The organism is Bacteroides sp. AF25-5LB, assembly GCF_003602965.1.
Lineage (GTDB): Bacteria > Bacteroidota > Bacteroidia > Bacteroidales > Bacteroidaceae > Bacteroides > Bacteroides uniformis.
Genome location: NZ_QTMC01000007.1, coordinates 1 through 54,227 on the forward strand (window position 1 = coordinate 1; position 54,227 = coordinate 54,227).

At 45.6% G+C, this 54,227-nt stretch carries 74 protein-coding genes and 1 pseudogene (1 of these 75 running past the window's edge); 21 read left to right on the plus strand and 54 right to left on the minus strand.

Features of this window, described 5'->3' with window-relative positions:
• The 27 genes and pseudogenes from DWY57_RS09290 to DWY57_RS09430 all read right to left on the minus strand — a co-directional run.
• A pseudogene (locus DWY57_RS09290) lies at positions 1–1,877 on the minus strand (hypothetical protein); the annotation flags it as partial.
• 29 nt (positions 1,878–1,906) lie between these two features.
• On the minus strand, positions 1,907–2,323 hold the full coding sequence (locus DWY57_RS09295) for a hypothetical protein (protein ID WP_117945649.1): 417 nt from the start codon (positions 2,321–2,323) through the stop codon (positions 1,907–1,909).
• 3 nt (positions 2,324–2,326) lie between these two features.
• The gene (locus tag DWY57_RS09300) at positions 2,327–6,919 is read right to left on the minus strand and encodes a tape measure protein (protein WP_119961651.1); all 4,593 of its coding nucleotides are present in this window, start codon (positions 6,917–6,919) and stop codon (positions 2,327–2,329) included.
• Positions 6,920–6,921: 2 nt separating this feature from the next.
• Positions 6,922–7,170, minus strand: coding sequence for a hypothetical protein (locus DWY57_RS09305; RefSeq protein WP_226790325.1), 249 nt, complete (start codon positions 7,168–7,170; stop codon positions 6,922–6,924).
• Positions 7,116–7,502, minus strand: a complete 387-nt coding sequence (locus DWY57_RS09310) for a hypothetical protein (RefSeq protein ID WP_118357976.1) — start codon at positions 7,500–7,502, stop codon at positions 7,116–7,118. The genes DWY57_RS09305 and DWY57_RS09310 overlap by 55 nt, the downstream gene beginning before the upstream one ends.
• Positions 7,503–7,761: 259 nt before the next feature.
• The gene (locus DWY57_RS09320; protein ID WP_119961653.1) at positions 7,762–8,316 is read right to left on the minus strand and encodes a hypothetical protein; all 555 of its coding nucleotides are present in this window, start codon (positions 8,314–8,316) and stop codon (positions 7,762–7,764) included.
• 4 nt (positions 8,317–8,320) lie between these two features.
• A complete protein-coding gene (locus DWY57_RS09325; RefSeq protein ID WP_119961654.1) occupies positions 8,321–8,716 on the minus strand; it encodes a hypothetical protein in 396 nt (131 codons plus the stop codon).
• A complete protein-coding gene (locus tag DWY57_RS09330) occupies positions 8,713–9,009 on the minus strand; it encodes a hypothetical protein (protein WP_011966223.1) in 297 nt (98 codons plus the stop codon). The genes DWY57_RS09325 and DWY57_RS09330 overlap by 4 nt, the downstream gene beginning before the upstream one ends.
• The gene (locus tag DWY57_RS09335) at positions 9,006–9,305 is read right to left on the minus strand and encodes a hypothetical protein (RefSeq protein WP_119961655.1); all 300 of its coding nucleotides are present in this window, start codon (positions 9,303–9,305) and stop codon (positions 9,006–9,008) included. The genes DWY57_RS09330 and DWY57_RS09335 overlap by 4 nt, the downstream gene beginning before the upstream one ends.
• Positions 9,296–9,619, minus strand: coding sequence for a hypothetical protein (locus DWY57_RS09340; RefSeq protein ID WP_041525557.1), 324 nt, complete (start codon positions 9,617–9,619; stop codon positions 9,296–9,298). The genes DWY57_RS09335 and DWY57_RS09340 overlap by 10 nt, the downstream gene beginning before the upstream one ends.
• The gene (locus tag DWY57_RS09345; protein WP_117714052.1) at positions 9,616–9,930 is read right to left on the minus strand and encodes a DUF6706 family protein; all 315 of its coding nucleotides are present in this window, start codon (positions 9,928–9,930) and stop codon (positions 9,616–9,618) included. Before DWY57_RS09345 ends, DWY57_RS09340 begins: the two co-directional genes overlap by 4 nt.
• Entirely contained in the window at positions 9,927–10,280 is a 354-nt protein-coding gene (locus DWY57_RS09350) for a hypothetical protein (protein ID WP_117714051.1), read from the minus strand. The genes DWY57_RS09345 and DWY57_RS09350 overlap by 4 nt, the downstream gene beginning before the upstream one ends.
• 11 nt (positions 10,281–10,291) lie before the next feature.
• Entirely contained in the window at positions 10,292–11,413 is a 1,122-nt protein-coding gene (locus tag DWY57_RS09355; protein ID WP_119961656.1) for a hypothetical protein, read from the minus strand.
• An 11-nt stretch (positions 11,414–11,424) separates the two neighbouring features.
• Positions 11,425–12,021, minus strand: a complete 597-nt coding sequence (locus tag DWY57_RS09360) for a head fiber protein (RefSeq protein WP_118936721.1) — start codon at positions 12,019–12,021, stop codon at positions 11,425–11,427.
• 2 nt (positions 12,022–12,023) lie between these two features.
• Positions 12,024–12,677, minus strand: a complete 654-nt coding sequence (locus DWY57_RS09365; protein WP_119961657.1) for a hypothetical protein — start codon at positions 12,675–12,677, stop codon at positions 12,024–12,026.
• A gap of 164 nt (positions 12,678–12,841) precedes the next feature.
• Positions 12,842–13,255 carry a DUF2442 domain-containing protein gene (locus tag DWY57_RS09370; protein ID WP_005837049.1) on the minus strand — a complete coding sequence of 138 codons (414 nt, stop codon included), beginning with the start codon at positions 13,253–13,255 and terminating at the stop codon, positions 12,842–12,844.
• A 6-nt stretch (positions 13,256–13,261) separates the two neighbouring features.
• Entirely contained in the window at positions 13,262–13,501 is a 240-nt protein-coding gene (locus tag DWY57_RS09375; protein WP_005824559.1) for a DUF4160 domain-containing protein, read from the minus strand.
• Positions 13,502–13,650: 149 nt separating this feature from the next.
• The gene (locus tag DWY57_RS09380; RefSeq protein WP_119961658.1) at positions 13,651–15,144 is read right to left on the minus strand and encodes a phage portal protein; all 1,494 of its coding nucleotides are present in this window, start codon (positions 15,142–15,144) and stop codon (positions 13,651–13,653) included.
• A gap of 11 nt (positions 15,145–15,155) precedes the next feature.
• Positions 15,156–16,424 (minus strand): PBSX family phage terminase large subunit, encoded by a 1,269-nt coding sequence (locus DWY57_RS09385; protein WP_119961659.1) that lies wholly within the window; start codon positions 16,422–16,424, stop codon positions 15,156–15,158.
• Positions 16,421–16,936 (minus strand): hypothetical protein, encoded by a 516-nt coding sequence (locus DWY57_RS09390; RefSeq protein WP_119961660.1) that lies wholly within the window; start codon positions 16,934–16,936, stop codon positions 16,421–16,423. Before DWY57_RS09390 ends, DWY57_RS09385 begins: the two co-directional genes overlap by 4 nt.
• 257 nt (positions 16,937–17,193) lie before the next feature.
• Positions 17,194–17,934: a ParB/RepB/Spo0J family partition protein gene (locus DWY57_RS09400; protein ID WP_119961695.1), complete on the minus strand. Its 741-nt coding sequence runs from the start codon at positions 17,932–17,934 to the stop codon at positions 17,194–17,196.
• A gap of 220 nt (positions 17,935–18,154) precedes the next feature.
• Positions 18,155–18,832 (minus strand): phosphoadenosine phosphosulfate reductase family protein, encoded by a 678-nt coding sequence (locus DWY57_RS09405; protein WP_119961661.1) that lies wholly within the window; start codon positions 18,830–18,832, stop codon positions 18,155–18,157.
• A gap of 2 nt (positions 18,833–18,834) precedes the next feature.
• Complete coding sequence (locus DWY57_RS21535) at positions 18,835–18,963, minus strand: hypothetical protein (RefSeq protein WP_255420102.1); 129 nt, start codon at positions 18,961–18,963, stop codon at positions 18,835–18,837.
• Positions 18,964–19,035: 72 nt separating this feature from the next.
• The gene (locus DWY57_RS09410; RefSeq protein ID WP_119961662.1) at positions 19,036–19,425 is read right to left on the minus strand and encodes an ASCH domain-containing protein; all 390 of its coding nucleotides are present in this window, start codon (positions 19,423–19,425) and stop codon (positions 19,036–19,038) included.
• Between the two features lie 175 nt (positions 19,426–19,600).
• A complete protein-coding gene (locus DWY57_RS09415; RefSeq protein ID WP_118358028.1) occupies positions 19,601–19,807 on the minus strand; it encodes a DUF3873 family protein in 207 nt (68 codons plus the stop codon).
• A 12-nt stretch (positions 19,808–19,819) separates the two neighbouring features.
• Entirely contained in the window at positions 19,820–20,017 is a 198-nt protein-coding gene (locus DWY57_RS09420) for a hypothetical protein (protein WP_061412741.1), read from the minus strand.
• Between the two features lie 279 nt (positions 20,018–20,296).
• Positions 20,297–20,551 (minus strand): hypothetical protein, encoded by a 255-nt coding sequence (locus tag DWY57_RS09430; protein WP_119961696.1) that lies wholly within the window; start codon positions 20,549–20,551, stop codon positions 20,297–20,299.
• Positions 20,552–20,799: 248 nt separating this feature from the next.
• On the opposite strand from DWY57_RS09430, the gene DWY57_RS09435 reads away from it, so the two are divergent.
• Together DWY57_RS09435 and DWY57_RS09440 are read left to right on the plus strand one after the other, a co-directional pair.
• Positions 20,800–21,099, plus strand: a complete 300-nt coding sequence (locus DWY57_RS09435; protein ID WP_119961664.1) for a helix-turn-helix transcriptional regulator — start codon at positions 20,800–20,802, stop codon at positions 21,097–21,099.
• 12 nt (positions 21,100–21,111) lie between these two features.
• Positions 21,112–21,582, plus strand: a complete 471-nt coding sequence (locus DWY57_RS09440) for a hypothetical protein (protein WP_119961665.1) — start codon at positions 21,112–21,114, stop codon at positions 21,580–21,582.
• Positions 21,583–21,612: 30 nt separating this feature from the next.
• Here the strand turns inward: DWY57_RS09440 and DWY57_RS09445 are convergent, their stop codons facing one another.
• The 6 genes from DWY57_RS09445 to DWY57_RS09470 all read right to left on the minus strand — a co-directional run bounded on the left by DWY57_RS09445 (position 21,613) and on the right by DWY57_RS09470 (position 24,300).
• Positions 21,613–22,050: a hypothetical protein gene (locus DWY57_RS09445; RefSeq protein WP_119961666.1), complete on the minus strand. Its 438-nt coding sequence runs from the start codon at positions 22,048–22,050 to the stop codon at positions 21,613–21,615.
• Positions 22,051–22,139: 89 nt separating this feature from the next.
• Entirely contained in the window at positions 22,140–22,319 is a 180-nt protein-coding gene (locus tag DWY57_RS21080) for a hypothetical protein (protein WP_119961667.1), read from the minus strand.
• 228 nt (positions 22,320–22,547) lie between these two features.
• The gene (locus DWY57_RS09455; protein WP_119961668.1) at positions 22,548–22,805 is read right to left on the minus strand and encodes a hypothetical protein; all 258 of its coding nucleotides are present in this window, start codon (positions 22,803–22,805) and stop codon (positions 22,548–22,550) included.
• Positions 22,806–22,983: 178 nt separating this feature from the next.
• Positions 22,984–23,244 carry a YopX family protein gene (locus tag DWY57_RS21280; protein ID WP_243634667.1) on the minus strand — a complete coding sequence of 87 codons (261 nt, stop codon included), beginning with the start codon at positions 23,242–23,244 and terminating at the stop codon, positions 22,984–22,986.
• 2 nt (positions 23,245–23,246) lie between these two features.
• Positions 23,247–23,828, minus strand: coding sequence for a hypothetical protein (locus DWY57_RS09465; protein ID WP_119961669.1), 582 nt, complete (start codon positions 23,826–23,828; stop codon positions 23,247–23,249).
• A gap of 133 nt (positions 23,829–23,961) precedes the next feature.
• The gene (locus tag DWY57_RS09470) at positions 23,962–24,300 is read right to left on the minus strand and encodes a hypothetical protein (protein WP_119961670.1); all 339 of its coding nucleotides are present in this window, start codon (positions 24,298–24,300) and stop codon (positions 23,962–23,964) included.
• A 561-nt stretch (positions 24,301–24,861) separates the two neighbouring features.
• On the opposite strand from DWY57_RS09470, the gene DWY57_RS09485 reads away from it, so the two are divergent.
• The 15 genes from DWY57_RS09485 to DWY57_RS09555 all read left to right on the plus strand — a co-directional run bounded on the left by DWY57_RS09485 (position 24,862) and on the right by DWY57_RS09555 (position 36,089).
• Positions 24,862–25,689 (plus strand): DUF4121 family protein, encoded by an 828-nt coding sequence (locus tag DWY57_RS09485; RefSeq protein WP_005647149.1) that lies wholly within the window; start codon positions 24,862–24,864, stop codon positions 25,687–25,689.
• Between the two features lie 18 nt (positions 25,690–25,707).
• On the plus strand, positions 25,708–26,649 hold the full coding sequence (locus DWY57_RS09490) for a hypothetical protein (RefSeq protein ID WP_008777842.1): 942 nt from the start codon (positions 25,708–25,710) through the stop codon (positions 26,647–26,649).
• 79 nt (positions 26,650–26,728) lie between these two features.
• Positions 26,729–29,731 carry an N-6 DNA methylase gene (locus DWY57_RS09495; RefSeq protein WP_117616066.1) on the plus strand — a complete coding sequence of 1,001 codons (3,003 nt, stop codon included), beginning with the start codon at positions 26,729–26,731 and terminating at the stop codon, positions 29,729–29,731.
• Between the two features lie 15 nt (positions 29,732–29,746).
• A complete protein-coding gene (locus tag DWY57_RS09500) occupies positions 29,747–29,947 on the plus strand; it encodes a hypothetical protein (RefSeq protein ID WP_034530148.1) in 201 nt (66 codons plus the stop codon).
• A gap of 11 nt (positions 29,948–29,958) precedes the next feature.
• Positions 29,959–30,456: a hypothetical protein gene (locus DWY57_RS09505; RefSeq protein WP_005647144.1), complete on the plus strand. Its 498-nt coding sequence runs from the start codon at positions 29,959–29,961 to the stop codon at positions 30,454–30,456.
• A gap of 20 nt (positions 30,457–30,476) precedes the next feature.
• Positions 30,477–30,791: a hypothetical protein gene (locus DWY57_RS09510; RefSeq protein ID WP_005647143.1), complete on the plus strand. Its 315-nt coding sequence runs from the start codon at positions 30,477–30,479 to the stop codon at positions 30,789–30,791.
• A gap of 12 nt (positions 30,792–30,803) precedes the next feature.
• Entirely contained in the window at positions 30,804–31,172 is a 369-nt protein-coding gene (locus tag DWY57_RS09515; protein WP_005647142.1) for a hypothetical protein, read from the plus strand.
• 20 nt (positions 31,173–31,192) lie between these two features.
• Complete coding sequence (locus DWY57_RS09520) at positions 31,193–31,480, plus strand: hypothetical protein (protein WP_005647140.1); 288 nt, start codon at positions 31,193–31,195, stop codon at positions 31,478–31,480.
• Positions 31,481–31,570: 90 nt separating this feature from the next.
• Positions 31,571–32,500 (plus strand): hypothetical protein, encoded by a 930-nt coding sequence (locus DWY57_RS09525; protein WP_005647139.1) that lies wholly within the window; start codon positions 31,571–31,573, stop codon positions 32,498–32,500.
• Between the two features lie 37 nt (positions 32,501–32,537).
• Positions 32,538–33,125 (plus strand): hypothetical protein, encoded by a 588-nt coding sequence (locus tag DWY57_RS09530; protein WP_005647137.1) that lies wholly within the window; start codon positions 32,538–32,540, stop codon positions 33,123–33,125.
• Complete coding sequence (locus tag DWY57_RS09535; protein ID WP_005647136.1) at positions 33,122–33,754, plus strand: hypothetical protein; 633 nt, start codon at positions 33,122–33,124, stop codon at positions 33,752–33,754. The genes DWY57_RS09530 and DWY57_RS09535 overlap by 4 nt, the downstream gene beginning before the upstream one ends.
• A gap of 1 nt (position 33,755) precedes the next feature.
• Positions 33,756–33,965 carry a hypothetical protein gene (locus DWY57_RS09540; RefSeq protein ID WP_005647134.1) on the plus strand — a complete coding sequence of 70 codons (210 nt, stop codon included), beginning with the start codon at positions 33,756–33,758 and terminating at the stop codon, positions 33,963–33,965.
• A gap of 12 nt (positions 33,966–33,977) precedes the next feature.
• The gene (locus DWY57_RS09545) at positions 33,978–35,000 is read left to right on the plus strand and encodes an LPD29 domain-containing protein (protein WP_005647133.1); all 1,023 of its coding nucleotides are present in this window, start codon (positions 33,978–33,980) and stop codon (positions 34,998–35,000) included.
• Positions 35,001–35,010: 10 nt separating this feature from the next.
• Positions 35,011–35,376, plus strand: coding sequence for a hypothetical protein (locus tag DWY57_RS09550; protein WP_005647131.1), 366 nt, complete (start codon positions 35,011–35,013; stop codon positions 35,374–35,376).
• A gap of 2 nt (positions 35,377–35,378) precedes the next feature.
• The gene (locus DWY57_RS09555) at positions 35,379–36,089 is read left to right on the plus strand and encodes a hypothetical protein (protein ID WP_117689223.1); all 711 of its coding nucleotides are present in this window, start codon (positions 35,379–35,381) and stop codon (positions 36,087–36,089) included.
• Between the two features lie 60 nt (positions 36,090–36,149).
• Here the strand turns inward: DWY57_RS09555 and DWY57_RS09560 are convergent, their stop codons facing one another.
• On the minus strand, positions 36,150–36,494 hold the full coding sequence (locus DWY57_RS09560; RefSeq protein WP_005647127.1) for a hypothetical protein: 345 nt from the start codon (positions 36,492–36,494) through the stop codon (positions 36,150–36,152).
• A 322-nt stretch (positions 36,495–36,816) separates the two neighbouring features.
• On the opposite strand from DWY57_RS09560, the gene DWY57_RS09565 reads away from it, so the two are divergent.
• Together DWY57_RS09565 and DWY57_RS09570 are read left to right on the plus strand one after the other, a co-directional pair.
• Complete coding sequence (locus DWY57_RS09565) at positions 36,817–37,107, plus strand: DUF4120 family protein (protein WP_005647125.1); 291 nt, start codon at positions 36,817–36,819, stop codon at positions 37,105–37,107.
• Between the two features lie 44 nt (positions 37,108–37,151).
• Positions 37,152–38,078, plus strand: a complete 927-nt coding sequence (locus tag DWY57_RS09570; RefSeq protein ID WP_008777839.1) for a hypothetical protein — start codon at positions 37,152–37,154, stop codon at positions 38,076–38,078.
• 76 nt (positions 38,079–38,154) lie between these two features.
• Here the strand turns inward: DWY57_RS09570 and DWY57_RS09575 are convergent, their stop codons facing one another.
• From DWY57_RS09575 to DWY57_RS21085, 15 genes are all read right to left on the minus strand, one after another.
• Positions 38,155–38,670: a lysozyme gene (locus DWY57_RS09575; protein ID WP_008779475.1), complete on the minus strand. Its 516-nt coding sequence runs from the start codon at positions 38,668–38,670 to the stop codon at positions 38,155–38,157.
• A gap of 13 nt (positions 38,671–38,683) precedes the next feature.
• Positions 38,684–39,190 (minus strand): DUF3872 domain-containing protein, encoded by a 507-nt coding sequence (locus DWY57_RS09580; RefSeq protein ID WP_005644341.1) that lies wholly within the window; start codon positions 39,188–39,190, stop codon positions 38,684–38,686.
• A 39-nt stretch (positions 39,191–39,229) separates the two neighbouring features.
• Positions 39,230–40,096, minus strand: coding sequence for a toprim domain-containing protein (locus DWY57_RS09585; protein WP_117589877.1), 867 nt, complete (start codon positions 40,094–40,096; stop codon positions 39,230–39,232).
• Positions 40,097–40,108: 12 nt separating this feature from the next.
• Positions 40,109–40,681, minus strand: coding sequence for a conjugal transfer protein TraO (locus DWY57_RS09590; RefSeq protein ID WP_005644336.1), 573 nt, complete (start codon positions 40,679–40,681; stop codon positions 40,109–40,111).
• Between the two features lie 2 nt (positions 40,682–40,683).
• Positions 40,684–41,667, minus strand: coding sequence for a conjugative transposon protein TraN (gene traN, locus DWY57_RS09595; protein ID WP_117589876.1), 984 nt, complete (start codon positions 41,665–41,667; stop codon positions 40,684–40,686).
• A 23-nt stretch (positions 41,668–41,690) separates the two neighbouring features.
• A complete protein-coding gene (gene traM, locus DWY57_RS09600) occupies positions 41,691–42,959 on the minus strand; it encodes a conjugative transposon protein TraM (RefSeq protein ID WP_117616064.1) in 1,269 nt (422 codons plus the stop codon).
• Entirely contained in the window at positions 42,952–43,257 is a 306-nt protein-coding gene (locus DWY57_RS09605; protein WP_005644331.1) for a TraL conjugative transposon family protein, read from the minus strand. The genes traM and DWY57_RS09605 overlap by 8 nt, the downstream gene beginning before the upstream one ends.
• Positions 43,258–43,269: 12 nt before the next feature.
• The gene (gene traK, locus DWY57_RS09610; protein WP_008777834.1) at positions 43,270–43,893 is read right to left on the minus strand and encodes a conjugative transposon protein TraK; all 624 of its coding nucleotides are present in this window, start codon (positions 43,891–43,893) and stop codon (positions 43,270–43,272) included.
• Positions 43,894–43,916: 23 nt separating this feature from the next.
• Positions 43,917–44,921, minus strand: coding sequence for a conjugative transposon protein TraJ (gene traJ, locus DWY57_RS09615; protein WP_008777833.1), 1,005 nt, complete (start codon positions 44,919–44,921; stop codon positions 43,917–43,919).
• 19 nt (positions 44,922–44,940) lie between these two features.
• Positions 44,941–45,570, minus strand: coding sequence for a DUF4141 domain-containing protein (locus DWY57_RS09620; protein ID WP_008777832.1), 630 nt, complete (start codon positions 45,568–45,570; stop codon positions 44,941–44,943).
• A 39-nt stretch (positions 45,571–45,609) separates the two neighbouring features.
• Complete coding sequence (locus DWY57_RS09625) at positions 45,610–46,635, minus strand: hypothetical protein (protein ID WP_034530145.1); 1,026 nt, start codon at positions 46,633–46,635, stop codon at positions 45,610–45,612.
• A gap of 23 nt (positions 46,636–46,658) precedes the next feature.
• Positions 46,659–49,178 (minus strand): TraG family conjugative transposon ATPase, encoded by a 2,520-nt coding sequence (locus DWY57_RS09630; RefSeq protein WP_117589901.1) that lies wholly within the window; start codon positions 49,176–49,178, stop codon positions 46,659–46,661.
• Positions 49,175–49,507 carry a DUF4133 domain-containing protein gene (locus DWY57_RS09635; protein ID WP_008777826.1) on the minus strand — a complete coding sequence of 111 codons (333 nt, stop codon included), beginning with the start codon at positions 49,505–49,507 and terminating at the stop codon, positions 49,175–49,177. Before DWY57_RS09635 ends, DWY57_RS09630 begins: the two co-directional genes overlap by 4 nt.
• Position 49,508: 1 nt before the next feature.
• On the minus strand, positions 49,509–49,805 hold the full coding sequence (locus DWY57_RS09640) for a DUF4134 domain-containing protein (RefSeq protein ID WP_005644316.1): 297 nt from the start codon (positions 49,803–49,805) through the stop codon (positions 49,509–49,511).
• Positions 49,806–50,003: 198 nt separating this feature from the next.
• The gene (locus DWY57_RS21085) at positions 50,004–50,201 is read right to left on the minus strand and encodes a hypothetical protein (protein WP_117616063.1); all 198 of its coding nucleotides are present in this window, start codon (positions 50,199–50,201) and stop codon (positions 50,004–50,006) included.
• Between the two features lie 15 nt (positions 50,202–50,216).
• On the opposite strand from DWY57_RS21085, the gene DWY57_RS09645 reads away from it, so the two are divergent.
• Together DWY57_RS09645 and DWY57_RS09650 are read left to right on the plus strand one after the other, a co-directional pair.
• On the plus strand, positions 50,217–50,732 hold the full coding sequence (locus tag DWY57_RS09645; protein WP_117616062.1) for an SLOG family protein: 516 nt from the start codon (positions 50,217–50,219) through the stop codon (positions 50,730–50,732).
• A 253-nt stretch (positions 50,733–50,985) separates the two neighbouring features.
• A complete protein-coding gene (locus DWY57_RS09650; protein WP_008777821.1) occupies positions 50,986–51,489 on the plus strand; it encodes a hypothetical protein in 504 nt (167 codons plus the stop codon).
• Between the two features lie 116 nt (positions 51,490–51,605).
• On the opposite strand, the gene DWY57_RS09655 is transcribed toward DWY57_RS09650, so the two are convergent.
• The 5 genes from DWY57_RS09655 to DWY57_RS09675 form a co-directional block, all read right to left on the minus strand.
• Positions 51,606–51,932, minus strand: a complete 327-nt coding sequence (locus DWY57_RS09655; RefSeq protein ID WP_008777820.1) for a hypothetical protein — start codon at positions 51,930–51,932, stop codon at positions 51,606–51,608.
• 229 nt (positions 51,933–52,161) lie between these two features.
• A complete protein-coding gene (locus DWY57_RS09660; RefSeq protein WP_117589793.1) occupies positions 52,162–52,428 on the minus strand; it encodes a hypothetical protein in 267 nt (88 codons plus the stop codon).
• Between the two features lie 2 nt (positions 52,429–52,430).
• The gene (locus tag DWY57_RS09665) at positions 52,431–53,219 is read right to left on the minus strand and encodes a DUF4122 family protein (protein ID WP_008777818.1); all 789 of its coding nucleotides are present in this window, start codon (positions 53,217–53,219) and stop codon (positions 52,431–52,433) included.
• A gap of 2 nt (positions 53,220–53,221) precedes the next feature.
• Positions 53,222–53,641, minus strand: coding sequence for a DUF3408 domain-containing protein (locus DWY57_RS09670; protein ID WP_008777817.1), 420 nt, complete (start codon positions 53,639–53,641; stop codon positions 53,222–53,224).
• 7 nt (positions 53,642–53,648) lie between these two features.
• Positions 53,649–54,227: the 3' portion of a ParA family protein gene (locus DWY57_RS09675; RefSeq protein WP_005644302.1), read on the minus strand. 174 nt of this gene lie beyond the right edge of the window; only the last 579 of its 753 coding nucleotides appear in the window; the start codon falls outside the window, past its right edge — the gene reads right to left on this strand; its stop codon occupies positions 53,649–53,651.

Sequence of the window (54,227 nt, forward strand, 5' to 3'; positions counted from 1 at the left end):
TCCGGAAAAAACACACGCTTGCGGAAAATGCCCTCTTCCATTTCAAGGATGCCATTCTTGTCGATGCACCCTCCGGAAATACCAGTGATGAACTCGCCGAACTTGACCCAATCTCCGAAGGTTATGGGGAAGGGAGTGCCGTCAGCCTGGTCTTTTCGAAGGAACATAGCCAAGGAACGCAAAGCCGAAAACACGTTATTATCCGTGGCCGGTGTAGAGTCATTCCTTCTTATCACATACACGCCACTACTACCGCTGCCCGTATAGGTCTGTCCCTTCAGAGTAAGGCTCTCAACCTTCTCCTCCAGCTCCCCAATACGGGAATAGGCAGCGGTTTCCCCGACAGTATATATAGGGGAATCATAAGGCAGGTCAAGATTGAATTCAAATCCGATAATCCTTGACTGCCTTCCGTTCTCGAAATAGGCCTTGTTGATAAGGTTGACCTTTTGACCGATGCTGTAGAGGTTGTGAATGCCGTCCTCACTGTATGCGACATCCGACATCATCTTACAGTTATATGTAGAAGGGTCTATCTTAGACTTGGCAACGTACTTATCGGCTTTGTCCTTTAATTCCAACTGTGCTTCTGCTACCAGCCCCATTTCAGTTATCTTCATGGAATTCCAGCCTGATAAGATGTAAGTATCACCATTTTCGGGGATAAGCGCTCCATCTGGAAGCGGTCTGCCGTAGTCCTCATTCCTGACTATCTCCCAAAGCTGTGCCTCAGGGTTCCAGCCACCATTCCCCAGTTTCTCCGGCTTTCCCTCAGGGTCGAATGTCACAGCGAATTCCATACCATTCAACTTGCCGGATTGGAAAGTGATTTTCAATTCCTTGCCGGGAAGGATATAGTCCTTTGAGAAGGTAATGCCAGTATCCTTGAAGCGGTAGGCATTCCACTTCTTTTCAGTGGTAGTCCCGTCGGCATTTTCTATTTTGTCAGTGTATTCCTTGATGGTAATGTCCGACATCGTGCCGACCCTTCGGGGATAGACATCATCGAAGATAACCACTTGTTCAATGGCTTCCTCGGTGGTCATATCGGGATAAGCGTCTATATACGGAGTTCCTTCGGGCAACATTAAGCGTTTTTGCACCACGCCGTTCAGCACTACAGTCTCATCAACGGGGCGGTAGTCAGATGGGATATTCTTTGTTGAGCCGAAAGCATAGATACGGGTGGCGTAGGTGGACCGGGATTCTGATCGTGGCATTTCCTGCACGTTTTTCCCAATCTCGAAATCCACCGCATCGCCAGACTCACAACGTCCGAAATGGATGATGTTTTCAGTCACCCAGCATTCGCAATCCCATTTCTTTGCCATAGAGAAGCAGGCGTCAAGGATGTTGATGTTGTCATAAGTCATCAGTAGCGCCTTATTCTCTACAGTGCTGTCAATGGAGAAAACAAAATCTTGTCCTTTGTATTTGTAACCAAGAGCTTTTAAATTTCTAAGGACTATACCGGCTTGAACATCAAGTGAAGCGGTGAGATTCCAGGACGCTTCCTGCCCGGCCACTTCGGGGGTATATTTAAAGATTTTGTTTTTCCATTTCCAGTAGTGGGCGTCAAGCTGCAACTCATAGTCGTAGCCTGCGTTATCGGTGTTGAATACCGGCTTCTGCAAGTCGCACACCTCGAACAGCCCGAAGTCGCACTCCACGTATGAACCAAGTTTGAAGAATATAGGACTCTCCAAGGAGAACTTTAACGTGATGTAGTCCTCCTTCATAAGAGTAAACTTACGCTTGCAGCCTTCATTGGGAAGGGTAGTAAGCAGGATAGCACCGGATATGTCTTTGATGTCGATTTGTTCCACGTCTTCAAAGTTCGGAGATAAAAAAAAGAGTGCCCAATTTTGAGCACTCATATACGCAACAATCTCTCTATTGTTGGAATTTAATTTCTGTTTGCCGGATTCGGTTCGTTGAACTTGGCTGAAATTTTTCCGAAAGTTCGGTCTAAACTCTGTGCGTAAGTGACACTCTTGCCAGTATAAATAAGATGGTAAACTTCGCTACTATTAGCCGGAACTTGAATATCAATCTTGCCTTTATAAAGCTCATCGAAGAAAGCTTTTTTCTTTAATTGATAATCGGACTGGGAATTTCCTTCAATTGTAAAAGAAAGTGTTATTTCCCTCTCATCGACTTTAGGATTATTGATTATCACACGTTTTCCATGTTCTAACCGGGACTTATTCTCTATAAATTCTTTCATGGGTGATGATGCACCAAGTACATCAAGAAAGCCCTCTCCTATTCTTACCCCCCATGTTGTGTAGGCGTCTTGGGTATTTATCAATAAATCTGACATAGTTTATAATTTAGATGTATTGTTTTTCACTTCTGCCATATCTTTCTGAATTTGAATGATTGGTTTTACAATAGCTCCTGTATTTTCCGAAATCTGTACTAATTCAAGATAAGATTGTGCTATCAAATCTCGCGTATCATCAGCGATATTCCTTGTTTCCGTATTTATGGAAAGTAGAGCATCAGCTTTTACTGTTAGTAAATTAAGCGATTGAGATTGAATGATATTTTGATTCTTTATCTCTTCTCCTGCTATCTGCAGAGCAGTAAACCTACCGCTTAATTCTCCTGCATCTTCATGTGTCATTTCAGTACCGAACCCTCTGGAAGTTGAAGACTGGGATGTTGATTCTTGCGAAATCTTGTCATATCCGGTGGCTGCGGCAAGCTCGTCACGAAGCTTCATCGCTTCTTCAATGTAACCCATATACTCGCTGTTCAATGCATTTCTTTCGGATTCCGTCAAAGAACCATCCTCCATACCCTTTGCAAACTTCTCATACCACTTCTTTAGCTTGTCCTGATAAAGTGTTCCTATCTGCTCGGAGAGCATAGCTTGCATGAAGTATTCCGAAATGTCTTCGGCTGCATCTTTGGACGATGCTTTCATGTCCATAAGGGTATCTATGAAATTACTGTACACACCATCGAATGTAGTCTGTGTAAGCTGCTCGTTTATCTGATTATGGATTTCCTCAATACGTTCCTCCCCCTCGATAATCTTATCAAGATAATCTCTCACATCGCCATCTAATTTAGCCCAAAAAGTAGGCGCTTCTGACTTTAGTTTCTCCAACTGTTCAGTAGTCAGGTCAAACAATCCCGTCATGCGTCCGGTACCTATAAAATCCTTGGCGTCTTTGACAGACATGTCGAGCGCTCTGGCGATGTCCTGCCAGTCGCTTGACGAGGTGTTCTTTGCCATGCGCTTGCCAATGGAATGAGAACCGGCAGACGCACCGGAGTTTAATCGTTCACGCCCAAGTATTCTGTACGCCTCAATGCTTTTGTTGACAAGTTCAAGAGCCTCTTTGCCTACCTTGTCCGCTTCTGCTCCGTAGGATGTGTTGATGTACTCCAGCTTCTTGTCTATCAGCTCATCCCATATCTCATTGAGTTTGTTATATTCCTCGACCATCTCGTTATAGTGGGAATAATCGGCACCGAACATCCCATCCAACGCAGACACTACAGCGGAAATTCCAGAAACTGCACTCATTGCGCCTCCGACAATATCACCCGACATGATTTGCCCGACCCCGGATGCCGTTTGTCCTAAGCCGCCAAGCGCATCAATGGCGCTTGTTATCTTACTGTCGTCAAATCCGAATATGTCGGCGATACTTGAGCCGAACTCATTCAATGCAGGGGCAAAAGACGTCACAGCATTTCCTATATCGGTGATTCCTTGACCGGTTTTCTTGGAATCGTTGCCGCCCTTTTTTATGGCTTCTATCCCTTTCTCCAAGTCAGAGACGAAAGCCTGCCACGGTGATTTGCCTTTCAGCTCATCCTTTAGCCCTCTGATTGCATCTGTTACGTCCTTTATGGAGATTTCACCCTTTTCTATCTTTTCAATGTCCTTATCAGTGAATCCGAGCGCTTTCAATTCATCAAGTGTAACATTCGTTCCGTCACTTTCCTTTGTACCAGACATGTACTTGACAAGTGTTTCATACTTATCAATGATGGACTGAATAGCGGAAACGGACTTATTGCTGGCATCTTCAAAGAGGTCTGCCATCGCCTTTGTGGAGTGACCGAACTGTTCATCAAGCTGTTCAAGAGCCTTGTTCTTTTGGGCTACCTTGGAAGCGTACTCCGGGCTGTCGGTTTGCAGTTTGGCTATCTCGTCATTGTATTTCTGTACAAGGTTCTTCCGTTTTTCTTGGTAATTTCCGTACTCAATGAAGTATTCCTGCCAAGCCTTTCTGTCCGATTCCAGCTTCTTTCTGTTTACGTCGGAGATACCGGATTCCCTTCCTTTTGCTGCATTGGAAGCCCACATGCCAAGAGTAGACATTTGCTCGTCGGTTAGCTTGCCGCCCTGCAAACTTTCCCATTCCCTGCGCTGCTTCTTGATGGCATCAAGCTCCCTCTGATAGTCCAAGTCAATCTGCTTCAACTTCCTTTCCGTGCCGTCCTCCATGAGGTTGACTTCATCCTGCTGGTTTTTCCGACGAATGGAAAGAAGTTGTTCGGCAAGTTGTTCTTGCTGTTTAAGTCGGTTTTCGGCTTCTTTCTTGGCTTGATTTTCCTGCTTGATTAAAGAACTTCCGGTAATACCACCTAAATCTTTATAGGCTTTCTCTTTTGATAGCATATCTTCACGGGCCTTTTTTACCTGTTCCGATGTTGCTTGTTGGTCTTTCAAAAGAACTTCATACCCTTTCTTTGCCTCTTCCCAATCTTCTTTTGCTTTGGCAAGGTCTTGCAGGTAGGTTGTTTTATTCTTCTCTGCGTCAATTCGTGTCTGTTTAGTGGATTTTGCAGTATCTATAAGTGTTTTTATGTCTTTCACATTATAGATTGCTTCATCGGACAAAGTACCCTTAATATCAATAGGTAAACGGAGTTTCACAGTACCATTTTTACCTTTCCCTTTGATACTCTTTTCTAACTCAGAGATGTAGCGGTCAAACTCACTAATATCAACATCTTTAAGATTGGATATGAACTGTTCAGAGATACCTTTACCTTTATCAACAAGAAATTGGTCTCTATAAGAGCGAAGTTCTTTTAACTTGTTTATTTCCTGCTGTGTTAATTTACCACCATTGATTTGTTTGGCAGAAAGGGCATTTTCATAGTCTGAAACAGCTTTGTTAGCAGCTTCAAAACTTCTTGCAACTTCCTCGCCTGCGCGCTTTGCATCCTCTTTGGCTATTTGTTGTTTTAATTGAAGTATGTCAGCAAGTTTAATTGATTCAATATCGTATTGGGCAAATATCTTGGGATATTCGCTTCGTAATACCGCCAAACTTTCACCTCGCTGCAAGTCAGACAATGCAATATCACGAGAGCTTTGAATAAGACCGTCTATTTTTTGTTTCCGTTCGCTATCAAGCTTGGTCGCTTTTTCTTGTTCTTCATTATACCTCCTTGTTCCTTTTTCAGCAGCGGTTGTAGAATCTCTGAATGCCCACATAGTAGCTGTTAATCCAACAACCACCGTAGCCAATGCTACATAAGGATTAGTTAGCATAGCAGCATTTAAAGCTAACTGCGCTTTTCGTGCCAATAAACGGGCATTGATAAGTCCAATCTCCACAAGAGTATGTTTACTTTCGGCAGCAGTAACAAGCATCACTGCGGTCCGGTATGTACCATAAGTAACCACTAATCCAGCCAAGACCTTCCCTACTGTTTCATAATTCTGAATCAACGAAGTTGTCATTTGAATACCGTCCATGATAACACTTTCTGACTTAATTCCCAATTCGTTAAACACGGAATCCAAAGCATCCTGCATCATAGACAACTGACCATTGATAGTCTTTGAAGCATTCTCAGACATATTATAGAACTTACCACCTGCGGAAGTTGCATCAATGAATGCCTGTTGAACCATTTCAGCGGAAACAGCACCTTTGGACATTTCATCTTTCAAAGTTGCGATAGATTTTCCGGTCTTTTCGGAGATAATCTGTAACGGGTTGAATCCAGCGTTTATCATTTGATTCAGATCCTGCCCCATAAGTTTACCCGCTGCTGACATCTGTGAAAATGCCAAAGTCAGCGAATTGAACTTACTGGATTCCCCCATAGAAATATCACTAATGGCTTTCAAGTATTTGATAGTATCTTCTGCTTGTATGTTAAATCCAAGCATCATCTTTTCTGCTCCAACCATATCTGACATAGTAAGTGGAGAAATCTTAGCCAGCTCCTTGATTTGCGGAATCAGTCGCCCTGCTATATCTTCTCCAACCATAGTCTCAATAGCGGTCTGCATAGATTGAAATTCGCCACGCACACGAATCATTTCAGAACCTAATGCCTTTAATACTCCGGCGCCACCAATAACTGCCAGCGCTTTCTTCCAAGATATAGCGATACCTTCGTTAGTTTCTACTACTTGTTTCCCATCATTCTTATAAAGTGTATATTCATCCCGGAGTTTCTTTACGGAAAGACGCGCTTCGGCTTGCTGTTGGGTGAGGTTGAATAAAGCATCCCGTTCTTTACCGAGCGCTCTTTCTTGTTTGTTGATGTGATTAAGCAGTTCTTTATCTTCCCCACCTCTTGAAACGATGTTCTTATATAACTCCTTATTTTTACGAATAGTTGTTTGAAGAGAACCTATGGCACTCTTTTGAGCGATAATCTTCTCTGTGAACCCATTTACAGATTGGGAAGCATCGAAGATTTTCCTTTTGAATCCCGTTTCCATCTCTGCTCCAGCTTTGGCTGCATTAGTTACCAACTCATCCAATCTTTGATTAGATGCAGCAAGTTGAACATTTAAAGCCTTGAAAGCAGCAGGAGACTGCGTGCCATCCATGCTCATTAACTCTTGTTTTAACTTCGCAATTTCATTACGGAGCCTTACAACTTCTTCCCAGTCACTACCTACCTTAAAATATAATTTCGCCATATCTATTTCTTTTTCCTACGATTAGCCAATTCCTTACCACTGATTCTATTCACCTTCTGACCACCATATACTGCGTGTAATTTATCCCGTTGCATCATCAGCAGATTCCGATAAGGGATAATCTCAAACACTTCTGTATAACTCAGATGCAGCGTGTCAATCAAATGGGCTATCTGCCCGAAGAACGTTGTGTTTCCTACTGTTTCGGTCTTGCTGCCAGCATCGACACGTTCCTCATCGAGCTGACACACTGAAAAGCCGATATATCCATCATAGAGAAACAGACTTCCAAGGCATCTTTGACTTCTTCAAAAGTGCCGTTCTCCAATTCTTTGACCAAACTATCATTCCCGCAGATGAAGCATGAAATACCTTTCAGCATATCTTCAGTAGCTTCAGGAAGCTCTTTAATAGCCTCCATGATATTATCTCCTCGCAGGGCGATATTGGAAAAATGATGAATGGCACGACAGATAATTTTAATTGTAGGAGGTTTAATGGTATAAACCATCCCTCCTATCTCCACATTCTTGAAATCCAGCCCTAACAAAGCATCAGAAACTGTTTTTGCTGCTTGATTCATATTCTTAAACTAAAAGGGGGAATGGTATATATCCATCCCCCGGTTATCACTCTTGTGCTTTTACCAATGTTATCTCTTTTTTAAGAGTGGTATCAACTTCAGAAGGAGTGGTTTTAATATCTCCTGACTGAGTGACGTACCCCACTTTCGACACTTCATAGTGAACGGTAGCCCCAGCATTCACCTGCTTTGACTTGACCGTTGCACCGTCCAGCTTTACGGTCGCATCGGAAGGAGTAGGTACAATGGTTACTGTAGTTCATGCCTGCAAAGCTTTAATCTGCCCCTCTTCGTAGTTATACTCAGAAGAAACGCCTTCAATTCCCGGTTCCTGCACCAAGCCTTTTACAGCGATTGCAATTGCCTTATCCGTATTGGCTTCACGGGAAACAATACGGCATTTGGGGAAGATGAACCAGACATCATCATCGGTCAGACAGAACAATGCTTTGTTGATAATAACTTTATCCAAAGCACGCTTCCAACCTACATCTTTAGATGTTGCCTGAATAACATCGCCACCCATGAACGCTTTCTTGGTCTTCCAGTCATATTGTCCGATAGAGAAAGCGGGCGATACTTCTCCCGGCACATCATCGTAACGGTAATTCTTTCCCGTTAATTGGTTCTTGTGCCCAGTGACGGAGGCTTCCGTCTCCTCAATCTGCCACGTTTCCCCGTGTACATTCAAAACCTCATCTTTGGCAGCGATGGCTGCTTGAATCAAAGTTTTTGCAATTTCGGGGGTAATGTCTGCCGTTACCTTATCAATGTCGGCAAACAAGATTCTTTTAATTCCTACTGCTGAAATCATAATCTTATAGTTTTACATTTAATACTTCAAATAAAATTCTCACATTCACATAATGACATTTCAAAGCTGTGTCCACTTCCGTACCAATTGATTCAATAGAGTAACGATAGGTTGTACTGTCATAGGTGCTTACTACATCATCAAGCAACTTGCCAGCTTTTCTTTCGAGTTCATTCAAACGAATTGTGTTCGCCTCGCTCTCGCTAAGATCGGGAATGCAAAGGTTCACTTCGGCAAAAGACTTTTTCCAATAAGTTCCCGGCTGTTGTTTCTTCGTGTGGATAACGATTCTTTCAGAGGTCAATTCACCCGTCAGCGTTTCCCCGTTGGGTACTATGCTTATTCCGAAAGCCTTGCAGTCCCGGTAGAGAATGTTTCCTATGTCGGTAGTTACTATCATACTATCAAATATTGGACGTTTTCGTCATATTCGAGAAATACGTGACAAACCAAATCTCCAAGTTGAACCGTTCCGGCAAATCTTTTTCCAGCCAAATCTGCATCTGATACGTGTTGCCCCGTTCCGTACATATAAATATCCACAAAGCACAATTCTTTCTGATATTCATCTACAATAGCCCACAAGCAAACAGTACCTCGTTGTACTTGAACAGACAATATCCTCGACCCGATAGGCAGACATAGTTTTGAATGGTCTGCAACAATCAATTCATACTTGAATATTCTTTTCATTTTTCAAATTCTTCTTTTAATCGTTTCTCCGCATATAAAGCAGCACTACTCAAAACATCATACCCTTTAGATTCTACGAATGATGCGTATTCCGCTTCGTTTTTCAATGTCAAACCATCCTTATTGACATCGTAATCATTGGACGTTCTCAAAGTGAGTGTATGGTCTTTATAATCGCCATGTTCCTCTGCGTACTTCACGGCTTCATCGCCTACATCAATCATCTTCTTTTCGACCTCCCATTCTCCATCCTGAAGGAACTGGTCAACATCTGAGAAATCAAAATCTACATCCATAATTCCGAGTAGTTAAAGTAGTTTGTACTCTTTACCGTGTAGACTTCGCCTTGACCTCTTACGCCATCACCGTCCATGCAACGTACTTCATCGCCAGCCTTGACAGTAATTCTTTTCTCACATACTACATGATAATTCGGACGATACACAGAGCCGTTATCAGATGAAAACTCTTTGGTAGTGTTATCATCACAACGGCACTTGCATACCTCCTGCCAGTATTCACCACCGGTACCGGGAATAGGTCTGCCAAACTCATCCTTATCCATCGGGGTGATAACTTTTACCTGCAATATGTGTGGAGCGAATATCATAAGAAAGTCACTTTAGGTTTGTTGCTCAGTTCGTCTTTCAAGCCGTACTGCTTACACAGAAATGAATAGTAATCCTTAATGCCTTGAATGTTCCAAGACATAGAAAAACCGCCTTCACTGATTGAAGTGGCACGGAGTAATAGAGAGGGGATGAACTTCGCAATCGCCACAGAGACACGACCGTGGCAATCCTCGTTCATCTCATCCTCTCCGCTTATATTCGCGTTCAGACACATATCGAAAAAGTCAGCCTCTGACAACTGGATGTCGAAGGTCTGAAACCTTTGCTGTATGTAGTCATTTACTGTCATGCCTCAATCCCTAATGCTTCTTTCAGTTTGGCTGTTGATTCTTCATCCAGTTCTGCAACCTTAGCCAAAAGAGTTTCCTCTTTCATATTGCCGGAAGCCTGCGCACCGATAGACTTCAAAGCATCAATCAAAGCCTTCTTCTCAAACTCCTTTTCAAAGAGGGAAATTTTCACCTCTTTCTTTTCTTCAGGAGCTTTCACTTCGGGATTTTTTGCCTCAATCCGTTCAGCAAGTCTGCGGCTTTCCATATCCAGCACACGGGCTTCCTCACCGACTTCAATCACTTCACCGGGAGTGTAATACTTTCCGGTGAACTTGTCGCGGAAAACTGATATAACCTTTACTTTCATATCCTACCCCCTTATGCTGATTGGATGGATGCAATTTCGTTCAAATCGAAATTGGTTATCAAGTCCGGGTTGGAAATCTGCGGAATCCACTCTGCCGTATATTCCATGTAGCGACCGTTCTTATCACGGTAGTTGGAGATAAGCATCTGCCCCTCTGACGGGATATAAGTACGTCCTTGTACTGGGTCTGTCGCTTCATACGGGGTATGATGGCGCATATAACCAATGTTGTCAGAAGGTAACAGAGTAATACGGTTATCCGCGTAAATCTGCACATTCTTTCCCGTCTGGTCTTTCACGTAGTCCTCCTTGATTTCGATGCGAGGCAGACCGATGCCGGTGAACACTTCGGAAGCCAACGAAGAAGAAATCAAACCCGTACTCAACTTCATTTCGTTGCTGCCGAGAATCATCTTGTACTGCTCACCAAATTCAGAAGAGCCAAGCACATTCTTGTTGAAGGTTGCACGGGTCATTATCATCTTGGCATAAACGCCATAGTCCGGTGCCAAGGAATGAAGTTTCTCTCTCAAATAAGAGATAAACATATTCTTTCCGTCCACAACCACATCTCCACTTTTCGGCTTGATAAAATTGAACGGAAGGGTAATCTCCAGCAGTTTATTATTGGTCTGACCGGAAGTGATTGCAGCGTCTTTGTTGTAAACGGTGGCTTCACCAAGCATCAACAGCGCACCGACAATAATATCCATACGCTTGTGGGCGGCAAGGGTAATCTGACGGTAGTCGTCTGCCAGGAAGTTTACAATCTCTTCCATTGCAGCCTTTTGGTCGGCTGGCTTAGCGGCATTGAACTTGTCAATCAAATCCTGCAATTCAGAAAGACGGTCAATAGACATCTGATAAGCATCACCCAAATAGGCAATCTCACCATATCCGGAACCGATGTTCCGACGTTCACGGATGGGTTTCTCTCCAAAACGCGAATTGATGGATCCGGCCAAAACTCCAGTTACAGAACCGATATAGTCTTTGAACACACGAGTAGTCACTCTGCGGAAAGTAAGATACTGCTGCCAATAGATTGTGTCCGTGCGTGTCTGGTTCACACGTCTGATGATAGCGGAAACAATGTTCGCATCATCGAATAATGTTTGAATCGTTAAAAACATATCCTACCTCCTTACTCGTTAAATTCAAACCATCCCTTCATGTTGGCTTTATCGTTCTCGGAGAACGGCATAACCAATTTTGAGGGTTCAATTTCTGCGGCTGTACGAAGCAATGAAACCAATGTGATTCCGTCCTCAACCTTTGTACGGTTAAACAGAGCCGAATTAGCCACATGCTTTTGCTTTAAACCATCAACTGCAACCGCATTGAATAATACAGCATCTTTGGCAATATTCTCACCAAAAGCAGCCTTGATAGTCAATACATCGTAGTTGGCATTAGACTTATCAATTGCCGTTACTTCTGCACCTTTCTTGCCGTTTCCGACAAACATACCCACATAAGCCAAAGAGTTCTTAGCTACTTTGATAGACAAAGCCTCTCCACCAGTGGTATAGGCTTCCGCAACTCTCACATTGATTACCGCATAAGCGAACTTGTTTTTCAAGTCCGCACAAATCGGTGTAAATCCGGGAAGAAAACTTCCCACTACCAGGTTCTGCGTGTCGAGTTTGAACGGACCACGTCTACGAATGCCGGTCTGGACATCGTAGCGTTCCTCTTGCTCAACGGGTGGAACCAAGTCATACTTAAATCCTGCTGACATAATTAATTCTTGTTTTGTTCAACAATAGTTTTCGTACCCTCATCAATCATTTTAGCGATAGATTCAGATTCTTTCTCAATCTTCTCTTCCGCTGATTCGGGAGGGGTTACGCCTTTGAAGCCGTCATTTGCGAACTCCTGCTTCAAGTCCTTGAAGTATGCGTCCAAGTCCTCATCGTCCTTAATGGCGCATCGTTTGGCGTAGTTTTCGGGAATACCATACTCCTTTGCCTTTGCCATAATCTGCTCCTGCCGGGTAGCTTGTAACTTCTCTGTCTCGAATTGAGCGAGCTTATCAGAAAGAGGTTTAACGGCTGCACTCACTGCGTTAGCAATAATAGCCGCCATGTCGTCCGTCTTATCTTCCAGCTTCAGATTAGGGTTAGGATTGGGATTAGGATTCTCAATTGACTTACCGTCTTTAAGGTTATGTTTCTTTTCGTAGTTGGAAACTGCGGTCTTGGAAGCATCCCCGGCACGGAAATCACCATAGGAGTTAAGCACGTCCGAAAAACTGATACCCTCAACAATGGAGTTTACCTTTGTCTCGTCCGTTACACCCTCTGCCTTTTTAGTAGCGATTCGGGTTAAGATAGCAGTGTCCACCCCAGCGAATTTCTGTTGTAGCCCTGCCAAGATTTGTTCTAAGATTGTCATACCGTATGAATTTGATTTATAAATTTCTACGGTAAATTTCGTTATTTATAAAGAAGGTGAAAAATTATCAGATAGGTGATACACAACAATGAAGCGGTTGTTGTAAAATGGTATAAAAAAGGCGTGAAACCGAATGGAATCACGCCTAAATAAAGTATTGTAACTTATGCCGGTACAGCCATTAATTCACGCCCTACTGAACGTATTGTTTCTATAATATCTTCAAAACGTTTCTTAGACGGCTTCTTTGTTCCACTTACATATTGAGCAAACAAACTCTGAGAAATACCTAAACGTCGTGCTATGGCAGCAGCATTCAATTCAGGATGAGCTATAAATAAATCATAAAGAGGATTGGATTTCCTTTCCCGAAAGAATCCCTCAAAACTCAAATCTTCATCAAGCTCTCTCCAATGTATTCCGTCATGGCTCGTTGTGAAATTTGCGCGCTGCGCAGGAGTAGCCCATTTCAGCCTTTGGAAATCTGAAAACTTCTCACATGCCTCCTTCCCGTCAGTGGTACGTATCCATACCTCCGTATCAGTTAACCATACCTTTTCAACTATGATATTTTCCATAACCACTTATTTTGATTTATTAAAAAATTTATTCCAATGCTCTGCTATTACTTCTTGATTTTCTTCTATAACTGATTCTACAAGTTTCAGTTCAGATGACTTCAAGCCATTATTTTTGATTAATGTAACTGGAAATAAAGTGAATTTAGCACTTACATCCCCTTTGATTACATGAACATGTATAGGCTCATGGTCATTAGCGTAAAACATAAAACGAAAACCAAATAAAATAAATATCGTTGGCATACCTTTCTCTATTGATTACCCTACAAATATAGGTAATTATTTAATTACCTACAACTATTCAAGCAAAAAATTAGCGGCAATTCTTTGATGTTGCCGCAAAATATTCTATTTTTCTTGTACTAAAATTATAATCCCCATAATTTTTCTGACTAAGAGGCATTTTTCTGTCCCTTATTTCCGATTTGCTCATTCTTTGCCGCTTGCTCCTCCTTGATTTCTGCAAGCTCCTCTTCTACCCTATCAGCATTCCCGGCAAACATGATTCCCTCACGCGTTGACCAGATGCCACCACTGACAGCGGAAACGGCAGTAGTCACCTTATCATTCAAATCATCAATCATATATGGAACCAGTTCTGTTTCTATGTCAATGGTCTGCGATGCCTTGCTAAACTCGGTTGGATTGATAGAGCCTAAAGCGGAAACAATGAAATTTACTCTCCGCTGTAAAAACTCGCCGATAACCTCACCGTGATTTTCTACCGCCATGTGTGCACCCATGAACATAAAGCGGAAAGCGGTTCCTGATGCTTTGCCTACCCCCTTCAACGTCTCAAAGGATATTCTTGGAGTGTTTGACATATCATAAGCCATATTGGTGAGTGTTTCTGCTTCAAAACGTACCGTATCCGGAACTTGGTTCCACGTCAGATACTGGGCATCCGCACCTTCACCTGTAAGTTTGACCATTCTATCCTTAACCTTACCCATGAAACCCTCCACGTCACCGATAAGTTTCAATAAAGGGAAGAAATGATAATCGATGCAATCTGCATAATTGGATAATAATTTCTCCAACCGAACCCGAAAAGTCTTTATCTTTTTGCAATAAGGTTCAGGACGGTAGGCATAGAGAACCGGTAATTTGGGGAATCCATGAGTAAAAGGCGTTCTTTCTTCATACCCTTTAGATAAATCCCACTGATAGACCATCTTATCAGTGATAGTCATAAAGCAAGTTATCTCCGAATCATCCATGAGCTTCTTCTTGTACTCACGTGAGAAAGCAATCATCTTACCTTCATCATTGAAGAACGGATAAAGCTTATCCCCACGGAACGGAGACCATAATACGCTTTTCAGCTTCTTGGTAGGTTTTACCTTGCCTCCGAATGTAGTCTTTACTTTTTTCCAGAACTTCGCCCAAAACGAATCATCATCGGTAACATACCAATATTCTGCCGCTTCCTGTTCGGAGAGCCAGGCACGGACAATCTTCTTGTTTTGATATTTGATTTTATTAGACTTGAATACAGCCTTTACCGCATCCAGCAGCTTCTTTTCATCATCATCAGTTGGAGTGCAATCCATAGACGGTTCTGTGCCGACTGTGAAAGCAGTTTGAATGTTCACTATATCCTGTTCCAATGGAATGGAGATACGGTTCACTGGTTCAGTCTTATACTTTGCTTCGATTTCATAGGTCTTACCAGTCTTTTCATCAAAAACTTTTTCCGCTTCCTTTTCAAGAACCTTTCTATCCGGGTACTTCTCTTTGTCAACCATGATTTCATGGCGTTCGGGATTCCAGTCGTCCCAAAGTTTACAACAGTCGGGAAGTTCAGTTTTTCTACCTTTCTTCAGGTAGTTTATCTTCTGCCCGATGTCAGGGAGTGCTAATATTTCTTCTAAATTCAATGGCATAGTTTATATTTTTAATGCGTGAATATTCCTGTTAAATCTTTCGGCTTCTGAATCTTACCAAGAAGCTCACCCAATACATAGTAACGTACAGCATCTATTCCGTGATTATCATGGTCTTCCGGTTCGTTGATATAGTTCCCGTCCTTATCCTTTGCCCAAACATACTTTCTGAACTCGCTTTGCAAGTTGTACGAGCGTTTGGTTATATAAATCTCCATATCTTTCATTTTGTCAATTCCGGCATTGATAGAGCCTGCACCTTTCTCTACGGCATATATCTTGATTCCTCTGTTGTGTATCTCTTGAATCAAACGTGGGTCTGCGCTGTCGGCAATGACTTTCAATCCCCACGGGCGAAGAGTCTTGATGATGTCAGAAGAAAGCAATCCAGTACGGTAATCCACTTCATCCAAGTAAAGGGCGTTATCAACGATACCACAACGAATGGAAGCAGACGGGTCATGCGTATAACCGAAGTCTTGCCCGAAAGCAATTTTCTTTGCCCAAGCCGGGAACTCGTCAACAATTCCCCACTTCTTGAACACAGCACCTTCTGCAACGTCAGCCCAGCGACCGATAACCACATGAGCATACTTTTCAGGATTACTCACCTTCATATCTTCCACCTCTTTCAGGAACTCAGGAGAAAGGTTATCCAAGTTATCAAAATACGTAGTATGGATATGGAGCACATTCGGATGAGTGGAAATCTGAACCTGCACACCGTCAATCTCTACCAGCTTGTGAGTTTTCTCAATGTATTTCTTGTAGATGAAGTGATTGGAATCGCATGGGTTCATTATAATGATAATCCGGTTCTGAATACCCTTCTTGCGAATGGAGAGCATTATCTTGTCGAACTCATCTTCGCTTGTCCACTCTTCCGCTTCATCACAGACGAAAGTCGTAATGCCCTGAATGGATTTTAATTTGGCTGTCTGATTCCCGGAAGAAGTCTTGATACCCCGGAACATGATACGGCTCTTAGTCATCTTATTGACTATGTCCGTCTTTGTGGTCTTGAAATATTTCGTGGTACCGTCCAAATCTATCTTCTCCATCATTTCGGGAATGATAGACATACCGGCAGAAACCATAGTGTAACGGGTATAGAGAATCTGATGAACTATCTTCTCTACGGGAGTCATTTCAAAAGTCAACCGTTCAATAAAGGTAGAAGCATTGAAAGACTTTCCGCTACCACGCCCACCGGTGATAAGAATTATAAATTTTTCATTATCCTCATATAATGGATGGTAAATTTCTTGAGGTACTATCATTTCAGCTTGTCTTTAATCCAGGAATCAATGTTGATGCCGTGCTCTATGTCTGTTGGAATATCAGCATCTTCATCTTGTTTGCGTTCAATCTTTCTCCAATCCTCATCGTGGTGATACAGCCAAACTGACATTGCTTGCAAATTTGGAGCTAACTCGCTTTCGCTAACTTGTAATTCGTCCTCACCTGTCAAATTTCCCTCTGAATCACGGAGCTTTCTTACCACGGTGCTTTTGGTTTTTATGCCACCGAGAGCCATTGCAAGGAATTTAGCCCTTACAGTGGCATTGATTGTCGCGCGCCCACGCGCTAAGACTTCGGATATTTCGGTGTACTCACTTTTCTTTTCGCAGAATGTTTGAGGCAAAATCCCTATGGCATAAGCAATTTCCTTGTCAGTGAATCCCTTTTTGGCATACGATTCCACGAGAGAAAGAAAGTCCTCGCTTGTATAGTCAAACTTTGGCTTTCTTCCTCCTTTACCTTTTCTATTTTGAGATTCACTATTGCTCATAATTTTAACCGTTATTGTTACCCATATAGACACGGCGAGAAATTGGCTTGTTTCCATAGACATCAACTCCTCTTTTTGAGAAATAGCTATCTATTTTCTCAGCATATCTTCCCATTATGGATTTCGTTCTATCCCTTATGTTTCTTTGTCTTGCAGAACCTAACCCGTATTGTCTTCCAGCGTTGTACATTATTCGTCTGGACTGCTGATATAACTGGCTATATGTTTTCTTTCTAACTCAGCTTTCCTCCCAATAATTAATCTATTCTTTCTACTTGTTCATCAAAAACTTCTCCCTTTATAAACTTCATATCTGGCTCATACCCGAACCTTTCGCAGAAAGCGGCTTTAGCTTCATAGGTATCGAAGGACAACATCACATAGGCATCCATGTTCTCAGCTTGCTTCTGTGCGTTTTCTTTCACCTGATGCTTGACCTCTTTCATGTGGGCAACCTTTTCGGCACGTTCCAACTGCTTGGCGGCTTTATCGGCTTCTTTCTGTTCGGAAACTGGGACCATCATATCAGACAAAGCATCCGCAATAGAGTTTTCCTCTTCGGTCTGCAAAAGATAGTCGACACCAATCATATTCAAGTCTGCATCGGTCAGACCTGCATCTTTCCAGTCAATATCAGGAACAATACGGGCAAGAGCGTCAAAATCCCATGCCCCTTGTGCATTAGGGTTGTTCATTAGAATGTTTAACTCCTTTTCCTGCTGCTCGTCCACGTCTATGACATCAACACGAATGCGGTAGTCGTTATCGGGAAACTTTTGCAATTCGTCCATGACAGACAAACGCTGGTGCCCGCTGACTACGGTAAAACCTGTACGCTTGTTCACGACAATTCCACCGACTAAACCAAACTTCTTGATGCCACGTTTCAGTGTCTTACGTGATTCATCGGAAAGTTTCCGGGGGTTATAATCTGCAAAGTGAATGGCAGAACGATTAAGTTCCATCGATTCACTCTTTATGTATTTTGACAATTCCATATCATCCATTAGTTAAACCCATATAAATTCTTCGAGATACTTTTCTTGCGCCATCTTGTTGTTTCCCCTCATTATACCCAAAGGTTCGTTCAATGTATCGAATATACTTTCTTGCGATAGAGTTTACTCTGTTCAGCCTATTACCCGTTAAAGTACGAGATAGTCTGTATCTTTGCTCTGCAATATCATCAATTGATTTTCTTCTGACTCGGCTTTCCTTCTATTGCTTTTGTTGATTATTATACTCCCAAAGCACCCTTTCAGCCATTGGGAAAACTTTGTAAATTCTCTGTAAATCTTGCGGGTAATTATTCTCCATCCAAAGCATACAATCAAGATTGAAACCTACTCCCGAACTGGCTTTCAATGAATATCGAACTGGTTCGGGTAAATTGTGCTGCCTCATATAAGCAAGAATATCCTTTTGTGTCCAATCAGCCAAAGGATAAACCATACCGTTATTCTCGTAACCGTTTACCTCATACCCTTTCAGCATAAGCCTGCGGTTCATACCATCGGCTTTTTTCATGCCTAAAAATGTGTAATAAAGCCCATAAGTAAGCTGCATAGCCTTTACCACATCTGCCAACTTCAATAGTTTCACTTTCGGATTAGGCACGCAATACATACCTCCACGAAGAATATAAGTGAGATTCCAATGTGGTACTTGAACAAACTCTATTTTCGGATATTTGGCTTTAGTCCAGTTTATCCAACGGTTAATATGTTCCAAATTCTTGACGAAATACATGAACACGCAAACAATCCGGTCAAACTTCGGATAGATTAAATCAAGCAGAACAAGCGAATCTTTACCAAGTGATAAAAACAGTAAAGCCTCATTCGATTTTACCCGAATGAGGTCTATATATTGACTCGCTTGTTCTACTTTGTTCATAGCTAGCCACCACTTAAACCAAATGAAGTACGAAGGTCACTATAACGCTGTCTGCGTGACCCCAACTGTGATGTACCAGCTTCACCGCCACGTCTGGCAACCAATCTACCACCAGCCCCTGCACCGTTCATATTTCTGCGAGGCCCGGCTACTCTGTTAATTCTTCTTGCGACTCTGCTTTCTAATTTTAAAAGTTAAACAAATCAATCTATATGTTTCTCTAATATCTTACCCAAAGTATAATCCATTTGTGCGGCAAGATATTCTTCGCCTTGATATTCGTAAACAATATCATTACCGTTTTCATCTGTGAGAATTACTGCTTCTGCATTCTTTACCTCTATAATGATGTAAGGACGTTTACCCGTATATGCACCTGTCAGAAGCTTGATTGCATCGTACTTGATAGGCTTCAATTCTACCTCACCTTCTTCAGGCAGTTCTGCATCAGCCGGATATTCTTTACCGCCACATAGGTAAGTGATATATTTCTTAGCGTTTGTTGGTCTGATTTCACGGTATTCGTGGGTTTTCTTGCCTGCCAAGATTTCATCGAAATACTTCTGTTTGATGCTTAATGTAAGAATGTTCATAATCGTGTCAAATTTAAATTAATACTCAATAGTTGCGGGGGGCTGAATCGAACAACCGACCTTCACCAAGTCAAAGTGAAAAGCTACCACTGCTACACCCCGCGATAGTACCCCAAAGGTACTACCACAACCAAAGATAACGAAATATCTTCAATCGTTATACACAACAATCAGGTTATTGTTGTGAACTAAGCCATTTGTCCCGTCTTTCTCTGCACTGCTCTAAGGTAGGTGCACAACAAGAAAACAACTCACCGCTTTCAGTACGGTAGTCGTACTGGTACATTCTCACTCTCTTTCTGCCTAACTTCGTTGTGTAGGTAGTGTAATTCTCTTTACCGGGCTGGCATACGCTGCAACCGTTTTCGTTTATTGAGTTCATAATCATTTATATTTAAAGTTTCGCTTTCAATCTTTCTTCACTCGTGTAAGCCACTACAAGCCCTGTTTCATCATGCTGTATGGTGATGTACTTTTCACCCCTCTCTATAGTAGAGAAGTCGTACGGCGTACATAGCTTACCCAACACTTTGCCCAGTTGTTTCATCAGTGGGGCTTCAGGGCTGATAACTAAAACTAAATCTGCTTTCATAATCGTGTGTATTATGGTAGCCCGAAGGCTACCGGATTAAACTTAGAACTTCTCTATTTTGAGATTGTCGTTAATGATAAACATACGTCCACATTCCAAAATCACGTATGTATCTGTAATTCGCTTTATTACTCTTACTACATCATCGTGCGATATGCGTGGACTACCGTCTGCATTACGACCATTAGACAAATCACCTGATACTCTATATCTCAAACCTACTGTAACTTCATTTACGTTCATAATCTTCTATATTGCGCAGGGATTTCACCCTGCTGGTTAAACATTTAATATTGTAATCTCTTTATTGCCTATCTCTGTATCTACATTCAGAACCTCATATTTTTGAGCCTTGTAGTTATAAACAACCTCACATGTATTAAAACCTCTGCCATCTTCTCTTTGGTCATAAACAGTGTTTATATGCTGATACATCTTATTACCTAACATGAAGTTTACCTTACCTGTTGTACAGAAGTAGAATGCTACCGCATACTTCAATGTTTTCTTTTCATCAACCTTCTTTGTTGCCATAATCGTATATCTTTTAATTGTTATTACTTCGTTTCTGATGATGCAAATGTAATGATTAAAATCATACACACAATAAATAAATATATTATTTGTATGATTATTATCATATATTAACAAAAACAGCATAAGTATGATTATAATCTAAATACATTTTAATACAAATGACTATATTCAATCAAAACAAGCTGATTTAATTTGTTTATTCGATTTTTACCCCTATATTTGCATCTGATTAAAATCATACACACATGGAAGTAAAGACAATAATCAAGCAGAAAGGCTTCACAATGGAAGCCGTTGCAAAAAAAATGGGTATAACAAGGGTTACACTTGCCCAAAACCTTAGTAGAAATCCAACAGTAGGAACATTACAGAAGATAGCAGATGTTATTGGATGCAAGGTTGGTGACTTCTTTGTTAATGATATGGATATAAAAGATGACGCCAACACTATCACCTGCCCTCATTGTGGAGGTAAAATTCATTTTGATGGAGAACCATGTATGCCAAAGCATGAAAACATACGAGGGAAGGAATACTATAAATAAAGAGAGAACAATATGGAAACATTAGAAATAATATATATAATAATTAGCTTTGTTTTCGGGTTTTTTGTTTCCCCATATTTAAAAAGGACTATAGAAAATATTGCAGATACTCATTGGAGTTATAGAAAAGAAAAATCTAAAATGAAGTCTGATATTGCAAACAATATAGACAAGCAGTTATTTAGACTTCTAATAAAAGCACAATATGCTATAAAAAAAGAATACATAGACTATTCGTTATATGGTTGTGGCTCTGCCTTTAATGACATTTCTAATCTTATCGAATATCTTGTACAGTTTGAAGCAAGATACCAAACAGACAAAAACGCTAAAAAAATCATAGGATTACATAAAGATTTTGACAATCTTAATAAAGACAGCGAATTCAACCAAAGGATTGAAGAACCTGAATATTATAGAATTGCGGATGAAGTGTATAAATATTCTAATAAAATTTTATCCAAAAAATTTCCGAAATGGTAAAATAAAGCCGGAGCACTAAACTCCGGCTCTCTAATTGATTAGCCCTTTGAATTTTAACCGATTTAAAATCTCGGTGTAAAGATACTCTATATCTCCACTAAAGTCCCCATAATTCTGATACAGAAACACAACATCATCACAGTTGTTTGAAATGGTACATTCTGATTGAACACCAAGAACCTTTGCTATTTCCGGACGTAACCCTGATGTCATTTTCCCACCGGCGAGCGAACTTGGAGAAAACAGATACAGGATAATGAAAATGAACTTCTTCCGCTGGGTAACACTGTCAATATTCGGCGGACATCCCCTCTTATTCAACAACTCAACAAATATTTTATAGATTTCATGGATAAGGCTCTTATCTTTCAGAACCGGGGAAGTTAAGATATTTTCTTCCTCTGAAAGTTCTGATTTTTCGATACGAATCTTTTTAAGACGAATTATTTTGTTAAAATCCAACTCCATAACACGATTATTTTAAAAGTAAATAGTATATTTGCATCATAATCGTGTGAGGAGCTGATTCATGGTCGTGCGTGGGTTGGCTCTTTCTTTTATTTAACAGACTTATCCTTTTCCTGAAGAACCCGATTTTTCTCGTTCACCTCCCTACCCCACATCATAGCGAAATAAATGGCTTTTGCATACAAAAAGAGTTCCTCACGACTGGTAAGGAACTCAACTCGAAGGGCTGCACATTTCGCATCAGTCCAGACATTTTCATTTCTACTCATTGACTATTTGTTAATTTTATAAATCTATTACGTTAATGGTTAACATACATATCCGCTTGCTAAACCATGTTATAAGATGGCTGAACAAAGGCTCATAATTTGCATAACTCCCACAAATCCGTACCTTTGCAATGTGTTTTTCATAGTATTAGATTAAGGTTAATAAAAAAGATTGGCTGTCTGGGAAGATAGCCTTTTTTTGTAACCATTGGCAATATCTTTTCTTTATTAATCACCTGGTCGTTCATACCGTTTCTTCAATTGTTTCAAGACTATTTCCATGCCGTTATCAAGCCCTTTCTTATACCCGGCTACATTCTCCCCTATATTGTAAACCAAACAGCCTGCAACAATAAGAACTACTCCTAAAGCTCTATGCCAATAAGGAAGTGATATGCTGAACGGCGAAAATGTCAACCGGAAATGCCCGATAAACAATACTGCGATGATGAATATCGCAATAAAGAAAATGAGGTCTGTTTTCATATCTATTCCTTATATTTAATTGGGGTTATCGTAAATATTTCCATTGACTTCAAGGTGATTGCCTCTGCACAATAAAAAGCAACGGTGATTATTTGATAGACAAAATCCACCATCAATATAATTGATAATAAAATTGTCATAACCGACGGAGTTAAAACTTACTTTTCCATTGGGAATTTCAATACCATATTCTTTGGTTTTTTACAATATCCCCCTCGTAAATCTCTTTCCCGTTTTTATCACGCAGTCCGGTGAACTGCCCGACGGTTTCAGCCCATACGTCATCGCACCGGCAGTCTTCCGGGGAATATATCCTCGCCTTGTCCGTGAGGATAAGTCCGTTTTCGTCCCTTCCGGCAGTATAGAAAAAAGAGAGAAATCCATATACCCATTTCCCCGTATCAGTACTTTTACCTCTGAATTTTATTTCACGCTTCATAATCAATATCTTTTTCCATGTTTATTTTCTCTCAATTCATTGTACCGCATCTTCTGCTCCACATGCCATATAAGGTCTATGTTCATATGCTTGGCAAGCCCGAAGATTGATAATAACATATGACCTATCTGACTTTCAAAAGAATAATCATATTCATAAAAATAACGAATTGGCAATGTGGATATGGCGTATATGCTTTCAGTAAATGTTTCACCTACGCAACTTTCGGATGCACCATATATCGCTTCTTCAGGAAAATCATCAATGGATATATTTCTTAATCCAGCCAAATCAAGCAGGCGTATGCAGGCGTCGGCAAACTCGTCTTCCACACAGTCTTTGATATATTTTTCAAAACTATACTTAAAATCGGCATTGTAATGCGGCTCTTCATCCTCATAATAATCTTTGAAAGATTTCCTATCAGCATATTTATTGTTTCTATCCGCTTCCACAGCTTCCATAAGTTCGGATATGACAAGGCAAAGGCAGTGTTCATTACTCAGCTCTTCATCGTGAAAACCGTGGTTGCAAGCGGTTTTATAGGCGCGGTCGCGCAATTCATTTAGATTCATGTTTACTATTCTTTAATTTGTTATACTCATCCTCAATACATTTATTGATTTTAGCGGCTTCCTCGTACCGTTCCTCATTAATCATTGCGCTTTTCAGCCATCTTTCTAAGTCTATAAGCATCATTTACGATAGGAGTCATTTTCATATAAGTTTTAACGCTTCCCTAATTCCGGCCTCCAATGCTTCTTCGTAGGTATCCCACAGACCGCCATCATTAGGACCCCTGGAATCATCATCTTCCTGCCACGTTCCGTTATCGGCTTTCACTATAGCATAGCCATACCCTACGGCACTTCGGTATATTTCAATATGCAGGTTCTTGGTTTCACGAAGCCACTTTTGAACTACCGACTGAGGTGGAACAGATAAATATTTATAACAATTATGCAAAGTAGAAACATTTGTAAGATATTTCCTTTGTAGAAACCCTTTCTCTTTCAGCAGCTTCGCTATTTCTAATGTTACAAGTTCTTCCGTCATATAATCATTTTTTCCTTTATAAAGGGCACACCCAAATGAAAAAGAGTAAAGTGTCAAATTCTAAACTTATCATTATGGATGTCGGGTGTGCCCGTTTTTATATGTATATTTGTTGTAATCTGAAGTATCTTATTTGATTATCAACGCTTTGTAGAAAACTCGCATGAGAACGGGCAACGGATAAGAAAATTCCAAGCTGTTTAGAATCACTATATTCCTCATGCTTTCAAATAACTCTTTTTTCTTGATGCAAAGGTAGCATTTTTTCGTGATTGCCGGTAATTTTCGGGCATAAAATATCACGGTCATTTCAAGAAACATATACAGCGGACATGACAGCCATACCGTAGCCGAATCCCCGTAACTCACAGGCAAAGGTAACCCGTGTCCTGCTCGTACAAGCAAGGTCAAGCCCTCCGGGTGTCGTGGAAAAATCATCCTCGCCCGGAGGGCTTGCGGTATTTTTCCCGCCAACCTTGCATGTACGGGACACGACCTTTTATGGCCTGTAGTTACGGGAACTCCGGCCCCGAAAAGCCGGATCACTAAAAATAAATTGTTATGTCACAGCAGGTAACAAAAGAAAAGTACAGTATCGAAACACTCAGAGAGCGGAATGTTTCATACGACCACCAGCATTGGCTGACACAGAAAGATGTGGATATGGCCAACAATTATGTTGAACTCATTGAGCGGACACGCTCCGAAATTACACCTCAAATCGGCGACAGGCTGGTATATGTAACCGAACACGGGGATTATTACGGAAACGCCCTTATTGACAGCAGGAGTGCAAAAGAAGGATATCTTTCCGTATGCGAACAGCCGTATGTGCCTTTCGTGTGGGAAGAGGACGGCAATATCCGTCTGAGTGTCAGCGGAGGCGCATTCCATTCCGTGAATCCGGAGGAACTGAAATTCCTGAAATGGACGGAAGGGGTGTTCAAGGACTGGGGGCATTGCGGTGCTTGCGCCAACGGTTCGGTGTCATTTCTGGCTAAGGTACCGTTATGGTTTTATGCCGAACCCAATCCCAGGTATGGAGATTTCACGACCGAGACCTACCGGAAGTTCTACCTACACAAAAGGGAGGAATCGGAAAACGGCAATCTCTATCAAGGCTTTGACATCGCTTTTCGGGACGAAGCCGAGTTCCGGCAGTTCCTGAAGGACTACGAAGGAACGGTGTTCAAGGGAAATTGGGATAATCAAATCGTGTTATGGTGTTTCCGTCGGGAATATGTGTTCTTACCTTCCGCCGAATGGGAAACGTTTAATGCCCCGATCGAAACGAGGAGGCTCAACTTCCATCCCGAGCAGGTCAAGATAGTCAAGGACATGGAAAAGCACATCACTTATTTCTACCGGATTAAACCGGATAATTTTTAACATTTAACCCTAACAGATATGCAAACGACAACAGCACCCAAGGCCGGCAACGCTCCCGACCTGCTTCAAGGCATTCTGAGCGTACAAGTGAGAAACGAGGACAAGATTACGGAACAGGACCGTGTCTATTGCCAGACGCAGCAAAACCTGCTTTACAAGACACTCGACCAGATTGACCGCTGGTACGCCGTCTTCAAGGAAGAAGCCGAACAATACCAAGCCGAACGTAAGTTCCATTACGAAGAAAACGGCAAGGTTTCCATGCGTGATTTCTACACTTACCATAACGACAGGGAAGACTATTCACACAACGAGTTCAAACCGTTTGATCTGATTAACGATCTGGTGGATAAGAACCGAAACGCCAACGCGAATTTTGCGAACCGCATCATTTCTTATTTCAACAGGACTTACAAAGTGTCGGTTCCTGAGTATAAAATAGACGAAAAAAAACTTCCGATGGGCTTCCGTCCTGTTTATGACACATATGTAGATGTAGTCATCGAACACTTGGGCGGCAAGAGTTTCCGGGAAACGGCCGTGGAAGAACTGCTCGCACGCCTGAGCAAAGTTGTCAGACCGGCATACTGGAGCAAAGTCAAGACGGAGTTGAAGAAGGACAAGATAATCTTTCCCGAAATCATCCGTTTCGACGATTTTTCCATGCAATACAACCAAAGGAACAGAATCTCCTACAACTACGGCGGAGAACTGGAAACCCTGTGTGCCGGCATTGCCTACGGTGCGGATGACATACTGAATGGAAATTCAAAGATGATTATCCGTTTTGATGACAACGACATTTCTGTCACAGACTGGTACGACCTTACGACCACCAATGCCGAGCAAATCCGATTCTACAAGAACGGACGTATCGATGTCCGGTTCAAGGACAGTGCGGCAGCCGAAAGTTGTTTCAAGCGTCTGCATCTGGATGAAATCACCCTAAGAGAAAACTGACCATGATAAGATTTACACAGCACCCCGTAAGGCAATCCTTGCGGGGTGTTTTCATTTTTAACGATAAACAGATAAAGTCATGTATGCCATCATCCCCCAACAGATACCGCAAGGTATGCGTGCCGAAGTCAACGAGAAGATACTTTTCGCCATAGACTCCGGCAAGGACCTCATTCCGGCGGAGAGCATCTACAACTGCTATACCGGTATCGGAGGGCTGCACAACCTCAAACAGTCCGACTTTGCCAGCTACCACGAGTATGCCGAAGCGAAGAAGGAGTTCGAGATGGGACAGTTCTTCACCCCGCATGAAATATGCCGGGACATGGTGGATATGCTGTGTCCTGTCTCATCCGAAATGGTTCTTGACATGTGTTGCGGTATGGGCAATTTCTTCAACCATCTGCCCAACCCGCATAATGCCTACGGCTTCGACATAGACGGCAAGGCCGTGTCTGTCGCACGATACCTCTACCCGGAAGCCCATATCGAGAAATGCGACATCCGGCAATACTATCCGGAACAACGTTTCGATGTTATCATCGGCAATCCTCCTTTTAACTTGAAGTTCGACTACAAACTGTCGCAGGAATACTATATGGACAAGGCTTACGATGTGCTCAATCCGGCAGGAATCCTGATGGTCATCGTGCCCTGTTCCTTCATGCAGAGCGGGTTCTGGGAGAAGACACGGATAGCCGGTATAAACGGCAGATTCTCATTTGTCGGTCAGACGAAGTTGGGCCCGTCAGCCTTTGCCGCAGTCGGAGTCCATGACTTCAATACGAAAATCATGGTATTTCTCCGTAAATCGGGCCACATCAAGATGCAGGCTTACAACGCGGAAGAATTCATAACGGCGGACGAGCTGAAAAAGCGCATCGGCGAGGCCAGGGCGATGAAACACCGGTTGCGTTTCGACCTGATGCGCGAAACCAACCGGATCGACAAGGAAGAACTTGAGCTGTTCGAGTACAAACTTGCCAAGTACATGTACGAGCTGAAGGCGCACGCCAAGTTGAACAAACATATAGACAAGGCGGAAGCGTTGGTCACGAAGTTCCGTAACCAGAAACCGCCTGAGAACGCCACGCGGGAGCAGGTGGAGCAATGGGAGAAGAACAAACTGACCCCGAAGAAAGTGCTTGCCGTCATCCGCAGGTACATCACCTCGCAAAATACCGTACCTCGCAAGGAAGTGGCATTGGTGAAGACCTCATACGGCTTCAAACTGAAACAATATGCTCCGCGACTCCTTGACAAAGTTCCGCACAAGGCGGCAAGTATCAACGACCTCGTGCTGGAACGTACTGAACTGCCCATACCGGAAGTGCCGACAGAAAAGAACATGCGTCAAATCCGTGCGGCGGAGAAACTGATCCGACGCAAGCGGAGAGAGTACGAAATGCAGAACCGGCTGTTCCCGGAAATGGAAGAAGATGACAGGCTGAAAGAATACCTGGACCGGTGTGCATTCATCAACAAGGACGGCGAGACCTGCGAGTTTACCACGCTCCAGAAACACGACCTGAACCTTGTCTTGCAGAAACGCCACGCGCTGCTGAACTGGCAGCAAGGCTCTGGCAAGACTGCCGCCGTGTACCATCGTGCCAAATACCTGCTCAAATTCCGCAAAGTACGGAATGTCATCATACTGGCTCCTGCCATCGCCACCAATATGACATGGATACCCTTCCTCTCGATAAACAGGGAACAGTTCCGGGTGGCAAGGAACAATGCCGACCTGGAAACTGTGCCGGAAGACGTGTTCATCGTCCTATCCACCTCCATGCTCGGCAAGCTGAAACGGGGCATGGCAAGGTTCGTCAAACGCAGTTCAAGAAAACTGTGCCTTGTTTTCGACGAGTCGGACGAGATAACCAACCCGTCGTCACAACGTACAAGGCATATCCTCGGTCTCTTCCGCCGCCTCAAATACAAGATACTCGACACCGGTACGACCACACGCAACAACATCGCCGAACTGTACAGCCAGTTTGAGCTGTTGTATAACAATTCCATAAACATGGTCTGTTGGAGCAGTCGGGTGTACCACGAGAACAGGGACAAGGAGATAGAGGAAGATAACAATCCGCACTATGGTGAGCCGTTCCCCGCTTTCAGGGGGCATGTGCTTTTCCGTGCCTGCCACTGTCCGGGGAAATCCACCGTGTTCGGCATTGAGAAGCAGAACCAGGATGTCTATAACAAGGAGGAGCTGGCCGGCCTTATCGGGAAGACCGTCATTACACGCAAGTTCAGGGACTTTGCAGGAGAAAAATACAAGATACGGACACATACCGTCAGCCCGTCCGACAGCGAGCGTGAGGTTTACCGTGTCATCATCGAGGAGTTCTGCCGCATCTGCGAACTGTATTACAACAGCACGGGGGATGCAAAGAAGGATGCCGGACTCCGGCTTATGCGCCAGATCAAGCTGCTCATCAAGGCCTGCTCCGTCCCACACCTGATAGAGGGCTATTCCGGAGACGGGATTCCGAACAAGACAAGGTACATCGAAAGGCTGGTACGGAAGATACCCGGCAAAGTGGCTGTCGGCTGCACGTCCATAGCCGCATTCGACCTTTACGAGAGCCGTCTCCGCGAATGTTTTCCTGACCGTCCCGTATTTGTGGTCAAGGGCGACGTGGCGTTCAAGAAACGGCAAAGCATCGTGACGGAGTTCGATTCCACCATCAACGGCATACTGGTATGCACGCAGCAGAGCCTGAGCAGTTCGGTGAACATACCCACCTGCAACGACGTGATACTTGAATCCCTGCAATGGAACATCCCGAAGATGGAGCAGTTCTACTTCCGTTTCATCCGTCTCGACTCCAAAGAGCTGAAGGACGTGCATTATGTCACCTACAAGGACTCCGTGGAGCAGAACCTGATGGCGCTGGTGCTTACCAAAGAGCGGCTGAACGAGTTCATCAAGACGGGCGAAGTAAAGGAACAGTCGGAAATCTTCGAGGAGTTCGACGTCACCATGTCCGTCATCGAGAGCCTGCTGGTCAGGGAGCGTGACAGCGAAGGGAAAATACATATCAGCTGGGGAAGCCAGCGCATCATGAACTGAAAAATGGAAAAACAAATGAGAAACCGCAGATTCCATTCCACAGGCAAAGGTAGCCCGCCCCCTTACCGGCAGGGCAAGGTCATGCCGCAAGCGGTTTTCGGGAAAATCATCCTCGCCGGAGGCTCCGGTATTTTCCCGAAAAACCCTGCACTGCCGGGGTGCGGACCTTTTGGAGCCTGTGGAATGAAATCCCCGGTTCCGAATCATAAACTATAATGAAGAATATCATGGACTTGAATCAGGCAGAAGTGGCAGTGACCACGCAGCATCTCATAGACATGGGGCAGGAAAAAGACAACCTGCTGCAAATGTCCGACTTCGGCGACATGGGGGAATTCCTGTGCACCTGCTCCGAACTGTTCCCCGAAGAGGAAACTCCGGAATACAGGTACACGAAATGGGAGGAAATCCCGGACCTGCTCATCAACCGGGAATGGCTGTGTCCCAACTTCTTCGAGATAAGGGAGGCGATGGAACAGCTGGAGGAACCCGACAAGGATTGCTTCTTCGACTGGTGTGACCGTTACGGGCATGACATCAGTACGGAAGACCCGCACCTGCTGGTGGCGCACTATATCGAACTTTATGGAAATGCGGCCTATATCGACGATGAGCCTTGCCCGGACAGCGGGGATGACAGCCTGCTGTACTGTCCGGGCATATCAAGCAACTATTTCGACACGGGTATTCCCCGTTTCGAGGTATTCGATGACAATTACGATTAAAGCATATAAACATATACAAGATGGAAATCAACTTCAAAGGACCGGTAATGCCGGTTGACCCCTATTCGCAAATGGCGTTTGTGGAGATACTGAACATTCTCCTGACGGCAGGGCACATCGTGGATGTGAACAGGTTCCTGATAAACAGGAATGCCAATCCGCTATTCGGCTCGTTGTCAGGATATTTCAGATGGTCATTCTCCGACAACCACTTTACCCTGTGGCAACGGGTGGAATACAACTCGCCGCTCTGCTTCAGCCGGCGCATATTCAGCATCCATTTCGGGATGCTGGCAAGCCGTGACAGGAAAAGAGACAATACGGTAATGAACTAAAAACATATCAATATGAGTCACCAGGTAATTACAAGAATGGCATACAATGCCAAAACCAAGCAGATAGAAACTTGGCAGCATTCCAACAACGTGTGGCCGACAACAGACCATTTTTATGCATTGGATGTGAAAACAGACGAACAGATGTTTGAATTCATAACATTGATAGCAAACGGATTGTGGCAAGGGCGCAAATGGCGTAAAGCATTCAAGACACTTTTTGAAGAATATCCGGAATTGGTCAGGTCCTCATACGAGCACGAGCTTAGAGGCCAACCTTGGAAGGCATACTGTGCCATTTGCAAAAAATATGAGGAACTTGCCCAAAGCAAATGCAATGAAATAGTTGCGCGATTCAGGCAACTTACCGGGATTGTCTGACCCAAACAGATGCAAAATATATGGAAGAGATAAAGATTTCAAACAGACAAATCGCGCTGATGGCTTTCGACCGGTTGCGCAAGGAAGACAAGACAGATTCCGCATTGAAACTCGCACGGTGTATGCTGCATGGCACAAGCATATCTCTTGGCATAGGTGATATCGACTGGGAGATAGACAGGGCAATACAGCAGTGCGGAGGAGTGCCAAGAACAGGATACAGATACACGGCTTATTTCCACTTCAACCGGAATACGGAAATGGCAAAGGAAATATATGACAAGATCGTGAAGGAACTGTATGGTTAGGAAACAACACGGAGGCGGCTTGAAGGCCGCTTCCGTCATTTATAACGGTATGTACGGGAAAAGGAATCCTGCCGTACACAGGTAACAGAAATGGATGAACAGAAAACATTGACATTGGATTTCATCAAATCCCTGATGGAACCGGCCTATACACTAATATGGACGGACTACAATGACAACCTTGACAATCATTGCGGACTGATTCAAAAATGCCTTGACAGCAAGAGCCGCGAACATTTGTGGGAAAAGGCAGACGAGTGGTACAGCGATGCCGAATGGGAAGCTGTCCGTGAGATTATTGCGAAACTGAAAGAGGAATGTGCCGTATTCCATGACTTTGACGGGGAAGCGGTCGATGACTTCTTCGATGAATACGAAGATGAAATCCGTGACGAGATTTACAGCCGCAACGATTCGGACGTGGTGAAGGAATTGGTAAGGCATACGGATGACATCCCCATCCGTGTGGAAATGCTTTCCAACTATGACTGCATCAATTCCAACCGGTTTGAATCGCAAGGCGGTTACAGGTACGAGGAATCCTACTTCGGGGACATGGTGGACAGCCTTAACCTCAATCCGGCGAGGGTAAAGAAAATTCTGACAGAACACGGCTACAGGGCTTACGGGCGTTTCCCGAACCGTAAGAACCGGAACGGCAAGGAGCAGGTTTCCTACGAACAATTCTACGAGGAACTTATCAATTCCTGCTGCGGGGCGAACCTGCTGACTTACATCGGCAGGGTAAGCCTGAAAGAGCTGTATGAAGCCGACTTTTCATTGAAAGAGGTCATTATCCCCAAAGGCAACTGTTGCGGACTTTTCAGTTCGACGTATGGTGGTGGAAGCCTGCTTGAAATGGAACTGAAACGGGACGTAAAGCTGAAATTGGAAGTCAAGGACTATCATGGTTTCCGCTTCCGGCTGGATGACGAACGTTCCAAATATGACTGTTCGGTCCGGCATGTATATGGGGTGGACGACTCCTTTTTCGGGGATGCGGTTCGCATTGTATCCTGATAAAATCAACTGATCAACAATCAAATCATAGAAGATTATGGGAAAATATGATGTAAAAGTAAGGTACATCTTCGAGGGTACTTACACAGTGGTGGCGGAAGACCGTGAAGAAGCGGAAAGCATGGTGGCGGAAGACTGCGGTCTGGTATTGGGCGGCAACATCCACACAACGCGGGATGACGATGAAGTGACGGACTGGAAGTTCGGTTGTCATCCGGACTTGCAGGTTCTCTCCGTAAGGCAGCGAGGCGGGAAATCCCCCATGTCGGTGTTCGGAGACAGGATCGAAGAACTGCGAAAAGACATCATCGAAGCGATACGGCAGTTGCTCCATGACCATGCCATGAACGCGATACGGTTTCCGGAAGAGGATTATGACCCGGTCTGGGTGATATGGTTTGGCAAGAACGGAGACCCCTACGAATGCAGGGTGACAGGACTCCGGGTAACGGACAGCAGCCTGACCGTCCTTGCCGAAGAGAAAGAAAGCGGTGATGAAGTGGAATGTTACAGCCCGTTCGAACTCGGAGCCAGCAACATCGACTGGCTTTCCGGAATGTATGAGGCTGTATGGCAGCAACTGGAAGAGAGCAAAAAAGTAGAACCACAAGCTGAAGAACAATGAAATATCAAGCGGAAAATGCTGTCTCCAGCTTCTTCTACTATATGTGGAACGCCTGGAGCAAGGAAGAATGCAAGGTCGTATTTGGAGATATGTACCGGCACTTCTGGGATAAATGGTCCGCATTGGCGGACAAGTCCATATTCGGCGCGGCGGAACGGTTCTTTGCCGAGTTATCGGAAAACAACCAGAAACTACTCGTGGAACGTGCCGTTACACTCTATGACGGCAGGGCTTTCAGAAAAGAGCCGGACGATTCCGACATCCTTGTCTGTAAAGAATGCGGTTCACGGCAGTTGGAAATCCAAGCATGGATAAACGCCAATACGGATGAACGTATCAGCTATGTGCATGATGACAATAACGGGCTGTGGTGCGATGGGAAATGGTGCGAAGAATGTGGCGTTCAGGTCTTTTTCTGTACTAAGGCGGAGTTCACACAAAAGATGCAGGGCTGGTGGGAGTCGTGCGGTTTTGAAACAAAGGAACAAATCACAGGGTTGAAAGTCTGTGACTCTCCGCCTTCCGAAAACACGCAGACATTCATTGATGCGGCAGACCAATGGTGGAACAGCCGGGACTACGAACATAAACGGGAAATTTACAACAGGTATAATTCTAAAAACGAATAATATGCAGATTAACATCATTGAACAGATTAGCAACTCATGCAGTTGCAGCCATATGGAAGCGCAGGAATACTTGGATTCTGAAATCCGGTACCTGCGCGAGTTGCAGGAGGCGGACGACCTGAGGGAAGATGACATCGAAATGGCGTGCAGCAACCTCGGACTTGACCTTGACAACCAGGAATATTTTATCAACCGCCTCGCAGGGGCATAAATACCTATAGCTATGGCTTATTTTCATAACATACATTCATTGGCGGACCTGAAGAAGGAATACCGCCGTCTGGCATTGCAGCACCACCCGGACAAGGGTGGTGACACTGCCATCATGCAACAGGTGAACACCGAGTTTGAAAGGCTCTTTGAAGTCTGGAAAGACAAACCGGATGTCTCTGCCGCATCAACCGGGTATGAACATGACTATCCGGGTGCCACGGCAAAGGAATATACCGAGTACGTGTATAATGAATACCGTTGGAAAGGTCGCAACTACAAAGGGCAACATGCCCCTGAAATCGTAGAACTTGTGAGAATCTGGCTAAAGGAAACCTATCCGAGATATAAGTTCTCCGTCAGACGGGAGAACTACAATTCCATTTACATCAAACTGATGAGTGCGGACTTTGAGGCGTTCACCAGGGAATCCGGCAAAGTACAGGATCATATCAACCACTACAACATAGAGCGGAACCCCGATCTTACAGACCGTGCCAAGGAGGTGATGCTGAATGTCTGTGACTTTGTCATGTCATACAACTTCGATGACAGCGATGCGATGACGGATTATTTCCATACCAATTTCTACCTGACATTGGCTATAGGGAGTTACCGGAAGCCTTACAAGGTGGAACTGCCGAAACTTGACTGCAAGGGGAAGGACAAGCCGGAAGTGTTCAAGCATCCCGAAGGTCCGGCACATAAGGCCATCAGGCAGGCGTTGGGCACAGCCCGCTTTGATTTCATCGAACACAGGAGGCATTCCGGCGAAATGATACTCGGAGAAGACCATTACGGCTCACACGGAGAGCATTATTTCTGGCCGAAGGATTATTCAAGCGCGAAACTGGCTCAGAAACGGATCGACAAATTGGAGAAAGCCGGTATTCGGTGCAAGCTTACCGGATATAACGGCGGTTACATTCGTTTTATCGGCTACACTCCCGAAGCAGAAGCGTTACTGGAGAAGGAACGCCAGGAATACATCACCGCCCATCGGCAATGGCAAACCAAACAGACAGTAATCAATTAAACTTATCAATATGGAACCGAACAATTTGAACGAATGGTGGGGCGGACAGCCCGACGGACTGAAACAGGCATTCTCTCTTTTTCCCGATGGACGGTGGAAAGAGGCGGACCTGTATTTGCGAATCAATATCCGTAACTACTGCCTCCTGAAAAAAGGAGGGCTGCTTCCCGAAGACAAGGACCGCTCGATGCTCAGCGAGATTGTCTGTGAGCTGGCCGATACGGAGCTGTGCCGTGCAAATGGAAAGACACTCGAAGACATGTGCGATACGGACGGGGCTTTTCTGGAAGAGTACCAGGAACTGTTCAACCGGATATACGATGAACTGGAAATGAGAATTACGGATTATATGAACGGACAATCAAAAAAAATGTAACAATGAAAGCAAAAGTGTTCAAGTACAAGTCTGACGGGAATACCGTCGTGGCTTCTTATATGGAACTGGAGCCGTATGCGAAGAATGTATATCTCTCCCTGTCAAGAAAGAACGAAGACGGGAATGAAGACGATGACTGTTTCCATGTGGTCTGCCGGATTGAAAACGTTTATTTTTCCAGCGGGCAGTATTCACGCCGGTTTCTCAAGGGAGAAGGTTGCAGAGAGGAAGCCGCCACCTATTGCAGGAACTGGATTGCGGATACGCTTCAAAGTGCGGAAAGAGGAGCCTTCGTCAATTTGATCTCCGTCCGCGTGTTCGAGGCTCTCGGACTTGACACCACTTCCCTGGTGCAAGCCCGTGAGGAGTATAAAAGAATACAGGAGCAGAAACGCAGGGAGCAGAAGGAGAAAGAGGCGGAAGAGCGCAGAGTGCAGGAAGAGCAACATCAGTGGCTACTCAATGAACAGAAACGGAAATTCCTGGACGGGGAACGGATTACGGGAGAAATGTTCCTTGAAATCACCGGAAGGGACGGTTTTGACATCCATATCAGAACCAAAGGGACATTCAACAGGCATGTGAGGGGCATTGACAGGAACGGCACCGTCAGTTCCCGGAAAATCAAGGGCTGCCGGACTCCGGACTTTACCGGATGCCATAAGGCCGTGTCCGCCTATCTGGCGTTCATTACAGAAAAAGAGGGCAAATAATTAAATCCGGGGCGGTAAAGGTCTGCTCCATGCAGCTGTTACCGCTACCGGCTTCCGGCCTCACAATTCACGGTTCAGCGCCATTGCCAGCGGAAACATCAACCGGTTATAGGCTTTAAGCTTTTGCAAATTCAGCACATATCCGGCATAGGGATTGGTCAGATCGGTATAGAAGAATACATCGGTAAATCCTGCGTGTTCCTCCACGACTTCACCCTCCAACGGAATCTCCTCCACATTGAACCGCTCCAGAGGCAGTTCTTCCAGACGGGTCTGTTCCGCATTTCCCAACACATTGAGGTTACGGTTAAACAGCACGAATCCTTTCTTCCTGTAATCCACACGCATACCGTACGGACGCTCCACAAGGAAAGCATCCGCCGCTTTCTTTATATAGTTTTCCATAAAACTGAAATTAGAATTGCAAAAATACATCTTTTGTCCGGCAATGGCGAACAAATCAGGAAGAGAATCGCCACAGACCATGCAAAGCACACTACCGTGTATTTTATTTCCCACCCTGCAAAGGTAGTCCCGTGTCCGGTGTACCCTGTCAAGGTCAGGCCCCTTGCGGGGTTGGCTGAAAGAAAATCATCCTCGCCTGACGGCTGCGGTATTTTCTTTCGCCAAACCTTGCGGGTACTGCCACGGGACAGTCAGGCAGGTGAGAAATAAAAATACCGGCTCCCGGAGCCGGACGTGTTTAACAGATAAAATACAATGAATCATGAAAATCCTGAATGAAGAACATTTCGAGAATGTTAAGCGTTATGCCGAATCCATCGGTGACACCTCACTCCGGAAATGCCTGGAACGGTTGAAGAGCTGGGAGGAAAATCCTGACTGTCCCAGCGAAATTTCACTCTACTATGACCATGCCCCATACTCGTTCGGCTTCACCCAACACTATCCCGACGGAAGGACAGGCATCGTGGGCGGTCTGCTCTATCACGGAATACCGGACCGTTCTTTCGCCGTGACACTACAGCCGTTCCATGGATGGCAGATACACACCTGATGAGAGGCAAACGACAGTATTAACTTTATAAAATTCAATTCAATATGGAAACGACATTGACAGTAATGGAAAGACAACAGCAGTTTGACTTCCAGAAAAACGGAATTGAAGTGATGAACTTCGAGACACTTCAACGCACCTATAAAGAAAATGACATCTACAACAATCCGGTGCAGGGCATCTACCATTACCAGGTCATCCGGCGCATGATGGACATCTGCGAGAAATACAATCTCGATTATGAGGTGGAAGAAATCTTCGCTGCCCAGAACAGAAACAAGACACAGCCGGGAGTGAGCATCCTCCCGCAGGTGGAACAGACACATGGCGAAAAAGCCGTGGAAGCCCATATCCTGCGCCGTATTTTCGCTACTATCCGGATCAGGGATTGGGAGACGGACGAGCTGACAACCACACTGGTCGTCGCCTACCACCAGGACGGCATACAGGCAGCCATAGGCCCCTGCGTGAAGATATGCCATAACCAGTGCATCCTCTCACCGCAGCGGAGCATCAGCAATTACGGGAAAAAGAAGGTGACAACCGATGAGCTCTTCGAAACCGTGGACGGCTGGCTGGCCAATTTCGAGGTGAACATGAACGAGGACATTGCAAGGATTCAGCGGTTGAAACGCCGGATTATCCCGATGGAGGAAATCTACCTGTACATCGGCTTGCTGACAGCCTTGCGCGTTTCCCATGACAGTTCGGACAGAAACCTGTCATCCACTGTAGAAACCTACCCGTTGAACCAGAGCCAGATTTCCATCTTCACGGAAGAGGTGCTGAAACTGGCCATGAGCAAGGGACAGATTACCGCATGGGATTTGTACAACGTGGCCACTGAAATATATAAGCCTGGAAAGACAGACTTCCCGGCCCTTATTCCACAGAACGGAGCCATGGCGGAACTCCTGCTTTCCCGTCTCTCTGAAGAGGTGGAAGTACAGGATGCCGTTCCGATAAACTGACATGCAAGCTTCTCAAGCCAAAGAAATAAGGGAGAACCTGACAGTGATAACAACTGAAAGATTCTCCCTTTTTCATTTACTCTTCAAAAAGCAGCATGAATTCCACCTTCCTTCTCCGTTCGATGCTCGGAACCACTTTTCCTTTATAGCACCTGAAAGAGACATATTCCTTGTAAATATTGCGGTCTCCCGACTCCAGCTTCTTTAACAGACGGCTTTTCGGTCTTTTTCCATATCCTTTTAATCTGTAGGGTCCCACATTATATGAAAGGACTGCTGCCAATAAAGAATCACGCCCCAGATAACTGAACATGCGGCACAGCTTACGGAGGTCTTCCCTCAGAATGGAGTCTCCCTGCGCTTTGGAGATGCTGTTGGTAAACCTCTCCCCGGGAAGAACCTTGTGACCCCACCCGACATAAGGCCAATGCTTTTTCTCTCCATGCCAGCCCTCGAATCGCTTGACACACTCGACCGCAAGACTGAACCTGTCCGGACTTGCCTTTACCGGATTCTCCGCCCTTGAAGGCATACCCGGAAAAAAGACCGTGGCGGAAAGTACCGCAAACCATATTGCTTTTAACTTCATCATAGGCAGGACCGGCTTAGTGTCCGACAATTGTGACCGGCAATTCCTTACTATCCGCAGTCACGACGGAATCCTCGTCCTCCGTCTCGTTGTTGAAGTCAAAAGTCAATTGGTAAAGCTGTGCCGGTTCGCTGTTGTCCTCAAAATAGATGTCAATTGTCTGCTGATCTTCGCATTCAGAAGTGTAGTATAACCTGAACACCTCCCTGTCAAGGGGATAGCGGTCATTGGGCAGCAGCACCATCCCGTCATCCATGCGGAGCGTACCCTTGCCGTCCGGCTGGAAATAGCGGATGGTGTAGCGGGCATCGGAAAAATGTCCTTCACGTTTGAGTTCACAGCGTATTTCCACCGTCTCGCCTTTTATTATACGTGTGGGAACAGGCATGTTCTCCACCTTGAACGGATAAGACTGCTGTACTTCCATTTCATCAGAACAGGCGGACAACAGCAAAACCGCCAGACCCAGGAACAGGACTGCCACCATTCCGGCCAATCCTCTTTTTTTATTCATTGCATTCATATTCTATCAGATTTTAATACGTTATACTTTATTCGACACTTACAGGAACTTATGTTGCAGGTATTCATTCAGGTCCTTGTAGCCTTTATACAAAGAGGAACAATCCACCAGTTTATCCGCATAGCGTTTGCGGAGTGCCTCCAGCGTGCGCCGTCCGGCTTCATCCCGATCCAGATAACAGTTGACCCTCTCGTACCTGTCAAGAATAGGGAACGAGCGTTCCAGCGATGACACCGAGTTCAACACAAGATAGTCGTCTCCATATCCCAGACCGAGTTCCAGCCACGAAAGGCAGTCGATAAACCCCTCGAAGAGGTTGCATGTGTCCGAACCGTTATCCATCAGTGAAATGTCCTTAGGTGACAGGCTGGCCTTGAAAAACCGGTTGCGCAACTCGTATCCATCGCTGACATTCCTGAATCCGATGGCGAAATACCGTTTCCCGTGCAAGGTATATCTGACTTCCCGACAGTTCGGTACAGCCACATCGCTGCTAATGCCGCGTTCCGCCAGATATCGGAGCAGGACTCTGTTGTATAGAGGCCCGAAGCGTACATCCGTGAAACTCTCCTTCTTGAGGAGATCCTCCCTGTTATTCCCATCAGTGCGGGAAACGGTCTTGTGCTCGGGGGCGAGGCCGCCCCATGTCTCTGTGATGAACCTGGCCTGCGCCTTGAAATCCCCGCTGCCGATAAACTCCCCGGCAAGATTGAATATGTCACCTCCCTGCCCGGTGCCGAAGTCATGCCAGATTTCCTTTCGTACATTCACCTGGAACGAGGCGGTGCGTTCCTCCCGGTACGGGGCCAGATACCAGTATTCGTCACCCCGTCTTCTTGCCGGTTCATATCCCATCCTTGCCAGAAAAGCGGCGATAGGGATAGCTTTTATCTCTTCTATAGTCATAGATGTACAGTTTTAATGGATAATGAATTTGATTCCCAATCCGAATTGGGTTGTAAACAGATCCAGGGAACTTCCCCACAAGGCACGTTCCCGGATATTGGCAAGCAGGACAATGCGGTCTGTCAGGTAAGTCTCAAGTTCCAGGGTTATCGCACCGCCATAGACAAACGCATCCTTGGCGAGCAGCGTTGAGCCGTCATACAGCATCCTGTCTCCCCAATTCACGGTTTCATAGCCGGCCAGTGCGGAACCGCCGATGGAGAGAAAGACCGTCCTGGTCGGGTCCGACAGGAATTTCAGGTAATAGCCGCCTTCTGCCGTGAACTGTGCGCAGGGCACATTCACGTTCCGGTACCCGTAATTCTTCATCAGATACTCGGTACCTATGACCCAACGGTCGGCTCTTTTGGTATATCCTGAAACGGCAAATCCGGCATAATGATTCAAGGGGGATTTCGAGCCGTTCGCAAATCCTCCGCGCAGTTCCACGCCCTTCATCCCGGGCAGGTACCGCTGGGCATGTGCCCGCCCCGGGAACAGGGCAAGCGACACGGCTGTAACGAATAGGAACAGATACTTCTTCATGACTACTTTACTTTAAGTCCGTTTATAACTCTGGCTCTCACGATATCTTCACTTTCCACGGTGAAGGTCTGGTGCCTTCCACCGCTTTTCTCATGCATTTCCACCACCAGCACCTTGTCCGAGGGAATGGTGAATTTGTCCAGGACGAAGACGGTGCGCCCGTCCTTTTTCCCTGCGACAGTTGTTACATAGTCGTAAGCACGCAAAGGAAATATCACCTGTTCCTGGATGGCGGTACGTTTCATCACCTTCTTGTCCACAATCTTGAATGTCACGAAATCCACTTCATAAGGTACGTTGGACCGGTTCCTGATTTGTGTATGAAAGTACAGCAGCCCGTTATGGGTGTAAAGACCGCGCAGCAGGTACTGGATGCCGAACGCCTTGCTCCCGATATGCTTGATGTGCCCTTTGTTGTTCTTGTGGACGGACTTCGAGATGAGATATACCAGTTTCGGAGACTCGCTGCCGAGTTCCTTCAGGTAAATGTCAAGGGCGTTGTTGGGACGGTTCACTTCGCTTCCGTCATGGATGAAATCCTTCATCTCGATGTTCAGCAACAACGGTTCTTCCGCATACTTTACATTGAATGTATAGAAACTTCCGCTTTCGGTTATCACGGACATGTTGGTCTCCTCACGGAAATTCTTTACGGTAGCCTTTACACGAATGACATTTTCCGCACCGTCCGCCTTGCCTGCAATGAGGTTCGGCGATCCGAGGTCCACATAACGCACCGAAGACGGGAAGATGATATGCGTGGTCTTGTCGTAAGTCACTTCCAGACCGTACGGCGGTATCATCCGGTCGAAAGTGAGTTTTCGGGTCAGCCCGTGATAGAGGTCCCCGTCTTCCTCTTTTTGGGGATACACTTCCTTGACCGGTGTGATTCCTTTGTTTACTACCGCTGCGCTGTCGGTTTCAGTCTGGGCAAAGGCGCCCATGGTGCCCCATGCAAGGGCAAGCATTACAAATAACTTTTTCATGTTGATTGAATTTTAATGGGTTGTCATTGATTGTCATTCTGATAAAGCATCAGGGTGTAACCGGATTTGAGATGCACCTTCTCTTCACGCATCTTCCGGGAGATGTACTGTGAAACACCCTGTATGGCACCCTTCCCGAGTTCGGAAAGTAGCTGGTCGCCTGCCGACTGGTTGGTGATGGAGATGCTCGTGCCGAGATTCTGCCCCAGATTGGCGGCAACCTCCTTGACAGCGTTTGCTTCCATGGATCCCGGAATGAAGATGCCTTCCTGTCCGTCATTGTCATACACGGCAAGTTTCACGGGGATGATGGTACCGCCATATTCCACCTGAAGGATGTTGACGTGAAGCCTTTCTCCCTGTATGCGCCCTTCTCCGATGAGCAAGGAGTTTTTGGGAAGGACATGCTTTCCTACACGCATCGCTTCCAGCAGTCTCATCCTCACACCCTGACCGCTGATTACAGTCTGGTTCCCGTGGATGCAGGCACATATGGTATTCCTCACGTCTTTTTCATTCCTGTGACCAATCGGGGTATGGAATCTTTCCGCCAATGTCCTTCCCGTTAATGACACGGAATCCCGGACCGGTTGCGGCAACGATGAAACCACGGGAGTGGAGACCAGCCCGACGGGAACGGCCTTCATGTTTCCATCCCGTCCGGCTTCTTCATCCTCCGGGCGGCTGTCCATCCTTTTGCCGCCATTACCCGGCATGTATTTGGCTGCGAGCTCGTAGGACTTTTCCAAAAGTGCCACCTGTTCCTCATAACCCGGCTGTGCATTCTGTGCGGCAACCGTCTGCTTCAGTTGTTCCACCTCGGCTTTCAAGGCCTCCTTTTCCGGGTCTTCCTGCGGTGACTCGTAAAAGTTGCCGAGAGTCCTGTTGATGTCATTGTAGGCGGAGACGGATGAAGAGCGGGCTTCATTCCTACTGTCACTTGCACGTGGACTGCCATCCTTGGTATCCGCATCCGATGACAATGCCACGACAGCTCCGGAGTTTTCATCCGCAACACCTGAGAAGTCTCCCAGTGTACGCATTTTTTCCGCCTGTTTGCGCTTTATGTCAGCCTGCTCGTAGGCGGCAATCTTGTCTTCCTCTATGTCGGCTCCTCTCGGGTCAGGCAGTTCGGTGTTGAAGCCCGCATTTTTCTCCTCCTTTTGTTTGTCCTCTTCGGACGGTGCGAAAATGAACCACATCGCACCGAGGAAGAGAAGGAACATCCCGGCAAAAACCAGGTATTTCCTGATTTCCAGCCTCTGTTTTAATTTATTAATATCATTACTCATTTTCTTTCTGATTGAATCGGTTAAAAAACTCTTCCATCTCCTGCACCCTTTTATCCGGGAGTGTATCGGCAGGAACGATATCCGGAATGTCCAACGGGGCTATCTCAATGATGTCCCGCTGTACATCTTCCCGCCCGATGTCATAGATGGCGCGGAAAATCAGATAGAAATTTCCGAGAGCAAACAGGACAGCCAGCACGATGACTGTCAACATTCTCTTTTCCGGAGAAAGCCCGGCACACAAACCCCGAAGCTTTTCTGCAACGGTTTCCTTGATTCTTACAAACATTTGTTTCATACATTCAAAATTTTAACGGTCATACACTTTGATATCCCTGTTCTCCACCACACGGAAGGCTTCAAGGATGAAACCGTGCGGATTATTGTCGCTGCGGGTGGAGTTCAGCAGCCTGCCACGTGTGACAAGGCTGCGTTCGGTCACACTCTTCTCCCTGATAATGGAGAGTTTCGCATAGGTCACGACCTCATACGGATAGGTATTGAAATCGCACCTGACACTGTCAATCCCAATCCGCTGGCTCATGTTTCCCGAAATGATCCGGTTGTAATATCCCTGCTCTGCCAAATCCACATAATGGGCATAGGCAGAACGGTCACTGAGGAACATGGCCCGTTGGATATTACCCTCAATCGCACTCTTGTCAGGGGATAACGTAAAGAACAGTTCATGGAACCTCCTGACATGCTCCCTTGCCTCCACCGGACGGTTCTGCTCCAAGTCCTGTGAAAGGGCCAGCATCAACGACTTTCCTTCATCCAGAACATAGATCTTCTCCCGTTGCGCTTCCGCAAAAGTGTAAGCCTTCCATACGGAAAAAAACACAAGTAGCGTGCATACACACAGATAGACAATCCCGAACAGACGCAGCTGTCGGAAGCTGGTCTCGATATTCTTCAATGATTTGAATTCCATTCTGTAAATGTTTTATACTGTTATTATTTGATAAGCCTTCCGGCAATGTTTCCCACCGCTGCTCCTGCCGTACCAGCCACCAGGGAACCGGCCTGGGATGCCCTTTGGTTCACATTCTTGAGGTAGTTGCCTGCACCGCCTCCGGCCTGCACAATCCAGTTTGATACGGTCGGTATGGTGAAATACCCGATGATGCCGATAATGAGGAAAGTGATGTAAACCGCGTTTGAACTGTCGGGGATGAAATCCGGATCGGAAAGCCGCTCGATATCCCTCTGTAGCATCAGCACCTGGATTCTCGCCAGCACACTGCTGAACAGGTCGCTGACAGGAAGCCAAAGGTAGATGCTGATATAGCGGACGAACCACTGGCTGAGAGAAGCTTGGAAACCGTCCCAGCAGGAGATGGCGAAAGAAACCGGACCGAGTATCGAAAGGACTATCAGGAAGAATGTCCTCAGCGTGTCGATGACCAGCGCCGCCGCATTGAACAGAAGTTCCAGCAGTTCCCGGAAGAAATTCTGTACGGCCCTTTTCATGTTGTACATCGCGCGGTCCACATACATCCCGCAGGCTTCTATAGCGTCAAACGCACCCAGCTCGTCCAGCCTGTTGTCAAAAGTCTCCTTGTCGACCAGATAGGCTGTCTCGGGATTCCGTTTCATCGCCTCAATCTCCAGCTTGTCCTTCTGTGCCCGGTACTCGTTCATGTCAAAGGTCTGCGACTCCAATATGGTATGGGTCCCTTTCACGACGGGCGAGAGGATGCTGTTCAGCGTACCCAGAACGAGTGTCGGAAAGAACATGATACAAAGCCCCAAAGCGAACGGACGCAAAAGCGGAAAGACATCCACAGGCTCGGCACGTGCCAGAGCCTGCCATACACGATACGCCACATAGAAAAGCGCTCCCAGACCGGCAAGGCCTCTTGCCACACCGGTCATCTTTGAGCAGAGCGGCATCATTTCCACATACAGATTCTGTAAAATCTGATGCAGGTTGTCAAAATCTATAGCCAACAATAACATAATGAAAGCGGATTAGGAATTACCAATAACGTTCGTTCGGTGAGCCGTAGAGTGCCATCACGCGGTCTAGGTCGTTCTGTTTCTTGGCGCGCAGGTAGGACACCCCGATGTTCTTGTTGGTGTAATACTGTACCAGACTGCGGTTTTGCAACATGTCGTTGTAGCAGCGGTCGATGATATCCATCCTTTCCTTGTCGTTCATGGAAAGCCCGTTCTCGTTGACCACCGTCTTCAAATCGTTCAGCAAATGGGCACTTTCTTCCAGCAGTTTGGTGTATCCCAAAGCAATCGCGCTCAGTTCTTCCGGCGTAAAATACGGGTCGCTGAGCATACGCTCGAAGCTGGTGACATAGATGTCCGTGATATCGCCCACCATCAGGATGGTCTGCTGGACTTTGCGGGCATCACGGACAAGGTTCTTGACCTTGCGAAGCCCGTCGTAATACTCCTTGCCCTGCTGGTAGATTTTCACGGTTTCCTGAAAACTATTCGCCATATTGGTGGCAGTGGAGGATGTGTGAACGATGTTCTTGGCAGCATTGATGATTCCCTGCGCCAGATTGCCCGGGTCGCTCACTACCCATTGGGCTTTCGCTGTGAGGCTGACAAGGAAGCAGCCCATGCACAGCATAAGAATTTTCTTTTTCATGATGTTTCTATTTTTAATTGTGAATAATTCTGTTAAAAGTCAGATTCCCATTTTCCGCCCTTTGGACGGCGGGTTCCGGAGGATGGTCCGTTGCGCCTGTCTCGGTCGGTTCTCTATTCCGGAATTCTCCCTCTTGCGTCTGATGGAGGCGAAGAGTTCGTCTGCATACGGCCTGCGTCCGGTCATTCTGACGAAACGGGCATCCAGCTCCCGGTAGGCTTTCTCTGCCTGACACGAGCGTTCCGTCGCGGAAACGTTCTTGTCTATGCCGTACTTGGCGAGAAAATCAGGACTGATTTGCAGGATGTCGTGAACCACATCCGGTGAGGCCGCAATCCGTCCCAAAATCTCCAGTTCTCCATCCAGTCTTTCCAAATAGAAATCCGGCAGACGGACATCCTTGATGCTTTCCGCAGCCTTTTCCGCATTCCTGCACAGACGGCTTTCCAATATCACCCCCTCATCATATGCTGGTTCCGGCCCGGAACGGTTCAGCCTGTCAAGCCTGTCATAATCATCCGCAAGCCCGTACCTGAGTGCCACATACCGTGAAGGTGGCATAAGATGCACGGCCAGGTTGCAGAGTTCCCACATGTCGCTCTCTTTCCGATGGAAGTCCAGAATCCGGACAGATGACCGCACTTCTTGCGGTGACGGACGTTCCTGCTTGCTTTCCGGATTTTCCTTCGAGTAAACATCCTGCATGAATGTGTACATGGCAAGCATTCGGTGGACAGGGACGGCTTCTTCAGGTCTGATATCCATAAGCCGGGAACCGTTCTTCTCCATGAAATAAGTATCTTTCAATGCCTCCATCAGTTCCGACCTGTCCGTTTCCGCCGTTTTTTCCGGTGTCGGGAACAGGTACGAGGCTGACAACAGGCAGGAGACTTGGGTAATCACATCCTCCGACTTCCTGTACCGCCTGACCAGTTCCGACAGCTTCCGGTACTCCTTTTTCCGGACAAGTACCCTTGTCTGTTTCATCACTTCCGTCAACTCCTTGAGGCGCGGCTCGTCCAGATAGCGGCGCTGCTGTTCTTTTATCCATTCTTTCATTTCCATGATTCGTGATTGTTTTTCGGTTTTCATGTGATTCCAATCCCTTTCACCTGGCTTCGCTTGCTATCGGCCAACTGCCTGATGGCAAGCTCTATATTGCCTCCGAGTTTCTCCGTAAGCCGCATCAGCTCAAGTTTTTCGGTCTCTTCTGTGGTGTAGCAGACGTACTCCTCAAGTGAAACCTCCGTAGCATAGACTGCTGACTGTGAGCCTCCGAGACCAATCCACACTTCCTTGTACTTTCGGGAAGGATTGTTTGCCATGTTGATGGAAAGTATCTGCGCCCGCTCCTTGTCGGTCAGACCGAGCAAGGTCTGGATCTCATCGAACTTGTTCATATACTTGCGCTGGTCAAGGAGAATCTTACAGTCACTATTATTAATGATGGTGCCCTTGACAATCGGAGAAGAAATGATGTCCTCTACTTCCTGGGTCACGACCACGGCCTCGCCGAAAAACTTTCGGACGGTCTTGAAAAGGTAGCGGATATAGTTGCTCATATTGGCGGATGCCAATGCCTTCCAGCACTCTTCGATAAGGATTATTTTCCGGATACCTTTCAACTTGCGCATCTTGCTGATAAAAGTCTCCATGATGATGATGGTGACAATCGGAAGTAGCACCTTGTTGTCACGGATATTGTCCAGCTCGAAGACAATAAACCGTTTGCCAAGCAAATCAAGCTGTCTGTCGGAATTCAACAGGAAGTCATACTCGCCACCCTTGTAATAAGGTTCCAGCACATTCAGGAATCCCCACACGTCAAAATCCTTCTCACGGGTTCGCTTCTCTTTCAGGATATCCTGATACTCGTCACGGATAAACTCATAGAAGGTATCGAAGGAGGGTTTTATGCTGCTGTCCCTGCGGATTTTCTCCAGAAAAAGATTGACCGCATTAGATAGTGCCACCTCCTCGGCACGTGTCGGCGGCTCGTCGTCACGCTTCCACAGGGTAAGGATAAGCGTCTTGATGGACTCTTTCTTCTCGATGTCGAAAATTCCGTCTTCCACATAGAAAGGATTGAAGGCGATGGGATTATCCTCCTCGTAGGTGAAATAAATCCCGTCCTCGCCGTGTGTCCTCGCGTGGATCAGGTTGCACAGCCCCTGGTAGGAGTTGCCCGTATCCACCAATAGCACGTGTGTCCCTTGCTCGTAATATTGCCTCACCATATGGTTGGTAAAGAAGGACTTGCCCGAGCCGGACGGGCCGAGGATAAATTTGTTCCTGTTCGTGATGGTGCCGTTCTTCATCGGCAGGTCGGAAATGTCCAGATGGACCGGCTTTCCGGTCAGGCGGTCCACCATACGGATGCCGAACGGAGAGAGCGAATCCTTATAGGAGGTTTCCCCGATGAACAGGCATAGGGCCTGCTCAATAAAGGTGTGGAAACTCTCCTCGGACGGGAAATCTCCGGCATTGCCGGGTATTGCCGCCCAGAACAGAGTCGGCACATCCACCGTGTTGTGACGCGGTTTCGCTTCCATCAACGCCAGCTGGCTACCTACATCGTTCTTGATGCGCTTCAACTTTTCCCGGTCATCGCTCCAGGCCATGACATTGCAGTGTGCGCGGATGGAGGTCAGCCCCTTGCTGTGCGCCTCGTTCAGGTACTCTTCAATCCATTCGCGGTTGATCTGGTTGGAACGGCTGTAACGGGAAAGCGAATGCATGTTCCGTGCAGTCTGCTCGAATTTCCTGAGAATTTCCGCCGAATCATCAATGAAGAGGTACTGGTTCACCACATGGTTGCAGGTAAGCAGAATGCCTATCGGTGCGGCAAAGGACAGCCGACAGTCGCTCCGGTCTGTCGAGAGCCTTTCATACCGGCAGTCGGTTGACACGTTCGACGGCAGGTCTTCCGGATCGGAAAGCGTATGAAGGCACAGGTAGTTGTCGCCCACCTTCATTTCCCCGGCACCGAGTGACAGATCCTGCAAGCAGGTAGCATCTTCCTGCGACATGGAAAAATACTTCTCGATGATGCCGGCGGAATTTTTGCTCCCGATGATTTCCTCATCCGTCAGGCGGATGATACGTAGCAGGCCGCTGTCGTTCACGATGCGTTCGAATTGTCCGCAACACTCCATGAACCGGGTGACGGTTTCCTTGTCCTGCATTTCCTTGGGGATAATGAATCCCCTTGTAAGTGCATTGAAACTGCTGGTTGTCCGGCTGTGCTCCTTCGTGGTTTTCGTAAGGAACAGGTAACAGGTATGCTGCAAATACGGCCGCTCGTTGAAATGGCGTTCGAAACTGCGGCTCAGAAAGCTCAGGTCTTCCTTGCAAATATCCGGTTTATATCCCTCTTCGATGAAGAAGTCCTGCTTGTGTACGATGCTGTAGTTCGGCAAGACCTTTACCGCTTTTGCCCAGGTGGAGTGCATGGACTCGTACTCGGCACGTGTCAGCGTGAACAGTTCCGGCAGTTCCACCCGGTATGCTACGGTGATGTCCGCATCCTTGCTGATGATGCAGCCGTTCTCCACGGACAACAGTGGGAACTTGCTTTCCAGCGTGGCTGTTTTCATTACGTTTTTCATGCTTTTCTGTTTTTAATGGTTGGAGAAAACAACCGGAGGAACTTTCTCCGGCTGATGATGTAGCGGGGATGGCTGCGCAGCGCATGGAGTTTCATAAGGCCCCATTCACCGTATTTCGAATTCATCCTGAAAGTGACCCAGACCAGCACCGATGCGGAAACGACCCCGAAACCGATGCAGACCCACTGGTCGATACCTGCCATGTACATGACGACGAAGATTACGAACAACGCGAGCAATCCTCCCGCAAAGATGAACAGGTACTGGCTCTTGAGTCCCTTGAACTCCGGGCTGCGCCCAATCCCCTTGTTGACATTGAATTCCGCCATATTACAGGAAGAATGAGCGTAAGATGGTGGCGGCGACAATCAGGAAGATACACGCACCGAACCAGCTGGCGGCAGTCTTTGAGGTATCCGGGTCGCCTGACGAGAACTTGGAATAGACCTTCACGCCTCCGATAAGGCCGATAACGGCACCGATGGCGTAAATCAGCTTGGTGCCGGGATCGAAATACGAAGTGACCATATTGGTAGCTTCCGTAATTCCACCGATACCGTTGCCCTGGGCAAATGCCCCCATTGAAACCAGCAGCGTCATGGCTGCCAAAAAGAATCTTTTTTTCATGTGTCGAAACTTTTAATTAGTGAGACAAAAAATGATTTCGACTGCGAATATATAGTGCTTAATTTATTGATTTACAAACTGTACGATATGTGACACCGTATGACATCACGTTACATCGGCAGGGAATTTTCAACCATTCAAAAAGGGTTTTCCCGGCAATATGAAACAGTAAAAACAGGATAAGGAGAAAGCGGCATTTCATTTCTTCCGGCAAAGGTAGCCCCGTGTCCTGAGAAGCCCGGCAAGGCGGCCCTGCGGGCTGGTTGCCGTGAAATAATCATCCTCGCTGCGCTTGCGGTATTTTTTCACGGCAAGCCTTGCGGGATTCCGGACCGGGGCGGAAAAGCCTTCAGGAAATAAAATACCGTTCGGTTTGAATGGATATATGTAAAACAAAAAACAGAAGATAACATGGAAACAAGAAACAATCAGACAGTGGCTTTCACGGGACACCGTAAGGAACGTATTCTGCAAGGGTTCGGAAACGATCCCCGGATACTTGCACAAATCAGGGAAGCTGTGGCTGGAATGGTAACAGAACTGTACGGGCAGGGATACAAGGAATACTACACCGGGATGGCCAGCGGATTTGATATGACTGCTGCGGAGGCGGTCTTGCAGGTCAGGGAGAGATACGAAGGTATCAAGCTCATAGCGGCAGTACCTTTTCGGAAACAGCCCTTGTGGTTTGAAGCGGAAGACCGGCTGTTGTATGCCCGTCTGTTGGAAAGGATGGACCAGGTGGTCATGGTTTCCGAGAATTACCACAAGGGCTGTTACCTGCGCAGGGATGAATACATGGTACGTAAGGCGGATGTTATCGTTGCCTATTGGGACCTCGTACCGAAAGGGGGAACATTCTACACGGTAAGCAAGGCGTTGGAATGCGGCAAGCCGGTCATCAACATCCACGAAAGGCTGAGATAGTGGGAACCGGGTTGTGACATTTACATAACTTATGCAAATCCACATGAACCGGGAACAAGCCGGAATGGACAAACAGGATATATTAAGAAACTATAACTTGAATGTCCGGACAAAACCGGTATCTTTGTCTTTATGAATCAATCCGGTAGCCCGGCTTTATGTATCGCGAGGCAGTATCCGATATCCGGAAGCGGCTCCTGATGATGTGTACAGCCCGTATCTTGAATAATAATATTGAAAAAAACTATGAACCATGAATGAAAACTGGCCTGAAATTGTGGAGGATTTGTCACCTTGTCTTAGACCGGGAGCGATAAAAGGAGATTATCTGCGGGATGTAGGGTATTGCCTGAGATATCTCGGATGGAAAAAGACCAACGGGACAATGGTGTTCCGGGACATGTGGCATTCAGGTGGGGATGACTCCGGACATCCCGATATACTGCTCTGTAAAAAAGAGAAGGACGGCACTTGTCTGCCGGTTCTTCCTGTTGTAGTAGAGTTGCCTGACAGTGAACCGTCCGGACGGCTGGCGTTGTCAATGCGGCAGTTAAAGCTTGATATCGGATTATATATAGGAAAAAATATCCGGTTGTATTATCAGACTCCCGGTTGTAAGGATGAACCGGTCTGCGCATTTGTGGCGGACTTTCAGAAAGATGACATGAACGGAAGTGCGATTTGCGACCTGCTTCTTTATGAGAACTTCAGTCCGGAAAAGATGAACGGTTTTGTAATGGATGCCATACATGGGTAATAAGAAAAACTTTATACCGGCACTTGTGCATTAATGCTCCCGCTTCATTCCCCATACCAAAAGCCATTTTTATTCAATGGAAGATAATAAAAATGGCTTTTGATATAAACAGAATTTTAAATTATATCAGAACCCGTTTCCTGCTGCATCTTACGCTCCTTCTTTTTCTCTTTTTGCAGCTTTTTCTTAGCCTCCATTTCCGCCATGATCTGTTTCAGAGGCTTGACCGTTTCCGGTTCCTCACGTTTGAACCGCTTGAAATAGATACTTTCGATAAACTGTGGAAGCGGAGCTTTCCAGACCTCTTGCCTGTGGTTGTCTATCTTGCCGAGCTTGTCGGGATTCAGACCCAATTCACGGGCCATCTGCACCTGCCTGTCTGAAAGGCGGTGACGCTTCTGCGCCACCAGCCATTTTTCTAATATCGCTTTTGTCACTGCCATCGTTCATTTTTTTGCAAAGATAGAATTTTGCATTGATTTCTCTTAAATACTTGTTTGTCAGCATTACCTTATAGTCCATAATATATAAGTGCCAATATTGGCAGAAATTTAATATGACGATGGAAATAAAAAGAGACAGTTGGGATATATATAAATTTCCAAAAACAGGAAAAGGCACACCGATATCACATCGACATGCCTTCTGAAAAATATGACAACAAAGAAGCAATTAAACAAATTCATTTATATCGAATGCCCCTGTCTCATTTTTTGTATTATCCATTTCTGAAATTTGTGAGTCATCACAAAGCATACTATCAATAAGATTTCCTATCTTCTTTTTAATAGCGGTTTCTTTCCGCATAATTCTGATGATTTCTTCTTCAGATAGATAGATGCGTGGGGCACGAATTGCAGGATTTCTTTTTATGCCAAAAGATTCTGCTTCTGACTTCGGCATTGCTTGTTGTTTTTTGTTTTTCACATTCGATTCCATATTTACATGTATTTATTCCAATCAATTCTAATCTGTTCCAAAGATTGTTTTGGCGCCTCTTTTCCATTTGGCATATTTTCCTTAAGCAGTTTTTCCAATTGGCTTTGAGTACTCAATTCGGTTGCAAAGAACCTGAACAGGTCTGTATCCTGAAGTTGGTACAGGGTTTCGGCTGCATTTCGGATTTTCTTTCTGTCATCCGTCCCCAAAATAAGTACATCAGCGACATTGTTCAATTCTTCAAAAGTCAGTGCCCTTGAAAAATCCGGGTCAGGAACACACCCGTCATTTGACATAAGTTCCCGTTTTTCCGATTCTGTCAGTCCCTTTTGTGAAGAGAAACCATCTATCACATCATCCGGATCTATATCCTCATCTTCCTCTATAGGCTCTTTCTTCATAGGTTCAGAACGTGTGGGAGTTTTTCTCGCCATGTCCGGGTCTTCAAGATAGACTATTTTTGTCTTTCCGATTACTTCATTGTACTCGTCCAGTGGATTCGGCTGCGTTTCGGTTTTCTCTTCATGCCCGACTTTAAGGATATCCTTCTCCGCTTGTGCAATCCACGCTTCAGCCTTGTCCAGTCTTGCCCTATACCGGGCTTTCCTTGCTTTTTCCGCCATCCGCTTTTTGCGTGATTTCCATAACCGGATACGTGCAATACGCATATGACGAAGCTGACTATCCCAAAAATTATAAACTCTCGGACTGAAAATGAACATCCATACCTTATATAATATGTAGGTTGCCGACATGGCTTTTACTGAAAAATAAATTAATGTTGTTTCCATGACTATTGAATTTTAGGGGGTGAAAAACGGTCTTTATACATTCGGGTGATTTCCTCGATGTTGAGTTCTATATGCTCAGCGATGATGTTACTGATATAGCTCGCAATACTTACTTCGGGAGCTATCACATGGAGATAATTCTTTATCTCGTCGTACAGCTTGCGGTTCAGGTACACCTGGATGCGTCCTGGCATGGGGGTATTCACCAGATACTTCTGACGAAAGTTACTGTCACATTCGGGCATATTGCAAGGTTTGGGATTTTTCCGGGCAGTTCCTTTTTCCGTATCCTGCCTTTCATTGTTTTCCTCTTCCGGAACCTCAACCACTATGATATCCTCGTTCTCGATGGCATCAGGAATGTCACCGACCATATACCCCCTGATTTTTTCTTCATTCACTTTTACAATTTTCTTTGCCATATCTCAATTACAGGTTAAATTTTACAATCAGTTCGTTTGCCAATTCCTGCAATCCGCTGCCTTTAAGCTGTCCTGCCGGCGGTGGAAGGAGCGAGCAGCGGAAATAGGTACGTGTCCGCGATGAGAGTTCCTTGTCATAGCGACAGAGATCGGGAATCATTGAATCCAGAATTTTCAACCCCTGTTTCTTCATCAGTGCCATATAATTGTCAAGCACTTCGGTATTGCTTCTTTTCTTTACCTTGGTCCAGAACAGGAACACGTCTTTCAAGGGAATGTTCTTCCGGTTTTCCGCACATTTCATAACACTTTTGGCAAAGACAAAACTGCTGTCCATAACGAAATTGTCAGCGGCAATGGGGGTCAATACATAATCCACATTGAAAATGGTCTGCAAAACGCCGGATATGTCCATAGACCCCGGCAAATCTATGAAAACGATATCAAAATCTGCTTTTGCCGCCAACTCTCCGGCCACCTGGCGTGCATTCTCCGGCTTTGCCTGCCTGATAGGATAAATCCTGCATCCCCTGAGCCTCTGTTCCTCCAGCAACACCATGTACTTCTTGTTTATCTCCACCATCTC

Bases quoted from the DNA above. Each gene is read 5' to 3' on its own strand.
- DWY57_RS09295 (WP_117945649.1), bottom strand. From the start codon at position 2,323: ATGTCAGATTTATTGATAAATACCCAAGACGCCTACACAACATGGGGG.
- DWY57_RS09300 (WP_119961651.1), bottom strand. From the start codon at position 6,919: ATGGCGAAATTATATTTTAAGGTAGGTAGTGACTGGGAAGAAGTTGTA.
- DWY57_RS09310 (WP_118357976.1), bottom strand. From the start codon at position 7,502: ATGAATCAAGCAGCAAAAACAGTTTCTGATGCTTTGTTAGGGCTGGAT.
- DWY57_RS09320 (WP_119961653.1), bottom strand. From the start codon at position 8,316: ATGATTTCAGCAGTAGGAATTAAAAGAATCTTGTTTGCCGACATTGAT.
- DWY57_RS09325 (WP_119961654.1), bottom strand. From the start codon at position 8,716: ATGATAGTAACTACCGACATAGGAAACATTCTCTACCGGGACTGCAAG.
- DWY57_RS09330 (WP_011966223.1), bottom strand. From the start codon at position 9,009: ATGAAAAGAATATTCAAGTATGAATTGATTGTTGCAGACCATTCAAAA.
- DWY57_RS09335 (WP_119961655.1), bottom strand. From the start codon at position 9,305: ATGGATGTAGATTTTGATTTCTCAGATGTTGACCAGTTCCTTCAGGAT.
- DWY57_RS09340 (WP_041525557.1), bottom strand. From the start codon at position 9,619: ATGATATTCGCTCCACACATATTGCAGGTAAAAGTTATCACCCCGATG.
- DWY57_RS09345 (WP_117714052.1), bottom strand. From the start codon at position 9,930: ATGACAGTAAATGACTACATACAGCAAAGGTTTCAGACCTTCGACATC.
- DWY57_RS09350 (WP_117714051.1), bottom strand. From the start codon at position 10,280: ATGAAAGTAAAGGTTATATCAGTTTTCCGCGACAAGTTCACCGGAAAG.
- DWY57_RS09355 (WP_119961656.1), bottom strand. From the start codon at position 11,413: ATGTTTTTAACGATTCAAACATTATTCGATGATGCGAACATTGTTTCC.
- DWY57_RS09360 (WP_118936721.1), bottom strand. From the start codon at position 12,021: ATGTCAGCAGGATTTAAGTATGACTTGGTTCCACCCGTTGAGCAAGAG.
- DWY57_RS09365 (WP_119961657.1), bottom strand. From the start codon at position 12,677: ATGACAATCTTAGAACAAATCTTGGCAGGGCTACAACAGAAATTCGCT.
- DWY57_RS09370 (WP_005837049.1), bottom strand. From the start codon at position 13,255: ATGGAAAATATCATAGTTGAAAAGGTATGGTTAACTGATACGGAGGTA.
- DWY57_RS09375 (WP_005824559.1), bottom strand. From the start codon at position 13,501: ATGCCAACGATATTTATTTTATTTGGTTTTCGTTTTATGTTTTACGCT.
- DWY57_RS09380 (WP_119961658.1), bottom strand. From the start codon at position 15,144: ATGCCATTGAATTTAGAAGAAATATTAGCACTCCCTGACATCGGGCAG.
- DWY57_RS09385 (WP_119961659.1), bottom strand. From the start codon at position 16,424: ATGATAGTACCTCAAGAAATTTACCATCCATTATATGAGGATAATGAA.
- DWY57_RS09390 (WP_119961660.1), bottom strand. From the start codon at position 16,936: ATGAGCAATAGTGAATCTCAAAATAGAAAAGGTAAAGGAGGAAGAAAG.
- DWY57_RS09400 (WP_119961695.1), bottom strand. From the start codon at position 17,934: ATGGAATTGTCAAAATACATAAAGAGTGAATCGATGGAACTTAATCGT.
- DWY57_RS09405 (WP_119961661.1), bottom strand. From the start codon at position 18,832: ATGAACAAAGTAGAACAAGCGAGTCAATATATAGACCTCATTCGGGTA.
- DWY57_RS21535 (WP_255420102.1), bottom strand. From the start codon at position 18,963: ATGAACGGTGCAGGGGCTGGTGGTAGATTGGTTGCCAGACGTGGCGGT.
- DWY57_RS09410 (WP_119961662.1), bottom strand. From the start codon at position 19,425: ATGAACATTCTTACATTAAGCATCAAACAGAAGTATTTCGATGAAATC.
- DWY57_RS09415 (WP_118358028.1), bottom strand. From the start codon at position 19,807: ATGAACTCAATAAACGAAAACGGTTGCAGCGTATGCCAGCCCGGTAAA.
- DWY57_RS09420 (WP_061412741.1), bottom strand. From the start codon at position 20,017: ATGAAAGCAGATTTAGTTTTAGTTATCAGCCCTGAAGCCCCACTGATG.
- DWY57_RS09430 (WP_119961696.1), bottom strand. From the start codon at position 20,551: ATGGCAACAAAGAAGGTTGATGAAAAGAAAACATTGAAGTATGCGGTA.
- DWY57_RS09435 (WP_119961664.1), top strand. From the start codon at position 20,800: ATGGAAGTAAAGACAATAATCAAGCAGAAAGGCTTCACAATGGAAGCC.
- DWY57_RS09440 (WP_119961665.1), top strand. From the start codon at position 21,112: ATGGAAACATTAGAAATAATATATATAATAATTAGCTTTGTTTTCGGG.
- DWY57_RS09445 (WP_119961666.1), bottom strand. From the start codon at position 22,050: ATGGAGTTGGATTTTAACAAAATAATTCGTCTTAAAAAGATTCGTATC.
- DWY57_RS21080 (WP_119961667.1), bottom strand. From the start codon at position 22,319: ATGAGTAGAAATGAAAATGTCTGGACTGATGCGAAATGTGCAGCCCTT.
- DWY57_RS09455 (WP_119961668.1), bottom strand. From the start codon at position 22,805: ATGAAAACAGACCTCATTTTCTTTATTGCGATATTCATCATCGCAGTA.
- DWY57_RS21280 (WP_243634667.1), bottom strand. From the start codon at position 23,244: ATGAAGCGTGAAATAAAATTCAGAGGTAAAAGTACTGATACGGGGAAA.
- DWY57_RS09470 (WP_119961670.1), bottom strand. From the start codon at position 24,300: ATGACGGAAGAACTTGTAACATTAGAAATAGCGAAGCTGCTGAAAGAG.
- DWY57_RS09485 (WP_005647149.1), top strand. From the start codon at position 24,862: ATGTCACAGCAGGTAACAAAAGAAAAGTACAGTATCGAAACACTCAGA.
- DWY57_RS09490 (WP_008777842.1), top strand. From the start codon at position 25,708: ATGCAAACGACAACAGCACCCAAGGCCGGCAACGCTCCCGACCTGCTT.
- DWY57_RS09495 (WP_117616066.1), top strand. From the start codon at position 26,729: ATGTATGCCATCATCCCCCAACAGATACCGCAAGGTATGCGTGCCGAA.
- DWY57_RS09500 (WP_034530148.1), top strand. From the start codon at position 29,747: ATGAGAAACCGCAGATTCCATTCCACAGGCAAAGGTAGCCCGCCCCCT.
- DWY57_RS09505 (WP_005647144.1), top strand. From the start codon at position 29,959: ATGGACTTGAATCAGGCAGAAGTGGCAGTGACCACGCAGCATCTCATA.
- DWY57_RS09510 (WP_005647143.1), top strand. From the start codon at position 30,477: ATGGAAATCAACTTCAAAGGACCGGTAATGCCGGTTGACCCCTATTCG.
- DWY57_RS09515 (WP_005647142.1), top strand. From the start codon at position 30,804: ATGAGTCACCAGGTAATTACAAGAATGGCATACAATGCCAAAACCAAG.
- DWY57_RS09520 (WP_005647140.1), top strand. From the start codon at position 31,193: ATGGAAGAGATAAAGATTTCAAACAGACAAATCGCGCTGATGGCTTTC.
- DWY57_RS09525 (WP_005647139.1), top strand. From the start codon at position 31,571: ATGGATGAACAGAAAACATTGACATTGGATTTCATCAAATCCCTGATG.
- DWY57_RS09530 (WP_005647137.1), top strand. From the start codon at position 32,538: ATGGGAAAATATGATGTAAAAGTAAGGTACATCTTCGAGGGTACTTAC.
- DWY57_RS09535 (WP_005647136.1), top strand. From the start codon at position 33,122: ATGAAATATCAAGCGGAAAATGCTGTCTCCAGCTTCTTCTACTATATG.
- DWY57_RS09540 (WP_005647134.1), top strand. From the start codon at position 33,756: ATGCAGATTAACATCATTGAACAGATTAGCAACTCATGCAGTTGCAGC.
- DWY57_RS09545 (WP_005647133.1), top strand. From the start codon at position 33,978: ATGGCTTATTTTCATAACATACATTCATTGGCGGACCTGAAGAAGGAA.
- DWY57_RS09550 (WP_005647131.1), top strand. From the start codon at position 35,011: ATGGAACCGAACAATTTGAACGAATGGTGGGGCGGACAGCCCGACGGA.
- DWY57_RS09555 (WP_117689223.1), top strand. From the start codon at position 35,379: ATGAAAGCAAAAGTGTTCAAGTACAAGTCTGACGGGAATACCGTCGTG.
- DWY57_RS09560 (WP_005647127.1), bottom strand. From the start codon at position 36,494: ATGGAAAACTATATAAAGAAAGCGGCGGATGCTTTCCTTGTGGAGCGT.
- DWY57_RS09565 (WP_005647125.1), top strand. From the start codon at position 36,817: ATGAAAATCCTGAATGAAGAACATTTCGAGAATGTTAAGCGTTATGCC.
- DWY57_RS09570 (WP_008777839.1), top strand. From the start codon at position 37,152: ATGGAAACGACATTGACAGTAATGGAAAGACAACAGCAGTTTGACTTC.
- DWY57_RS09575 (WP_008779475.1), bottom strand. From the start codon at position 38,670: ATGATGAAGTTAAAAGCAATATGGTTTGCGGTACTTTCCGCCACGGTC.
- DWY57_RS09580 (WP_005644341.1), bottom strand. From the start codon at position 39,190: ATGAATGCAATGAATAAAAAAAGAGGATTGGCCGGAATGGTGGCAGTC.
- DWY57_RS09585 (WP_117589877.1), bottom strand. From the start codon at position 40,096: ATGACTATAGAAGAGATAAAAGCTATCCCTATCGCCGCTTTTCTGGCA.
- DWY57_RS09590 (WP_005644336.1), bottom strand. From the start codon at position 40,681: ATGAAGAAGTATCTGTTCCTATTCGTTACAGCCGTGTCGCTTGCCCTG.
- traN (WP_117589876.1), bottom strand. From the start codon at position 41,667: ATGAAAAAGTTATTTGTAATGCTTGCCCTTGCATGGGGCACCATGGGC.
- traM (WP_117616064.1), bottom strand. From the start codon at position 42,959: ATGAGTAATGATATTAATAAATTAAAACAGAGGCTGGAAATCAGGAAA.
- DWY57_RS09605 (WP_005644331.1), bottom strand. From the start codon at position 43,257: ATGAAACAAATGTTTGTAAGAATCAAGGAAACCGTTGCAGAAAAGCTT.
- traK (WP_008777834.1), bottom strand. From the start codon at position 43,893: ATGGAATTCAAATCATTGAAGAATATCGAGACCAGCTTCCGACAGCTG.
- traJ (WP_008777833.1), bottom strand. From the start codon at position 44,921: ATGTTATTGTTGGCTATAGATTTTGACAACCTGCATCAGATTTTACAG.
- DWY57_RS09620 (WP_008777832.1), bottom strand. From the start codon at position 45,570: ATGAAAAAGAAAATTCTTATGCTGTGCATGGGCTGCTTCCTTGTCAGC.
- DWY57_RS09625 (WP_034530145.1), bottom strand. From the start codon at position 46,635: ATGGAAATGAAAGAATGGATAAAAGAACAGCAGCGCCGCTATCTGGAC.
- DWY57_RS09630 (WP_117589901.1), bottom strand. From the start codon at position 49,178: ATGAAAAACGTAATGAAAACAGCCACGCTGGAAAGCAAGTTCCCACTG.
- DWY57_RS09635 (WP_008777826.1), bottom strand. From the start codon at position 49,507: ATGGCGGAATTCAATGTCAACAAGGGGATTGGGCGCAGCCCGGAGTTC.
- DWY57_RS09640 (WP_005644316.1), bottom strand. From the start codon at position 49,805: ATGAAAAAAAGATTCTTTTTGGCAGCCATGACGCTGCTGGTTTCAATG.
- DWY57_RS09645 (WP_117616062.1), top strand. From the start codon at position 50,217: ATGGAAACAAGAAACAATCAGACAGTGGCTTTCACGGGACACCGTAAG.
- DWY57_RS09650 (WP_008777821.1), top strand. From the start codon at position 50,986: ATGAATGAAAACTGGCCTGAAATTGTGGAGGATTTGTCACCTTGTCTT.
- DWY57_RS09655 (WP_008777820.1), bottom strand. From the start codon at position 51,932: ATGGCAGTGACAAAAGCGATATTAGAAAAATGGCTGGTGGCGCAGAAG.
- DWY57_RS09660 (WP_117589793.1), bottom strand. From the start codon at position 52,428: ATGGAATCGAATGTGAAAAACAAAAAACAACAAGCAATGCCGAAGTCA.
- DWY57_RS09665 (WP_008777818.1), bottom strand. From the start codon at position 53,219: ATGGAAACAACATTAATTTATTTTTCAGTAAAAGCCATGTCGGCAACC.
- DWY57_RS09670 (WP_008777817.1), bottom strand. From the start codon at position 53,641: ATGGCAAAGAAAATTGTAAAAGTGAATGAAGAAAAAATCAGGGGGTAT.